The following is a 57,671-nucleotide window of genomic DNA, read 5'->3' as shown; positions in this document are numbered from 1 at the left end:
GATGTTCATATCCATCCATTGCAGACAGAAAAAAAGCCACTATCTAGTGGCTTAGGAATTTGTTTTCATAGGTTGAACTCAGGAAGATGTTCTTCAGAAATATCAAAGTCTTGAATTTTATTTTTCTTGAAGTCCTCAAAAACTCCCACATACCATTTTACATACCTGTCTTGACTCATCTTGCTAGTTGAAGGAATCAGCTTTTTAATATTGGCAAAATCATCTTTAATTTTTTCAAATAAGGAATTATCGCCATTGTAAGCAATCATCAGGAATGCTTGCCTGAAAATAGCAGTGAAGATTTTCTTATCTACTCCACTTACTACATCATCATACATATTGGCAACACCCTTGACCTTTACTGATGAAATAGTCAAACCATCTTCACCATCAACATAGAAGTCAAAAATATCTTCAATTGGGTTCAAGTCTTCAAGAACTTCATCAGTTAGAAGATTCTTGTTCTCAGTGAAGAATTTGAAATACCGTTCAAAATCCTCTTCCTCTTCAAAAAACTCAGGCAAGTCAAACAGAAACTTGATTGTCTCAACATCATCCTTGATTACATCAACAAGTCCTTCATAATTTTCAAGGAAAAGTTCAGAGTGTTTTCCAATCAAAAATGCTTTGATGTTTCCATGCTCAACATTAGTTTTCACTGTCATAAGATATTTGAAAAAATCAATATCATTTTCAGTGTCTAGTGAGTTGATGACATTCGTAATGAATTCATGTTGCAAGTTCAAGGTTGCAACTTCCAAATCATCATCAGAAACATTTGCATCTGCCAAATCTTTTTTTAATTTTTTTTCAAGTGCTTCAGTCCAATAGGAAACAATGGGACTATTTGACTTGAACCCATCCTTGAACATCTTTGCTGTTGCATTGATAGTGGATTGTGATAATAGTTTGAGTTCCATCATTTTCCTTTGGTAACTTTAATTAGGATGTCAAGAAGTTCTTTGTTTTCTTCTTGAGTTGCCATTCCATGCTTACTTTTCAGTGCCATTTCTAGAACTGAAAAATCTACATCAATTTCTTCTTCTTCAACTTTATCAGCTAACAACTGAATAAGCTCAAGATTTTCTTCTTCAGAATTTTTATTGAACTTGTACCGCAACTTCAAGGCTTCAATCCTGAACTTGCTAGTTCCCTGAACTTCTTCAACACCTGGAACAACATTAGAAGGCTTGGAAGTAGAACCTGAAAAATCTTGTCTATTATAGTGTGCTGTCATTTCCGCTGAACTATGTCCAACTTGTTGTTGAACATGTTGAGGTTTAATGCCATCACTTTCAATAAATTTTTTATCATTGTGTGCCTTCACATGTGTTCTTGCAAAGTAGGTTTGATTCCTAATATTTGCAATAGAAGACACAGCAATAGGATTGTCTGTTAGTTCAAGCATTCTAGAAATGAACTCATTGCGCAAATCCCTGAACTGGATGTGAGGTGTTCCCGCTGCTATTCTTGCTCTCTGCCACATGGTTTTGAAGCCTTCCAAACTGTACGAAAAGATACGGTCACTATCTTTTTCTTTACTATCTTTTTTTGGAATTTGTTTAAGAATTTCAATAGCAACAGGTAGAAGTTTGATTTTTCTTGGGTCGCCATTTTTTGTTCTTCTTTGGAAGTAAAAACCTTTTTCAAGATTCAAATCACTCCAATTCCAAAAAATAACTTCTGAACGTCTACAACCTGTTGCAAGTGCCAAAGTAAAAATTCTAATCATGTCAGGATTTCTCAAATCCTTAAGTGCTTTTTCTAATTTCTTTTCTTCTTCTTCTGACACTCGTACTTCACGAATAGTAGTAGGTGACTTAATCTTATCTTTTAATGTTTTATCAATCGGATTTTTTATTTCTTTGTATCTATCACCCAAAAGATAAAGTTTGTTATACATACTTGAAACCATGCTCAACTCTCTTGAAACAGTAGATTTTTTTACTGTATTGAGTCGTGCTTTTATGTATTCAAACCAATCACCTGTTGTCAAATCAAAGATTGACATTTCACCAATAATTGACTTTTTTGGTGCATGAATAAGTTTTCTCATGTTCATGGGCAACATTGCAATCATTTGATTGTGTTTGTGCCAATCAACAATTTCAGTTCTGCAAATTACTTTTATTGAAGTTTCATAAGTTGAATTGTTCTTCAAATCAACTTGATTGTCTGTATTCTTCTTGATGTGAGTTTCAAACCAATACTTCATGAACTCACTCAAGGTTTCACTATTTGCATATTCTTCTACAACTTCAGAAATCTTTTTATCATACTCTTCATCAGAGTATCCAAAAACTTGATTGCTGATTTTGTTAAAACTATCTTTTATAAGTTCTTTTTTATCTTTTGTTTTATCTTGTTTTTCGTTATAACCTAACTTCAAATCTTTGATAAGTTGCCTACCTGCTGCACTTCTTGAGTTTGCAACAATCTCTCTTGCAACTTCCAAATCATCAAACAAAGCATTGAAGTTTGGAAGTTCTTTTGTATTGATTCGCACCTGGAACTTAACAACTTGTGAACCATCTTGGTTCTTATAAGTTATTGCACGAATTCCTTTCTCAATTGTTTTGCTTTCAGTAGCCATGACTACTCCATAGGGATATGAACCCCACAATTATAGTCTTTTTCCACATTAGTAGCGATCTTTTCCAAAAAAGCTTTTGCCAAATTTTTTCCAAGTCCACTTTTTACAACACTAGGCATATATCTATATAAATCATAGACTTAGGCGATTTTCACCATTTTAGTGCAACCTGGATGAATCGAACCCCACGTTTAGAACAGACATAAAAAAAGCCCTTGAAAATCAAGGGCTTAGTTCGTTTTTTGCAGTAGATTTTGGCTTAGATTTTTTCCATAACACTATTATGTCAAGGTGGTGCTCTAACCAGCTGAGCTACGTGCCTGTCGTCGAGTTGGCAATACTAAAGGCCTGGCCGCGAAAATGCAAGCCCCTGACCGCATGAATCCGCAAGACCGGCTGCCGCAAAGGCCGCCCGGCCACAAGCACCCGGCCCGCCTCAGTTGCCCCGTCCATTGACATCTCTGCGGGGATTTTCCCTGCTTAAGCAACAGCCTCCTCCGCTTGCTGTATACTAGCGCGCTGATTTTGCAAAACAAATACACCCCATGCTGAAGTTTACCGTACACAAAACATCCGGCGGCGCACGGCGCGGCACACTGGAACTCAACCACGGCACCGTGGAAACCCCGGTTTTCCAGCCCGTGGGCACCTATGGCTCGGTCAAGGCCATGAGCCCGGTGGAGCTGAACGACATCGGCGCGCAGATCATTCTGGGCAACACCTTCCACCTGTGGCTGCGCCCGGGTCTGGAGGTGATCGAGCAGTTTGGCGGCCTGCACGAATTCATCGGCTGGGACAAACCCATTCTGACCGACTCGGGCGGCTTTCAGGTATTCAGCCTGGCCGACATGCGCAAGCTGACCGAGGAAGGCTGCACCTTCCAGAGCCCTATCAACGGCAACAAGCTGTTTTTGAGCCCGGAAATCTCGATGAAGATCCAGACCGTGCTCAATTCGGACATCGTGATGCAACTGGATGAATGCACGCCGGGCCAGGTGGATCATGCCACCGCACAGAAATCGCTGCAGATGAGCCTGCGCTGGGCCGAGCGCTCGCGCCGTGCGTTTGACGACCTGAAAAATCCCAATGCCCTGTTCGGCATCGTGCAGGGCAATCTGTATACCGACTTGCGTCAGGAGTCGCTGGAAGGCCTGCTGCAGGTGGGCTTTGACGGCTATGCCATTGGCGGTCTGTCGGTGGGCGAACCCAAGCCGGAAATGTACCGCATGCTGAACGAGCTGAACGGCATGCTGCCGGCCGACAAGCCGCACTACCTGATGGGCGTGGGCACGCCGGAGGACCTGGTGCACGGCGTGGCCAACGGCATCGACATGTTCGACTGCGTGATGCCGACCCGCAATGCCCGTAATGGCTGGATCTTCACCCAGTACGGCGACGTGAAGATCAAGAACGCACGTTACAAGGATGACAAGAAGCCGCTGGACGAAGAATGCGGCTGCTACGCCTGCCGCAATTTCAGCCGCGCCTATCTGCACCACCTGCACCGCGTGGGTGAAATCCTGGGTGCGCGCCTGAACACCATCCACAATCTTTACTACTACCAGGAACTGATGCGCGAAATGCGCAAGGCGATCGAAGAAGACCGCTTTGAGGATTTCCGCCTGGAATTCGCTGCCAAACGTGCGCGCGGCGTCGCCTGACAAGGGGAACCGCCCCGCTCACGCACAGGTCAGACATGCCCGACGGTTGGAAAAACCCACATAGCGTGGCTACAATGGCCGGTTTGTATCAACAACACCTAAATAACAAGGGAGCAAACAATGCCCTTCATCGATAAAGCTTTCGCCGCCGGTGCCGCACCGGCCGGTTTCGACATCATGTCTTTCCTGCCCATGATCGTCATTTTCGTTCTGTTCTGGTTCCTGATGGTTCGCCCGCAGCAGAAGAAAATGAAAGAACACCAGAAGATGTTGTCGGAAATCCAGAAGGGTGACGAAGTCATTACCCAGGGTGGTGTTCTGGGCCGCGTGGTCAAAGCCGGCGAACAGTTCCTGACCCTGGAAATCGCCAATGGCGTGGAAATCAATGTGCAGCGCCCGGCCGTTACCGGCAAGGTGGAAAAGGGCACGCTGAAGTCCCTGTAATTCCCCAGGACGGCCGTCAGCCCGGTAATAACGGGTGACGGCCAGTTTCGTTTCCTACCTCCGATATCACTCATGAACCGCTATCCTCTCTGGAAATACCTCGTCATTGCGGTAGCCCTGATCATTGCCACGATCTACACGCTGCCCAACTTCTACGGCGAGACTCCTGCGGTACAGGTCTCCAGCACCCGCCAGTCCATTCCGGTGGACACCGCCCTGATGGGCCGCGTGGAAGAGGCTCTGAAAGCCCAGAACATCAGCCCGGACGGTCTTTATCTGGACGGCAGCAGCCTGAAGATCCGCTTCAAGGACGCCGACACCCAGATCAAGGCGCGGGACGCCATCCAGCGTGCGCTGGGTGACAGCTACATCATTGCGCTGAACCTGCTGCCGGCCTCGCCGCAGTGGCTGGCCGACTTGAAAGCCTACCCCATGTTCCTGGGCCTGGACTTGCGCGGTGGCGTGCACTTCCTGCTGCAGGTTGACATGCAGGCTGCCATCGACAAGACCATGGAACGCTACGCCGGCGACATCCGCCGCGAGCTGAAGAACAAGCAAGTGCGCTACGGCACCATCAAGCGCAATGGCAATGTGCTGGAAGTACAGCTGCGTGATGCCGACACCCTGAAGGCCGCGCAGAACGTAGTCAGCCGCACCCTGCCCACCCTGGTGCTGAACAGCGACGATGCCAATTACAAGCTGACCGCCACGCTGAAGCCGGAAGAAGTCACCAAGATCCAGAGCGATGCGGTCAAGCAGAACATCTCCACCCTGCATAACCGGGTAAACGAACTGGGTACGTCCGAGCCCATCATCCAGCAAGCCGGCCCCAACCGTATCGTGGTGGAACTGCCTGGCATCCAGGACACGGCCCGCGCCAAGGACATCATCGGCCGTACTGCCACGCTGGAAGTGCGCATGGTGGAAGACGACCAGGGCAAGGTCAGCGATGCACTGGCCGGCAATATCCCGGCCGGTTACGACCTGCTGGACGAAGCCACCTCGCGCGGCGACAGCAAGATTCTGGTGAAGAAGGACGTGGAACTGACCGGCGACAACATCAACGACGCGCAAGCGGGCTTTGATGAAAACGGTGCTCCGGCAGTACACATCAATCTGGACTCCACCGGCGCTTCCATCTTCCGTCAGGTAACGGCGGAAAACATCGGCAAGCGCATGGCGATGATCCTGGTGGAAAAAGGCCGTGCCGAAGTGGTGACTGCGCCTGTCATCCGTTCGGAAATCGGCGGTGGCCGTGTGCAGATCTCCGGCAGCATGAACCCGGCAGAAGCCAATGACACCGCCCTGTTGCTGCGCGCCGGTTCGCTGGCCGCGCCGATGAACATCATCGAAGAGCGTACCGTCGGCCCGAGCCTGGGCAAGGAAAACATCGAGAAGGGCTTCCACTCCACCCTGTGGGGCTTTGCTGCCATCGCGGTGTTCATGGTGATCTACTATGGCGTGTTTGGCGTGTTCTCTGCCATCTCGCTGGCGGTCAACGTGTTCCTGCTGCTGGCTATCCTGTCCATCCTGCAGGCCACGCTCACCCTGCCCGGCATTGCCGCCATTGCGCTGGCGCTGGGTATGGCGATTGATGCCAACGTGCTGATCAACGAGCGCATCCGTGAAGAGCTGCGCAATGGCGTGCCGCCGCACTCGGCCATCCAGGCCGGTTACGGCCATGCCTGGGCGACGATTCTGGACTCCAACGTCACCACCCTGATTGCCGGTCTGGCCCTGCTGATTTTCGGCACCGGCCCGGTACGCGGCTTTGCCGTGGTGCACTGCATCGGCATCCTGACTTCCATGTTCTCCGCCGTTCTGGTATCGCGCGGCCTGGTGAACCTGTGGTACGGCCGCCGTCGCAAACTGACCTCGCTGGCCATTGGCCAGGTGTGGAAACCTGAGAAATAAGGACGGGACAGACAATGGAGCTTTTCCGCATCAAACGGGATATCCCGTTCATGAGCTACGGCAGGTTGACCACGGCGATTTCGCTGGTCACCTTCATTCTTGCCGTGTTCTTTCTGGCTACCCGCGGGCTCAACTACAGTGTTGAGTTCACCGGTGGTACCGTGTTGGAAGTGCAGTACCAGCAGTCGGCCGACCTGAACCTGATCCGCGATACCGTGGACAGCCTCAAGCTGGGCGAAGCCACCGTGCAAAGCCTGGGCAGCAGCAGCGACGTGATGATCCGCCTGCCGAACAAGCCGGGCACCACCTCTGCCCAGCTGTCGGAAAAGGTGATGGGCCTGCTCAAGGCCAAGGACAGCACCGTGCAACTGCGCAAGGTGGACTTTGTCGGCCCGAGCGTGGGTGAGGAGCTGGTTTCCCACGGCCTGACCGCTGCCATCCTGGTGTGTCTGGGCATCATGGCTTACCTGGCCCTGCGCTTTGAATGGCGCTTTGCCGTGTCGGCCATCATTGCCAACATGCACGACGTGGTGATCATCCTTGGCTGCTTTGCCTTCTTCCGCTGGGAATTCTCGCTGACCGTACTGGCCGGCGTGCTGGCCGTATTGGGCTACTCGGTGAACGAATCGGTGGTGGTGTTCGACCGTATCCGTGAAAACTTCCGCAAGCCTGGCCTGCGCGGCAAGACCACGGCCAGCATCATCGACAATGCCATTACCGCCACCATGAGCCGTACCATCATCACCCACTTTTCTACCGAAATGATGGTGGTGTCCATGCTGGTATTCGGCGGCCCGGCACTGCACGGCTTTGCCATGGCACTGACCATCGGCATCGTGTTCGGCATTTACTCGTCGGTACTGGTGGCCAGCCCGATCGCGCTGTGGCTGGGTGTCAGCCGCGAGCACATGATCAAGCCGACCAAACCGAAAGAAGAAGCGGTGGTCTGAACCTGACCCTGCATCTGCTGTAATGACTGGCCGGCTTGTCCGGCCAGTTTTTCATCCCCCACAGAACAAACCGGTGTCCCATGGAAGCCATCACTTTTCTGCTCGACTTCATCCTGCACATCGACGTCCATCTGGCCCAGCTGGTGGCCCAGTACGGCGTATGGATCTACGCCATCCTGTTCCTCATCATCTTTTGCGAAACCGGCCTGGTGGTGACGCCCTTCCTGCCGGGCGACTCGCTGCTGTTTGTCGCCGGTGCGCTGGCTGCCATGGGCAAGATGGATGTGCACATGCTGGTGCTGCTGCTGACCGTGGCCGGCATCCTGGGCAATACCGTCAACTACACCATCGGCAAACTGCTGGGCGCACGGCTGCTGCAACGCTTTCCGCGCCTGATCAAGCCGGAATACCTGGCCAAGACCCACGCCTTTTACGACCGTCATGGCGGCAAGACCATCATCTTCACTCGCTTCGTGCCCATCATTCGCACCTTTGCGCCGTTTGTGGCCGGCATCGGCAGCATGGGCTATCGCCAGTTCACCGTGTACAACGTGACCGGTGCGGTGCTGTGGGTGGCCGGCTTCTGCTATGCCGGTTACTTCTTTGGCAACCTGCCCTTCGTGCGCAAGAACCTGGAGCTGCTGATCTTCGGCATCATCTTTGTGTCCTTCCTGCCCGCCATCATCGAGTTCTGGCGGCACAAGCGCGCCGCACAGCGCCAGTAAGCCTTGCCCGCTCCCGCCCGCTGCGGCGGGAGCATTGCCCTACCCTTCCTGCCAGTCCGGCATTATCATCGACGGCCTATGAAACGCATTCACAAGCTCCCTGATCACCTGGTCAACCAGATTGCCGCTGGCGAAGTGGTGGAACGCCCCGCCTCTGCCCTGAAGGAAATGCTGGAAAACAGCCTGGATGCCGGTGCCAGCAAGATCACCGTCGACCTGGCCCAGGGCGGCATCAAGCTGATCCGCGTCACCGACAACGGCGGCGGCATTGCAGCCGATGATTTGCCATTGGCGCTGGACCGCCACGCCACCAGCAAGATTGCCTCGCTGGATGACCTGGAGCAGGTGGGCACGCTGGGTTTTCGCGGTGAAGGGCTGGCCAGCGTGGCTTCGGTCTCGCGCCTCACCCTTACCAGCCGTCCCGCCGACAGTGCACACGCCCACCAGATCATCGCCATCGACGGTGCTCTGCACCCGGTCGAACCAGCCGCACACGCGCCCGGCACCAGCGTGGAAGTGGTGGACCTGTACTTCAACACCCCGGCGCGGCGCAAATTCCTCAAGAGTGAGAACACCGAATACGCCCACTGCGAGGCCACCTTCGAGCGCATTGCGCTGGCGCATCCGCAGGTGGAGTTCATGCTGCGCCACAATGGCAAGGTGATCTGGCGCCTACCGGCGCAAGACATGCAGGCGCGGGTGGCGGCCCTGCTGGGCAAGGACTTCATTGCCGAAGCCATCACGGTGGAAACCGCTGCCGGCAGCATGACGCTGAACGGCTTTGTCGGCTCGCCCACCTACTCCAAGGCCAGCCGCGACGCACAGTATTTTTATGTGAATGGCCGCTTTGTGCGTGACAAGACCGCCCAGCACGCGCTGCGTCAGGCCTACCGCGATGTGCTGCATCACGAGCGCCACCCGGTGTATGCGCTGTTCCTGTCGATGGACCCGGCCGGCGTGGACGTGAATGTCCACCCCACCAAGATCGAAGTGCGCTTTCGCGAAAGCCAGGCCATCCACCAGTTTCTGTTTCACAGCATCAACAAGGCACTGGCCGCCACCACCGCCGGTAGCAGCAGCCCGGTACCGGCGCAGGGCGACATCAACACCAGCGCCAATGTCAGCGAGCCGCAAGCCACACTGTTTCCGCCGCGTAGCCCGGCCCCGGCATCCGGCAGCAGCCACACCCCGGCGCGACCTTTCAGCTACCAGCAGCAGAGCATGCCGCTGCATGTGGCGCGCGAAGCCATTGGCACTTACGACAAGATGTTTGGCGGCCTGCGTGAAGAAGAAAGCCGCCGCCTGGCCGAGGAAGCAGCAGTACCAGCCAGCCCCCTGCCCGCCATGCTGTCGCCAAGCCAGTTGCAAGGCCTGCCGCAAGCCAGCGAGGGCATTCCGCCGCTGGGCTTTGCGCTGGCCCAGCTGCATGGGGTCTACATCCTCAGCCAGTGCGAGGACGGGCTGATCGTGGTGGACATGCATGCCGCCCACGAACGCATTGTCTACGAACGGCTGAAAACCGCACTGGAAGCCGACACCATTCCGATGCAGCCCTTGCTGCTGCCAGTGTCGTTTGCCGCTGACCGTATGGAAGTGGCCACCGTGCATGAACATGGCGAGCAGATGAAGCAACTTGGTGTGGAACTGGCACCGCTATCCCCCACCCAGATTGCCGTGCGCGGCGTACCAGTGTGGCTGCAGGATGGCAACCCGGTTGATCTGGCCCGCGCCGTGCTGAAGGATGTGCGCGAATTCGGCCTCAGCCAGGTACTGACCGAGCGCCGTAACGAGCTGCTGGCCACCATGGCCTGCCACGGCGCAGTACGCGCCAACCGCCAGTTGACGCTGACCGAGATGAACGCCTTGCTGCGCGACATGGAAAGCACCGAACGCTCCAACCAATGCAATCATGGCCGCCCCACCTGGTCGCGCCTGAGCATGAAAGACCTGGACAATCTGTTCATGCGCGGGCGCTGAACCACACCGGACCACAAGACAGAACACCTATGGCCAAACTGTTTTTCCGCTACGCCGCCATGAACAGCGGCAAGAGCACCCAGTTGCTGCAGATCGCCAACAACTACGAAACCATGGGCAAGCAGGTTGCCCTGTATACCGCCGTCATTGACGACCGCTTTGGCGTGGGCATGATTTCCTCCCGGCTGGGCATCCAGCGTCAGGCACACACCTTTGCCGGTGATACCGACTTTTTGTCACTGGATTGGGCCGGCATCAGCTGCATCTTGCTGGACGAAGCGCAATTCCTGACGCCGGATCAGGTCTGCCAGCTGCACCGGCTGGCCCATACGCGCAATATCCCGGTGATCTGCTTTGGCCTGCGGGTGGATTTTCAGGGCCACCCCTTTGCCGGGTCCACCTGGCTGCTGACCCGCGCCGAAGAGATTGAAGAAATCAAGACCATCTGTGCCTGCGGCAAGAAAGCCACCATGCATATCCGCATCAATGCCGATGGCAGCCGTGTGGTACAGGGCCCGCAAGTAGAGATAGGCGGCGAGGCGCGCTATCGCGCCGTGTGCGGCCGCTGCTTCCATCAGGGCTGACCCGCCGGCCCTTGCGCCGCCCGGCAGCCTTGCCCCAGACTGCCAGCCTCCGCCTCGTTCAACCATGACGCTACCGCCATGCATACATTCTTCTGGCACGACTATGAAACCTTCGGCGCCGTGCCGCGCCAGGACCGCCCCTCGCAATTTGCCGGGGTACGTACCGATGCCGAGCTGAACGAAATCGGCGAACCCGTCATGCTGTACTGCCAGCCCGCGCCAGACTACCTGCCCGCGCCGGAAGCCTGCCTGCTCACCGGCATCACCCCGCAGCACTGCCTGCAACACGGGGTAGCCGAGCATGAGTTCGCCGCGGTGATCGAACGCGAACTGGCCGCCCCCGGCACCATCGGCGTGGGCTACAACACACTGCGCTTTGACGATGAAGTCAGCCGCTTTCTGTTCTGGCGCAACCTGATCGACCCCTATGCCCGCGAATGGCAGAACCAATGCGGCCGCTGGGACATTCTGGACCTGGTGCGCGCCACCTATGCGCTGCGGCCGGAAGGCATTGAATGGCCACAACACGAAGACGGCCGCCCCAGTTTCAAGCTGGAACACCTGTCCGCCGCCAATGGCCTGCTGCACGAAGCCGCCCACGACGCGCTGTCCGATGTGCGCGCCACTATTGCCCTGGCGCGGCTGATCAGGCAAAAGCAGCCCAAGCTGTTCGACTATTACCTCAGCCTGCGCAAGAAAGACGCGGTAAAGGCACAACTGAGCCTGCACAAACCGCAGCCGCTGCTGCACATCTCCGGCATGTACGGTGCCGAGCGCGGCAATCTGGCCATTGTCTGGCCGCTGGCCCAGCACCCCACCAACAGCAATGAAGTGATTGTATGGGACCTGGCTTTCGACCCGGCCATGCTGCGCGGCCTGAGTGCCGACGACATCCGCCAGCGCATCTACACCCGCACCGAAGAGCTGCCGGAAGGCATGACGCGGCTGCCGCTCAAGACCATCCACATCAACAAATCGCCCTTTGTCGTGGCCAACCTCAAGGTACTGGGCGCAGACCGGGCGGCCCACTGGGGCGTGGACATGGTGCAGATACAACAGCACGCCGCCAGCGCCGCCGCCCTGCCCGACCTCAGCCACACCTGGCGGCAGGTGTATCGCCGCGAAGCGGGCGAGCCGCGCGATGTGGACGAAAACCTGTACGGCGGCTTTGTCAGCAATAACGACCGCAAGGTGCTGAACAAGCTACGACTGAAATCCGCCGCCCAACTGACGGGCGAGATGGCCTTTTTCGAAGACGCCCAACTGGGTGAATTGCTGTTCCGCTACCGCGCACGCAACTTCCCCACCAGCCTGTCAGATGCAGAAAACCAGCGCTGGCGCGACTGGTGCCAGCACAAGCTGCAGGATGGCGTGGGCGGGCGCAACCTGGCGCAGTTCCAGCAGGAAATGGCCGCCGTGCGCGAGCGCGAGCTGACACCGGCCCAGCAGGACATCCTGCAACAGCTGGACAGCTACGCCGCCAGCCTGCTGGCGCCACAGCCGTAAAAGCGGTTCCGGGGCGGATGCAGCTGTGCGACAATCCCGCCCCAGACCCAGCCAGCACAAAGACCACACCATGTCACTCACACCCGACGCCATTCTGTTGATGGGCCCCACCGCTTCCGGCAAGACCGGCCTCGCGCTGGCGCTGGCCCGCCATTTCCCGGTGGAAATCATCAGCGTGGACTCAGCCCTGGTGTATCGCGGCATGGATATCGGCAGCGCCAAACCCACACCAGACGAAATGGCCGTCTGTCCACACCATCTGATTGACATCATCAGCCCGCTGGAGACCTATTCCGCTGCGCAGTTTCATGCCGATGCCAACCGGCTGATCGTTGAAATCCGTGCGCGCGGCAATATGCCGCTGCTGGTGGGCGGCACCATGCTGTACTACAAGGCGCTGCTGGAAGGCTTGTCCGACCTGCCGCAAGCCGACCCGGCCCTGCGCGCCGAACTGGATGCCGAAGCCGGTCGCATCGGCTGGCCCGCCATGCACGCCAGACTGGCCGTGCTGGACCCGGACACCGCCGCCCGCCTCAACCCCAATGACGCGCAGCGCATTCACCGTGCGCTGGAAATCTGCCTGCTCAGCGGCCAGACCATGTCCAGCCTGATTGCCCGCGGCAAGGAAGCCGCCGCCGACTTTAACTGCCTGCCACTGGCACTGGTGCCGGAAGAGCGCAGCTGGCTGCACCTGCGCATTGCCCATCGCTTCGAGCTGATGCTGCAGCAGGACTTTCTCTCCGAGGTTCGCCGCCTGCGCCAGGACTACCCGACGCTCACGCCCGACCAGCCCTCCATGCGCTGCGTGGGTTATCGCCAGGCATGGGACTATCTGGACGGGCTATGCAGCGAGGCGGAATTTATCGAACGCGGCGTGGCCGCCACCCGCCAGTTGTGCAAGCGCCAGCTCACGTGGATGCGCAGCCTGCCGGTGCTGCCGGTCAGCGCGCAGCGCGCCGACCTGACGGATAGCGTGCTGCAGGCCTGTAGCGATTTCATCACCGGCAAGCCGGTGGCGGATACATTGCGCTACACAGGCAGTTTCTGAGTACCAGACTCACACAAGAAAAAACCCGCCGTAGCGGGTTTTTCCTTGTTCAGCCGTAGTGTGCTCAGCTGGCAGCCACCAGCTTGATTTCCACTTTCCATGCCGGGTTGGCCAGCTTGGCTTCCACAGTGGCACGCGCCGGCACATTGCCAGCCGGTACCCAGGCGTCCCAGGCAGCATTCATGGCATCGTAGTCGGCCAGGCTTGCCAGGAAAATGGTGACATCCAGAATCTTGCTCTTGTCCGAGCCCAGTTCGGCCAGCAGGGTGTCGATCTGGGCCAGTACATTGGCAGTTTGCGCCTGGGCGTCGGCATCGGTGTTTTCCGGCACCTGACCGGCGAGGAAAATCATGCCGTTGCACACGGCGGCTTCGGCCAGACGGGCGCCCTGTTTGTGACGATAGATGCTCATTCTTCTTCCTTTGCTGCAAGGTGGGAAAACGCAGATTCTACCGCTAAAGCAGGCGGTACACAGTGCCTCCCCCTGGGCGAACACGGTGCCAGCTGCAAAAAACCGGCGTAAAAACGGCAAGAACGCACCGCGGCAGCGGTGATGACACAGTCGCGGAACTTTTTTGCTGCGATGGCACAAAAAGCCGTCAATCGCGATTGACACCCGCAAACAGCGGGGACTAGAATCCGCGCATCTTTTTAATTCAGGTCTACTGCCTTGGACTGCCCCAGTCATCAACAAACTGTTTTGAGCTGATCCGCCAAGACCTGCGCCGTATTCCCCCGCCGCCGTCTTGTCAGATCAAGATGGTGCGCACCTGCTTTACCCCCCTTGTTTTATCCCCGTGCACCCCGCCCTACCAGTTGCCCGTGCAGCATTGCGCTGTCGCTAAGCCGTGCCTTGTCGCCCAGCTTGCGCTTGCAGCCAGATGCCGCATTGCGTTGCTGACTCCGCAGCCTCTGCGTCCGACCCGGCCACAGACGAGAAAGGAGCCGCCATGCCATCAGACAGCGATCGATGTCCTTCTTTGCCCATGAAATCTTTCACGGGTAATGCCTGATCCGTCTGCATCCGACACCATCAGGCAGCACCCGAAGCCACTTCAGGAGCCTGATCATGCACTACGCAATGCTGCTGTCCACAGAACAGAACCAGGCCCGGCAACTGCCGAACCACTATGAATTCGCCTGCCACGATGAAAGCGTGTGGAGCTGGATGTACCGCCATCTGCGCATCGCCCTGCAGGGCTGCAAGCAGGCTTGAGACTGCCTGCCCGCCGACGTCCGGCAAACAGTGATTGACCGGCATCGCCCGATGCCAAGACCAGGAAAAGGACAAACATGGACCCCTACCCCAGTAGCGCGGTCGCACAGAGCAGCATGACGGCGAGCAGTACGATGAGGATGCCCTATCGCCACTGACATCCCCTTCTCCTCCCGCCTCCCCTCTGTGTGACCTCCCCGACCCGGCCCTTGTGCCACGCCGTATTGCCGTACCGACCTCGCCACGACAAGCCAGCAGGATGCCTGGATATCTCGCGTTTCATGCCTGCCATGAGACCAGACATCCATACCCCCTGAAAGGCAGATCCGAGCCGTCGGACCGCACCAGAATGCTTATGCAGTAACAGTTTCAGGGAGTAACACATGTCCAATCAAGATAACCGCACCGCCGTACTGGATAGCGCCCACATCGGGGACATCCGCGGCGCGCTGGGCACCATTCGTCACAACGACACCGATGCCCGCCATGGCTGGATGGCCAAATTCAAGACCCTGCTGGCCATTCTCGGCCCCGGCCTCATCGTGATGGTGGGAGACAACGATGCCGGCGCCTTCAGCACCTACGCCCAGGCCGGACAAAACTACGGCACCTCGCTGCTGTGGACGCTGGCACTGCTGATTCCCGTCCTTTACGTGAATCAGGAAATGGTGCTGCGCCTGGGGGCCGTCACCGGCGTGGGCCATGCCCGGCTGATCCTCGAACGCTTTGGCAAGTTCTGGGGTGCCTTCAGCGCCATCGACCTGTTCCTGCTCAATGCGCTGACCATCGTCACCGAATTCATCGGCATCAGCCTGGGGATGGATTTTCTGGGTGTACCCAAAATTGTCGGCGTGGGCCTGGCTGCGGTATTCATCATGCTGTCGGCCAGTACCGGCGACTTCCGCCGCTTCGAGCGCTTTTCGCTGATTCTGGTGGCCGGCAGCCTGCTGCTGGTTCCCATCCTGGTGATGGTGCACCCGCCGATGACCCAGGTGGCGCATGATTTCCTGGTGCCGCAAATGCCGGCTGGCGGCAAGCTGGCCGACGTGATGCTGCTGATCATCGGCATTGTCGGCACCACCGTGGCACCGTGGCAGCTGTTCTTCCAGCAAAGCTATCTGATCGACAAGCGCATCACCCCGCGTTTCATCTCCTATGAGCGTGCCGATCTGTGGCTGGGCATTGCACTGGTGGTGATTGGTGCGGTGGCCATGATTGCCTTCACCGCCCAGGTGTTCATGGGTCATCCGGAGTTCGGCAACTTCCAGGATGCCGGCGCGGTCGCCAATGGGCTGGCCAAATACTATGGCAGCCTGCCTGGCACGCTGTTTGCCATCGCCCTGATTGACGCCAGCATCATCGGCGCCATGGCGGTATCGCTGTCCACCGCTTATGCGCTGGGCGATGTACTGAGCCTGAAACACTCGCTGCACCGCAAGCCGGGTGACGCCAAGGGCTTCTATGCCATGTATTGCGGCCTGATCGTGCTGGCTGCCGCGCTGGTGCTGATTCCGGGCGTACCGCTGGGCCTGCTGACCAATGCCGTGCAAACCCTGGCCGGCGTGCTGCTGCCCAGCGCCACCGTCTTCCTGCTGTTGCTGTGCAATGACAAGGATGTACTGGGCCCGTGGGTGAACGGCCGCTTCTTCAATGTGCTGTCGGCCATCATCGTGGCGGTACTGGTGCTGCTGTCCATCATCCTGACTGCGGCCGTGGTCTTCCCCGACATGTCAGGCGAAACCATCAGCAATATCCTGATTGGTGGCAGCGTGATCGGCCTGATCATCGCCATCGTGGTGAACGTGCTGCATGCCCGCGAAGAAATGGAAAAGGGCCAGGTTGCGCATCACAAGGCACGCAAGGTGGATTTGCATCACATGCATACCTGGCGCATGCCGGCGCTGGACCAGCTGCCCCCGCTGGTGCTGTCACAGCGTAACAAGCTGTGGATGGCCGTGCTGCGTGGCTATCTGGTCGTGGCCATGGGCATGGTGATCTACAAGGTTGTCGCCTCCATGCTGTAACACCCTGGCAGGACCCCATGGTCCTGCCCTACCCTCGCATGACAGCTGGCGGTTTCGTCAGATTGCAACCGCCAGCTGTTACACATACGCCTGCACCAGACCATAACAACAGGAGGCTGCATGCACTTCGATTTTTCTGTCTTTACCCATTCCTTTATCGCACTGGTCACTGCCTTTTTGCTGGGCTCGGCCATCGGTTACGAGCGCCAGGTGCGCCAGCGTACTGCCGGCCTGCGCACCAATGCACTGGTTGCGGTGGGCGCAGCTGCTTTTGTTGATCTGGCCATGCGGCTGGGCGGCAATGAAGGCGCCACTCACGTGGTGGCCTATGTGGTATCCGGCGTCGGTTTTCTGGGGGCCGGCACCATCATGAAGGAAGGCCTGAATGTACGCGGGCTGAATACCGCCGCCACCTTGTGGGGTTCGGCCGCTGCCGGTGCCTGCGCCGGAGCAGGCCTGCTGGATGCGGCATTACTCGATGCCATCTTCGTGCTGGCCGCCAACACCCTGCTGCGACCCGTGGTGAATTCCATCAACCGCACTCCGCTGGATGATGAGCACAGCGAAGTCACCTACCAGCTGTGCGTGATCAGCGACGAGGAACAGCAAAAGCTGGCTTTCTCCATGATAGACGCGCTGCTGGAGCGGGCGCAGTACCCGCTGGGTGATGTGAATGTCGAGCCATTTGGTGATGACGATGTGGAAATCACCGCCACCTTGCTGTCGACTTCGGCCGACTCCGCGGTACTGGAAGGGATTGCCGCCCAACTGACTGCCATGCCTTACATCAAGCAGGCCTACTGGAACCAGAGCATTACCGAATAACCATCTTGTTTGCCCATAAAAAAACCCGCCAGGACGGCGGGTTTTTCTTGTGCCAGACCAAAGGCATCAGGCCACGGCGGTCGTACGCAAATTCAGGGCAAAACGCTCCAGCGCGGCAATGCCGGATTGCTCGGCCCGCAGGCACCAGTCCTGCAGCTCGTGCAGCAGCTGCTCACGCGTCAGCGAGGAGCGTTCCCACAAACGGCACAGCTCCTGACGCATGGTATACACCGTTGTCAGCGTAGGGCTGTGCTGCAACAACAGTTCCAGTTGCGCCTTGTCACACTCCGGCGTGTCTTTGGCATCCTGTTTCAGCCAGATTTTCATCTTGCGCGACAGATCGTCCATATCGGGCAAGCTGACTTGTTCCAGCTCCTTGCGATACACCTCTTTGAGCTCGCGCGCATAACGTGCGGCAATGGCATAGCGGTTGGAAATGATGGCCTGCAGATGTTCCAGGTCCAGCTGCGGACGGCTGGCATCCTGAGCCAGACGCGGTGCCACGCGGCGCACCTTGGCCAGATGGCAGATTTCCAGCATGCGGATATACATCCAGCCGATATCAAACTCGTACCATTTGTACGACAGCTTGGCCGAGGTGCCGAAAGTGTGGTGATTATTGTGCAGCTCTTCACCACCCACGATGATGCCCCAAGGGAAAATATTGGTGGACGCATCTTCGTTCTCGAAATTGCGATAACCCCACCAGTGGCCCAGGCCATTGATGACCCCCGCCGCCCAGAACGGAATCCACACCATTTGCACCGCCCAGATGGACAAGCCGGCCGGGCCGAACAGCAACAGGTCGATGGCCAGCATCAGGAAGATGCCCTTGCCAAAGTGTGGTGTGTACAGCTTGTGCTCGATCCAGTCATCGGGCGTACCGTGACCGAACTTGTCCATGATGGACTGATCCTTGCAGGCGGCGCGGTACAACTCCACGCCTTCCCACAACACTTTCCTGATACCCAGGATTTGCGGGCTGTGCGGGTCTTCCGGGGTTTCGCACTTGGCGTGATGCTTGCGGTGGATGGCGGCCCACTGCTTGGTCACCATGCCGGTGGTCAGCCACAGCCAGAAACGGAAGAAATGGCTGGGCAGCGGATGCAGGTCCAGCGCACGATGCGCCTGATGGCGGTGCAGAAAAATGGTGACCGAGGCAATGGTGATGTGCGTCAGTACCAGGGCAACGACGATATACCCCCACCACGGGAGATCCAGCAAACCGTTAAGCCAAAACATGCGGGCAGACAACCTTGTAAATGGGCAATCCTCCATTTTAACCAATAGACATGGCAGTGTCAGGGTGTTTTCTAAGGTTCGACTTGCGGCGTGCATGGTGTACCATAGGGCCTTATTCCACACACCCTTCAGAAAAACGCTTGTGTTGCCAAAACGACGTCTGATTATTGCGGGAGCCACCCTTGGTGGCCTGTTGGTGTTCAATGGCGCGGCTGCCTTCTGGGCCGGCATGAAAGCCGAAGACACGCTGGAAGAACAGTACAAGATGCTGGCCAGCCTGCCCGTATTCAAGGTGAAGTCCCACAGCTATGACCGCGGCTGGTTCTCCTCCACCGAAACCACCGAGCTGGAATTCAATCGCCGCCTGTCCGGGCCGTATGAGAGCATGCTGCCGGACAACTTCAAGCCCTTGTTGAACTCCACCATCAAGTTCACCAACCACATCAAGCATGGCCCCTTCCCCGGCCTGTCCAGCCTGGATTTCCGTCCTGCACGCGCGCTGGTCACCACGGAATTTGCCATGAGCGATGCCACCCGCAAAACGCTCAAGACCTTCTTTGGCGACAAGGACCCGATCACCATCACCAACCGGCTGGGTTTTGGCGGCGGTGGCGCACTGAACATCAATGTGCCGTCCTTCGACTATGAAGAAGCGCTGTCCGGCGTGAAGATGAAATGGAAAGGCTTCGACCTGAAGCTGGACTATGCATCGGGCTACAAGGAATACAAGACCGAAGCCAATTCGCCGGGCTTCCTGCTGGAAGCCTCCAGCAAGGGCAGCCTGGCCTTTGACGGCGTGCGTTATGTGTCCGACATCCGCCCCGGCGCCACCGGCATCAAGCTGGGCACCAGCGAACTGACCGTGGGCAATGTGCAGCTCAACTGGAAAGACAGCGTTCCTTACAGCATCAAGCTGAACGAACTGGTTTACCTGATGACGCGCATGCGGGTGGGTGAATTCATCAACCCGTCCGGCGAATTCAAACCGTCGGCGGTATCGCTGAAGAATTTCCGCTACCAGATTGTCAGCAGCGAGCAGGACGAATTCGTCAATACCCGCGGCAAGCTGGACTTTGCCGAGTTCAACTACAACGACCAGCACTACGGCCCGATGCGGCTGGACGTGTCGGCCAACCATCTGCACGGCCCCACCCTGCTGAAACTGGATCAGGCCATCAGCCAGATTCCGTTTGAAGGCGTGGACCCGGCGGTGTTGCGCAAGCAGTATATCGACACCATCAAGCAGACCGGCATTCCGCTGCTCACCAACAATCCCAAGCTGGTGATCAACGACTTCTACCTGAAGATGCCCAGCGGCGAAACCACACTGCAAGGCAGCCTGGGGCTGAACGGACTGCAGCAGGCCGACCTGAACAACTCCACCGCCTTCCTCAAGCGTTTTGAAGTGGAAGCCAGGCTGAGCCTGCCGCGCAAGACCCTGGAAAACCTGGTGGTGGCGCAAGCCCGCACCCTGTTCATGGTGGACCAGAGCGCGGAAGTGCAGCCGAACATGGGTGAAGTGGAAGACCTGGCGCGCAATCTGCTGGATAGCCAGCTGACGCAGTGGAAGGATGAAAAATTCATCAATGAAGACAAGGGGCAGATTTCCACCCAGCTGAATTACAAGGGCGGCAATCTCACCATCAACAGCAAGAAGGTTGCCCTGCCATGGGAAGAGCAGGAAGACCCGGCGCCGGATGCCTCGGCACCGGCAGCCAAGAAACAGACCAGTGCTGGCAAATAAGCAGTCGGCACAAATAGCAAAGGGGGCCAGGGCCCCCTTTTTTTACGCCACTGCCGACGTCATTTCATCACAACATGCCCTGCCCACTCAGGCAACAGCACGCCCCGGATGACAGGCACTCATCTGCTGCAGCGTTTCCTTGCGCAGCTGGTTGGCACAACAGGCACACTTGCCGCACTCGGAAGCCACACCCAGCTCTGCCCGCAGGTCACACATGCGAGTGGCACCGTCTTCTACTGCCTGACGGATCTGGCTGTCGGTTACCGCGTTGCACAAGCAGACATACATGGCACAAACCCTGAATGAGAATAATTCTCTGTATGGTATTTTCAAATAATAACGATTGTCAATTACATTAGGAGCAGTCACATGCAATGGAAGCCGAATACCACAGTGGCCACCATCGTGGAACGGGATGGTCGCTATCTGATGGTGGAAGAAGAAACCGAGCAAGGCCTGCGCTTCAACCAGCCCGCCGGTCATCTGGAACACGGAGAAACCCTGTTTGCCGCCGCCATCCGCGAAACGCGCGAAGAAACCGGCTGGGAGGTGGAATTACAACACCTGGTGGGCATTTACATGGTGGACAAACCGGACAGCGACATTACCTGGCTGCGTTTTGCCTTTGCCGCGCGTGCGGTGCAACATCACCCGGCAGAAATACTGGATGCAGGGATTGTCAGCGCGCACTGGCTTACTTACGATGAAATCGCCGCCCGCCTGTCGGAACACCGCAGCCCGGTTGTCATGCAATGCCTGGATGACTACCGGCTGGGACAACGCTTTGCCCTGGACCTGATACACCATCAACCCTGAAGCTGGCGGCAAGGGAGGAAACCTTGCGCCACCTTCACCTGCTGCTACACCGCTGCCTGTGGCTTGGCATGCTGCTTGCCGCCGGGACGCTGCATGCGGACCCCTTGCAGCTCTGTTATGATTACGGCTGCGCCAAACAGCTGGAAGTGGAAATTTCCGAAGAAGCCCGCGACTGGCTGGCCCGGCTGTTCGAGCATCCGCAGGATGCCAGTACCGAACGCAGCCAGATCCAGCGTGCCGTCCAGGCCCTGTACTGGCTGTCGGCACAAGACAGCCCGCTGTGGCACGACAAGGGTGGCGACCGCTTCGACAACGATGCCGACGGCCGCATGGACTGCATCGATCACAGCCATAACGACTCAGCCTTCCTGCAGTTCCTGGCAACCCAGGGCTGGCTGCATTTTCACCGGGTCGACCCCATTGTGCGACGTACCCGCTGGCTGGTGACCCAACACTTTGCCAGTCATATCACCGAGCAGGACACCGGCCAGGAATGGGTGGTGGACAGCTGGTTCAATTCATTCGGGGAACCACCCGTAGTGGTGCCCCTGGCTCTCTGGAAAGAAGGATTTTCCCCGTGACGGGTAAGAAACGTATTGTCGTCGGCATGTCCGGCGGTGTGGATTCGTCGGTAACCGCCTGGCTGCTCAAGCAACAGGGCCATGAAGTCATCGGCGTATTCATGCAGAACTGGGAAGACGACAACGACGACGAATACTGCTCCATCAAGCAGGACGCACTGGATGCCATGAGCGTGGCCGACATCGTCGGCATCGACATGGAAATCGTCAATTTCGCCAAGGAATACAAGGACCGCGTGTTCTCGTACTTCCTCAAGGAATACTCGGCTGGCCGCACCCCCAATCCGGACGTGCTGTGCAATGCCGAAATCAAGTTCAAGGCCTTTCTGGACTACGCGCTGGAACTGGGTGCCGACTGCATCGCCACCGGCCACTACGCGCGCAAGATGGAAAAGGACGGGCTGCACTACCTGATGAAGGCAGTGGACCACACCAAGGACCAAAGCTACTTCCTGTACCGTCTGCAGCAACACCAGCTGGCCAAGGCCATCTTCCCGCTGGGCGACATCCGCAAGACCGAGGTGCGCAAACTGGCCGAGGAAGCCGGCCTGCCGACAGCAGCCAAGAAGGACTCCACCGGCATCTGCTTTATCGGCGAGCGTCCGTTCCGCGAGTTCCTGCAACGTTATCTGCCCACCCAGCCGGGCCAGATGGTGACAGCTGAGGGCAAGGTGGTGGGCGAGCACATGGGCCTGATGTACTACACACTGGGTCAGCGCAAGGGCCTGACCATAGGCGGCAGCAAGGATGGCAGCGGCGAACCGTGGTTTGTTGCCGGCAAGGATATTCCGGGCAACAAGCTGATTGTGGTGCAGGGGCATGATCACCCGCTGCTGCTCAAGCCCACACTGGCGATGAGCGATTTGTCCTGGACGCTGAACGGCGCACCGGCAGCCGGCGAATACGCGGCCAAGAACCGCTATCGCATGGCCGATGCTGCCTGTTCGCTGTCGCCGGTGGTGGATGGCCAGGCCACCCTCACCTTCCGCGAAAAACAGTGGGCGGTGACGCCGGGCCAGTCTGCCGTGCTGTACGACGGTGATATCTGTCTGGGCGGCGGCATCATCCAGTAAGCAAGCCCGGCATCACACCAAGCCTGCCACGCGCAGGCTTTTTCACGCCCGGCTGGCGCGCAGGAATACCGAAAACAGCTCGGATTGCGAATTGATGCCCAGCTTGCTGTACAGATGTTTCTTGTGCACACGCACGGTTTCCACCGATATCTGCAAGCGCTGGGCAATCGCCTTGCTGGAATGACCGCCCAGCATCAGCTGGGCAACCTCGTTCTCGCGCAGGGTGAGGCCCTGCCCCTCCAGCCCGACCGGGGCTGCCTGCGGCGCGGCCACAGCAGGCTTGCTGGCGGCCAGTTGCTCAAAATGCAGGCGCTGGCGCATCAGGGCCAGTACCCAGGGCTGCAACAGGCTCAAGGTCGCCATCTGCTCCGGGCTGAAGCGCTGCCCTGCCCCCAGCGACAGGCACAAGGTGCTGCCATCCTCGCCGGGCAGGTTGAACTGCACCTCGTCCTCGACAATGTTCAGGCGGAAATAGCGCTGGTAGTAATCGGTGAAGGGGAAACGGTCCGGCGCTACCTCGTCCAGCCGCAGCAGCCCGGCATGGCGGTACTCCAGGCTGGCGACATAAAACGGGTCCAGCCGGTACAGTCCCTGCAGATAATCCTGAAACAAGGTATCCACCCCGCCATCGGCCATGGCCTGCTCGGCCAGCACCGTGGGCGGGCGGTCCGGGTAAAACAGCAGCACCACCCAGCTGTCAAAAGCCACATAATCGGCCAGCACCCCCAGCAGGGACGGCCAGAACACCGGTTTGTCCAGCTGATCAATCAAACGCCCCACTGTGCGATGCCAGGCGATATCCTGTATTTCCAAGGCCACGACTACCCCAATCTGGTTACCCACTTGATGTAATTTTCATACGCTTGACAGCAGCCGATACTGAGCCCTGCGCTGACAGCTTCTCAAGCTAGCACGCTTCCAGACTCTCCAACAGCCTCCCTGCAGACAACGGGGCAGCGCCAGCGATGTAGTCTGACAACATTCAACCAAGGAGACAGCATGATTGTAGAACTGGCCCAGCTGCCCGGTGTCGATGGCGACATCCCGGCCAACACCGCCAGCGCCCTGGACGCCATCGCCCGTTGCGGGCCCGATACCCGCCTGCTGGTATTCCCGGAAACCTATCTCAGCGGTTTTCCCACCACCGACAATATCGCCACACTTGCCCAGCCCATCGACGGCCCGGCCATCCGCACCATCCAGCAGGCGGCACGCGAGAAAAACATCAGCATCGCCATCGGCTTTGCCGAGGCGCATGAAGGCCGCTTTTACAACACCACCGCCCTGCTCACCCCGCAAGGTGTGGCACTGGCTTACCGCAAAACCCATTTGTGGGCATCCGACCACGGCATCTTCACCCCCGGCGATGCACTGGTGAGCTGCGAGTGGGAAGGCCTGCGCGTCGGTATCCTCATCTGTTTCGATATCGAGTTCCCGGAAACAGCCCGCGCGCTGGCACAGCAAGAGGTGGACCTGCTGATTGTCACCAACGGCAATATGGACCCGTACGGCCCGGTGCATCGCACCGCGATCACCGCGCGCGCCATGGAAAACCAGTTGTTCGCAGTGATGACCAACCGCTGCGGCAGCGGTGATGGCCTGCAATTTGCCGGCGAAAGCGCGGTGATCAACCCCTTTGGCCAAGTGGTAGCCAGTTGCGGACGCGACCCGCAACAGCTGCGTGTGGCACTTGACCTGAAGCAACTTGAGGCCAGCCGCCGCGATTACCGCTATCTGCATGACCGGCGCATTGCCCTGGCAGGTGAAGTCATCAACGGCGAAAACGGCCAGCGCAGCTTCCGCATCCGGCACTAGCCACGCCCTAGCAATCACTGGCAGTCAAAACAAAAGAGACAGGCTCATGACAACAAACACAAACATGAGCAACAAAGGAGAAACAATGGAAACGAAACAACTGGAGCGCTCGCTGACGCTGGGCTCCGTGGTGCTGTTTGGCCTGGCGTACATGACGCCCATCATCGTGCTGGGTACCTTTGGCATCCTGGCGCAAATGACCGATGGCATGGTCCCCGCCTCCTATCTGGTGGCGCTGGTGGCCATGTTGTTTACCGCCTACAGCTATGGCCGCATGGCAGCGGCCTTTCCGGTGGCCGGTTCAGCCTACACCTACACCCGCAAATCCATCCACGCCAAGCTGGGCTTTCTGGTGGGCTGGGCGGTGTTGCTGGACTATCTGTTCCTGCCAATGGCCATCTGGCTGATCGGCGCAGCCTATCTGGCGTCGGCCTTCCCCAGTATTCCGATGGCCGTATGGGTGATTGCCTTCATCGTGTTCACCACGCTGATCAATATCGTCGGACTGAAGATGGCCAATACTGTCAATTACCTGATGATGCTGCTGCAATTCCTGGTGCTGCTGGCCTTTGTCGCGCTGTGCATCCACTATGTGGCGGGCGATGCCAGCAAGCCCTTGTGGAATCTGGCGCCCTTCTTCCGTGGCGACATGAAGCTGCCGATGATCATGGCTGGTGCCGCCGTGGCCTGTTATTCCTTTCTGGGTTTTGATGCGGTCAGCACACTTACCGAGGAAACCCGCGATGCACGCCATACCATTCCGCGCGCCATCATGTGGATTACCATCATCGGAGGGCTGATTTTCGTGGTGGCGTCCTACTTTGTGCAGCTGGCCCATCCGTCCAGCCAGTTCAAGAGCGTGGATGATGCTGCGTTCGAAATTGCCAAGAATATCGGCGGCGACCTGTTTGCCAGCATCTTCCTGATCGGCCTGATCATCGGCCAGTTTGCCTCCGGGCTGTCGGCGCAGGCCAGTGCCTCGCGTCTGCTGTACGCCATGGGCCGCGACGCGGTGCTGCCGCAGTCCGTGTTCGGCAAGCTGCATGCGCGCTTTCGCACCCCGGTGAACAATCTGGTGATTTGTGGCGTGGTGGCCTTGCTGGCACTGAAGCTGGATGTCACCACCTCCACGTCATTCATCAACTTTGGTGCTTTCCTGGCGTTCAGCTTCGTCAATCTGTCGGTGATTGCGCACTACTACGTGCGCCAGCGTCGCCGCGCACCGCGTGACTTCTTCTTGTTCCTGCTGTTTCCGCTGATCGGCATGCTGGCCGACCTGTGGCTGCTGGTCAGCCTGGATAGCCGTGCCATCATGCTGGGCCTGATCTGGCTGGCGCTGGGCATTGCCTATCTGGCCAAGCTCACCGGCTTCTTCCGCCGCGAGCCGCCGGAACTGGATTTTGTCGAAGCCGAAGGCTGATTTTCTGAGCAATACACGCAAAAAAGCCCTGATTTCTCAGGGCTTTTTCTTTGGCATCAAACCTGCGCGGCTTACACCGACAGATAGGACGACTGCTTCAGACCACGGCAGAACTCGGCAAAGAATACATTGCGCTCGTCGCTGGACAGATCGGCCGCACGGGCTTTTTCCTCGTAGCGGTTGAGGATTTCCTCCGGCGACAGGTGCACATAGCGCAGCATGTCTTCGATGGTGTCATGCTCTTCCACGCCGGCAAATTCCAGCTGACCGTTGTCGCGCACATAAACGTTGACCGAGTCGGTATCGCCAAACAGATTGTGCATGTCGCCCAGGATTTCCTGGTAGGCACCCACCATGAACACGGCAATCAGGTATTCCTTGCCGGGTTCGACATCATGCACCGACATGCTGGATTCGATGCTTTGCTGGTCGACATACTGCTTCACCTTGCCGTCCGAATCGCAGGTCAAATCCTGCAGCACGGCGCGGCGGGTGGGCTGCTCGTCCAGCCGGTGGACCGGCATGATGGGCAGGATCTGGTCGATGGCCCAGGTATCCGGCAGGCTCTGGAATACCGAGAAGTTGCAGAAATACTTGTCCGCCAGCTTGTCGGTCAGCTCGTCATACACCTGGCGCTGCGAACGCTGGCTGGCTTGCAACTGGCGGTGCAGGCGACGGCACAGGGTGGCGTGCACGTCCTCGGCCATGGCTTTTTCCTTCAGCGAAATGCGGCCGGCGGAGTACAGATCGGACACGTCGGACGCGTAATGGCTGGCGCGGTAATAGATTTCCGTCACCATTTCCTCGTCGGTCAGCTCCATCAGCTCGAACAGCTTGCGCACCGGCTTGGCCAGTACCGACAGGTCGTCCACTTCCGGCACGCTTTCCGGCAGGCGCTCCACGTCGGTCACGTTCATGATCAGCACCGCGTGGTGCGCGGTCATGGCGCGGCCGGATTCGGACAGGATGCGCGGGTGCGGAATGCCGTTTTCGTCGCAGAACTCGGCCAGCATCGACACGATGACCTGGGCGTATTCGTCCATGTCGTAGTTGATGGAGCTGGCATTGCGCGAATGGGTGCCGTCATAGTCCACGCCCAGACCACCGCCCACATCGACATGGTCAATCGGCAGGCCCAGCGCACGCAGTTCGGCAAAGTAACGCACGGCTTCGCGGAAGCCGGCACGGTAGTCGCCGATATTGGCAATCTGCGAACCCATGTGGAAGTGCATCAAGCGCACGCAGTCGGACATGCCGGCAGCGGCCAGCTTGTCGGCAGCAGAAATCAGCTGGGCCGCGGACAGGCCGAACTTGCCCTTGTCACCACCGGTATCTGCCCATTTGCTGCTGGCCAGCGAGGACAGGCGCACGCGCATGCCCAGCATCGGGCGCACGCCCAGCTTCTGGCTTTCTTCAATCGCCAGGTCAACTTCGGATTCTTTTTCGATGACGATGAACACCTGATGGCCCAGCTTCTGGCCGATCAGCGCCAGACGCACGAACTCGCGGTCCTTGTAGCCATTGCAGATGATGGTGCCGCCCTTGGGGGCCAGCGCCAGCACGGCCATCAGTTCCGGCTTGGAGCCGGCTTCCAGACCGATGGACACGTCGCGGGTGGCGATGATGCTTTTCACCACCGCTTCTTGCTGGTTCACCTTGATGGGGTAAATGGCGGTATAGCGATTGCCGTAGTTTTGCGTGGCAATGGCGTTGTCAAATGCGCCGCACAGGCGGGTCACGCGGTCTTGCAGGATGTCCGGAAAGCGTACCAATAGCGGCAGATCCAGCCCTTTTGCTCCCAGTTGACGGCTCAATTCGTGCAGATCAATACGTGTGGCATGGCGCACATTCGGCTGCACCTGGATGCATCCGTTGTCGCCCACGTCGAAATAGCCCGCCCCCCAATGCCGGATGCCGTACAGGCTCCGGCTATCAGCCACAGTCCAAGCCATGAGATTTTCCCTCAATGATTCGATGGATAACCCCGCTCCTTAGTGCGCGGCTTTCGGGCTACAAAGCTTTTATGTGGGCCTGGGATGTCGGAGCGAAACAATTGATTGTCGGTGTTTTGCATTGCAAAACGAGCGCGGATTTTAACAACATCACGCAGCTTGACAAGTAAAAATTTGATGACGGAACCACAGCGGCATTTTTTGGGGCAAAGCCGTGTCCGGCACAGCCCGGCGTGACGGCAAAAAAACGGCAAATATGCTGCCTGATCAGGCTTTTGACAGCATATCTTCCATTTTGTAGTGCTACACGATAATCATCATCCAACTGGCATGCAAAGGCAGATCAACAACGTGCTTTACAGCGCATCCTTCATCCGATAATAGGCCATGCCCAGCACCAGTGCTGGCGTGCGCAACAGCTTGCCACCGGGAAAGTCGCGGTGCTGCACGCGGGCAAACACATCCAGCCGGCCTGCGGTGCCGGCAATGGCTTCGGCAATCACCTTGCCGGCAATCCCGGTGACATTGACCCCGTGGCCGGAAAAGCCCTGCATGTAGTAGATATTGCCCGCCAGACGGCCCAGGTCCGGCGCGCGATTGACGGTGATGTCGCAAAAACCGCCCCAGGCATAGTCCACCTTCACATCAGCCAGCTGCGGAAATACCCGCAACATATCGCTGCGCATTGCCCCGGCCAGATCGTGCGGCTCGCGCCCGGAGTAACTGACCTTGCCACCAAACAGCAGACGGTTGTCCGCCGACAGGCGGTAATAATCCAGCACGAAGTTGGTATCGCACACCGCCATATTGTTGGCGATCAGGCTGGCCGCGCGCTCACGCCCCAGTGGCTCGGTGGCAATTACATAGGTGCCGGCCGGCATGATCTTGCGCTCCAGCTGCGGCAGCAGCTGGCCAATATAGGCATTGCAGGCCAGCACCACGTGCTGGCAACGCACTTGCCCCTGTTCGGCATGCACCACCGGTTGCGCGCCCTGCTCCAGTCGCAATACCGGGGACTGTTCGTAAATCTTCACCCCGGCGGCGATGGCGGCACGCGCCAGACCCAAGGTGTAGTTGAGCGGATGCAAGTGGCCGGAACGCGGATCAAACAAACCACCCTGATAGCGTTCGCTGCCCAGTTGCTGCGCCAGCGTAGCCTTGTCCCACAGCTGCATGCCGCCATAGCCGTATTCGGTTTCAGCCTCGTGTTGCCAGGCTTCCAGCTCCTGCATGTGGCGTGGCTTGATGGCGGCATTGCAAAACCCACGTGCCCAGTCGCAGTCAATGCCGTGTTTTCTTACCCGCTCATCGATGATGTCCACCGCCTCCACCGACATATCCCACATCACCCGCGCCAGTTCGCTACCCAATTGGGCACGCAAGGTGTCGGTGCCGCAGGCATAACCGGCAATCACCTGTCCACCATTACGTCCGGAAGCACCAAAACCGATGGCGCTGCCTTCCAGCAAGGTGACGGAAAAACCGCGCTCGGCCAGGTTGAGCGCGGCGGACAAACCGGCCAGCCCGCCGCCCACCACGCAGATATCGGCACTGACCGCGCCTTGCAGTGGCGGGCAGGCCTCCCAGTGGCTGGCACTGGCCTGGTAGTAGGACGGCACGGCAGGCTGATGGGCGAAGCGGAGCATGAGAACCTCGGTGACAGGAAGTTGAATTGCGTGAAACAAAAGCCATGACTACGGGCGTAAAAAAAGCGGACACACTGATGATGTATCCGCTTTTACCTGCTGGATTGACCTTACATGGTCAGGATGACCGGTGCATCGGCACGCCAGCTGACAAATACCGGGTCGCCCCAGGTGGGAGCGGTTTCGTCGGCATCGTACCAGCGCGAGGACGGCACAACCGATTTCACTACCTTGCCACTGGCCAGCTTGATGTGGAACACGGAGTAGCTACCCATGTAGGCAATGTTTTCCACCACGCCGGAGGCCATGTTCGGGCCGGCTGCCACAGTCTTGCGGTCCAGGCGTACGTCTTCCGGACGGACACTGGCCCACACATGCATGCCCTTGGGACCGGTAATGCCGTGGTCTATACGCACCACACCGCCCAGTTCCTGCGAGGTGATTTCCACACGGTCGGCTTCATCCACGGTCACCGCACCTTCGAACATATTGGTTTCACCAATGAATTCGGCGGTGAAGCGACAGTTGGGGTAGTCGTAGATTTCGGTCGGGGTGCCCACTTGCAGCAGCTTGCCTTCGGACATGATGCCGATGCGGTCTGCCATGGTCATGGCTTCTTCCTGGTCGTGCGTCACCATGATGCAGGTTACGCCCACCTTTTCGATGGTGCTGGCCAGTTCAAGCTGGGTTTGCTGACGCAGTTTCTTGTCCAGTGCGCCCAGCGGTTCGTCCAGCAGCAGCAGCTTCGGACGCTTGGCCAGGCTGCGCGCCAGTGCCACACGCTGTTGCTGACCACCGGAGAGTTGATGCGGCTTGCGGTTGGCATACTTGCGCATCTGCACCAGGTCCAGCATTTCATCCACACGGGCGCTGATTTCCGCCTTGGGCAGCTTGTCCTGTTTCAGGCCAAAGGCAATGTTTTCGGCCACGGTCATGTGGGGGAACAAGGCATAGCTCTGGAACATCATGTTGACCGGGCGCTCGTACGGCGCCAGGCCGATCACATCCTCGCCATCGAGGATGATCTTGCCCGAAGTCGGGTTGTCCATGCCTGCCAGCATGCGCAGCAGGGTGGACTTGCCGCAGCCGGAACTACCCAGCAGCGCGAAAATTTCGTGTTGTCTGATTTCCAGATCAACATGGTCGACAGCAACGTGGTCGCCGAATTTTTTGACCACCCCACTGATTTTCAGATAAGGCTTGTCATTGGCTTGCACTTTCTGAACCTGCTTGGCAGCCTGTGTACCAGCATTTGATTGAACCGGCTTATTGGCCGCTACAGCATCCGTCATGATTTTGCTCCCTCCTACTATTCCAGCCCAGGCGGCTGATTTCGCGTGTCCGCGACCTGAATAACGGTCAGCTTACAGAAAAGGCAGGTTTGCCACCTTTTCACTCGCACCTAAATCCGCTTTCAAAACAATACCAGTCCCCACCGTGAATGGGCAGTGTCTGGCAAAGAAAAAGCGGGAAAAACGGTCAAACCGGAAACGATACCTTCATGGGGGGGCCTACTGAAGCGGGCGTAGCCTGTATTGCCGTGATGAACGGCAATGCGTGCTGCGACAAAATTCATGCTGGCTCCTCCCCTACTCTCCCGAACGATCTGGTCAGCACTGTGCATTGATCACAAATGGGCTTAAACATCCCGTCATGTCATGCCAGCATTACTGCCCAAAGCAGTCTATACGCTGCTCTTTTGCTGGAGAGAAGCCTAGCTTACGTTTAATAAATTTGACAAGCCTCAAGACGAAACTTGATCAAAAGTGAGTGAGCAATGTGGCTTTCAGGCCTCACAGTGCTGCATTTGGGAAAAAAAACCAGAATAGGGACTTCACATTTGATACAAAACAGGCTTTCCGGGCCGGCATGTTTAATTCATCGAACAAGTCCACCGGCAGGATGCGCCAGGCGTCGCTCGACAAACAGGCTGCTGCCCGGCTGCTTCTTGGCCTGCTTCTTGGCTTCCGCCGTGGCAGCACCGACTTCGTAATGCGTGGGAAACTGGCCCGGCGCCACCCTGACCACGCCCACCGACAGGGACGTCAGTGGAAAATGCATCTGCTCGCCATTACGGCCCGGCATGTCAAAACCACCACTGGCCAGATGCACGGGGTCAAACATACCTCGCACTGCCGCGTCGAATTGCTGCAACATCTGCTCCAGCCGTGGCCGCCAGTCTGGCGATTGCAGCAGCAAGGCAAAATCGTCCCCGCCGACATGACCGACAAAGTCACGGTCGGCATCCGCGCAATCCACCAGCAGCCGGGCCAACAGGCAGATCATCTCGTCTCCTGCCGCATAGCCGTACAGATCATTGAAGGGTTTGAAATTGTCCAGGTCGGCATAGGCCACCACAAAAGGCAGCTGCGCTTCCAGCAAGCGGTCTATCGCTTCGGACAAGGGGACATTACCGGGCAAGCCGGTAAGCGGGTTGGCATAACGTGCAGCGGAAATCTGCAATTCGGTCATTTTGCGCATCAGGGCAAAGCCGGTCCCCATGCCCAGATACTGCCCGTTTTCGGTAATGATGAAGCCATCCACCAGATAACGCTGCTCGGATGCCACCACCAGCGTGGACAAATCATGCACGTTCAAATCGGCATTCACGATCAAGGGCTGCTTGTCCATCATCGTGGTGCAGGGCTTCTTGCCGTAGAGTTCGCGATTGAATGGCCTGGCAAAGCTTTCCAGCAGGTGATGACGCCGCAGCAGGCCAACCGGCACGCCATCCTTTACCACCGGGATGGCAAAACGTGCCGGATCGCGATCGAACAGGCGATAGGCCGCCTCATTGGGCACATCCGGCGTCAGGCAGGGTACTTCCTGCAACAAATCCCGCGCCGTGGCCTGCATTTGCCAGGGCATGCGGTTGCGACCGCCCTCCCACACCACGCCGTTGACGTGAATCTGCAAATCGAGCGCCGGCACGGCACTGGGCCGCGCCAGCAGATAACCCTGCCCATAGCGCACGCCCAGCCTTTGCAAGGTGCGCAGCTCGGCCTGGGTTTCAATGCCTTCGGCCACCAGCATGGCGCCGGACTGGCGGGCAATGTCCACCATGGAGCGGACAAATTGCTCTTTCAGCGGGTCCAGATGCAGTTGCTGGACAAAGTGTTTGTCCAGTTTGACAAAGTCCGGCCGCAGCTCGGACCACAGCCTCAGATTGGAAAAGCCTTCGCCAAGGTCATCCAGCGCAATGCGAAAGCCGTTGTCGCGGTAATGCGTGGTGGCAAGGCGCAAACTGTCGTAGCACGCGGCAGGCGTGGTTTCGGTGACCTCAATGATGATGCGCTCGGCCGACAGACCGATTTTCTGCAGGAAGGCCAGCGTTTCACCCTGACGATGTTCGGGCGCCAGCAAGGTGGCCGGACAGATATTCAGGAACAACAAACCGGACAGTCCCAGTTCGACAAAACGTTCCATGGTGACCTGGCGGCAGCTTCGATCCAGCATCACTGTCAGCTGGCAGCGTTCGGCCTGGTCGAACAGGCTGACCGGCGAGTGCAGCGGGCTGTTGGACGGCCCGCGGATCAGGCCCTCGTAACCCAGCACCCCACCGGTGGTGAGATCGACAATCGGCTGGAATACCGGCTGCAGGCGTCGCTCGCTGATGATTTCTTCCAGTTCGTGACAGCGCGAAGCCAGCTGGGCCAGTTCGGTCACTTCCCTTTGCGGCGTACAGTCCATAGCGATGGTTTGATTATCCGGCCAATGTACAAACCGGTACTTTAAACCGTACAAATGACAATCTCTTTACCTGGCCACGGGTAAATCTCAACAAAACGGCCGCTTGCTGGCTCTCCATCAGCAATGCGGCCTAGAATGACAGAAACGACCATCCGCGCAAGCCATCAACCGCAGGAGCCTTCCATGCCCCACCTCGCACTCGGCAGCCACTCGGTTTTTTATGAAATCAGCGGTCATGGCCAGCAGGATTTGCTGCTGTTCAACGGCATCACCATGTCCACACCGGCCTGGGGCCTGATGATGCCGGCACTGGAAAGCCAGTATCGCGTAATCCGCTTCGACTTTCTGGGCCAGGGGCAAACCGACAAGCCTGTCGCCGAGAAATACACGCTGGCAGAGCAGGCTGACCTGGCTGCCGCCCTGCTGGATGCCTTGCAGCTGTCGCAGGTCTTTCTGGTGGGGCTGTCCTATGGCGGCATGGTGGCCCAGCACTTTGCCCACCGGCACGGCCAGCGCGTGCGCAAGCTGTTGCTGGCCTCAACCCTGGCCTGGTCGGATGAGGCCAACAACCGCATCAGCCAGAGCTGGATAGAATCCAACCAGGCAGGCGGACTGGATTTGCGTTACAGCGCCAGCATACCCTGGCTGTTTTCCAGCCGTTTTCTCACCGCCAACGCGGCCATGCTGGAGGACATGAAAACCCTGGCCGGCATGGTGGACTGGGATGCAGTCATCCGCCTGATCAACGGTGTGAAGGAACATGATGCCCGCAACTGGCTGCCGCAACTGCAGATTCCTTGTCACATCCTGCTAGGTGCGGAAGACCGGCTCACCCCGCTGTATCAGGCAGAAATCTTGCAGCAACGCATTCCGCATGCCACGCTGGAACAAATTCCGCACGCTGCGCATGTCCTGCATATCGAAGCGGCAGAAGCCTTCAGCCGCAGCATCATCCGCTTCTGCCAGCCCTGACGGGGCCAACAGTCAAACAACAACAAAGGAGAACCCCCATGGAAGAGGCCGTACTGCTCAAGGTAAGCCCGCAAGGCATTGCCACCATCAGCCTGAATCGTGGCGAGTTGCACAATGCGCTGGATGACAAGATGGTGGACTTGCTGACCGCCACCCTGGAAACACTGGCCGAAGACGACAGTGTTCGTGTTGTGGTACTGACTGGCGAGGGCATCAGCTTTTCGGCAGGCCATGACAGCGCCTGGCTGCGACGCCTGACCGAATTTGATGAAAGCCAGCAAAGACGGGATGCCCAGCGCCTGTCCCGTCTATTGGAAACGCTGGACCACCTGCCCAAACCCACCATTGCACGGGTACAAGGCTCGGCCTTTGGCATCGGTGCGGCACTGGTTGCCTGCTGCGATGTTTCCATCAGCGTATCCGAAGCCTTGTTCTGCTTCTCCGACGTGAAGCTGGGCATCATTCCGGCACTGGCAGCACCCTACATCATGCGTGCCATCGGCCCGCGTGCCGCGCGCCGCTACTTTGTCACGGCAGAACGCATCAACGCAGGCAAGGCACGTCGCCTGGGACTGATTCACCAGACGGTGGAAAACGATGAACTGGATGACGCGGTGGAGCATATGTGCCGCCAGCTGCTGCTGAACGGCCCGCACGCCATGGTGGCAGCCAAGCAGCTGATCCGCGACATCGAGCACCGCGACATTGCCCCCGCCGTCATCGACCTGACCATAGACCGCATGGTGGCCTTGCGGCGCAGCGATGAGGGACAGGAAGGCGTCAGGGCATTCCTGGAAATGCGCAAACCCGGCTGGATAGACTGAATTGCCCAGAAACGGCATGCCCGTTCATCAGCGCGGCATGCCGGCTGCACGCCGGGCGGAAATGGTTACAATCAGATATCGTTTCTTGCCTGGACTGCCGATGACCACTCAGCCATCCCGTTTTCTGCAACACGTGCTGCAAGCCAACACAACCACCCTGCCGGAATGGCAACTGGCCGCTGGCGTGACTGCGCGCTGGCATGCCGCCAATGTGGTGGAACTATTCCCAGCAGGCCAGCACAGCAAGCCCGCATTCATTCTGTTGTCCTGCGGCATCCATGGCAATGAAACCGCACCCATCGAAGTAATCGACGCCATGCTGGCCGATATTGCCAGCGGCACCCTTCCCTTGCACCACCGGCTGCTGGTGGCATTTGGCAATCCTAAAGCCATGCAGCAAGGCGAGCGCTATCTGGATTACGACCTCAATCGTCTGTTCAATGGCGCCCACCAGCAGCAGCCTGATGCACAGGAGGCCGCTTGTGCCGCCTTGCTGGAGCAAGAAGCCGGCCGTTTCTTTGCCCAGGCTCCGTCCCATGCACTGCGCCTGCATTACGACCTGCACACCGCCATCCGTGGTTCGGTATATGAGAAGTTTGCCATCTACCCCTTCCTGCACCAGCGCGCGCATGATCCGGCCCAACTTGCCTGGCTGAAACATTGCGGCATCGAGGCGGTACTGCTGCACAGCAAACCGGCCAACACCTTCAGCTATTACACCAGCCACGCGCATCAGGCGCATGCCTTCACCCTGGAACTGGGCAAGGCCCGCCCGTTTGGCCATAACGATCTGTCCCGCTTTGCCGGTATCGACCAGGCCCTGCGCCAATTGGTGAGTGACACCACGCCGCCGCTGGCTGACTATCAGCCGGGTGACTATCCGCTGTTCCGAGCCAAGTACGACCTGATCAAACACAGCGAGGCCTTCCGCCTGCACCTGGATGCGCAGGTTGAAAATTTCACAGCCCTGCCTGATGGTTTCCTGATTGCCGAAGATGGTGCAGAACGCTATGTCGCTGATGGCGGGGCGGAACGCATCCTGTTCCCCAACCCCGGTGTCAAACCCGGCCTGCGGGCCGGCATCGTGGTGGAACCTGCCACCCTGTAATCGCCCGGCAGAACCATTAAAAACGGCTACCTTGTGGTAGCCGTTCTGGTTTTGTGCTGCCTGAGGCCGGGCTCAAGACATGTAGTTGAACAGGGACAGGCTGGTCACCTTGTTGTACACCAGCTGACTGTACTTGAGCGAAGTCTGGGTCTGGGTAAAGCTGGTGATGGCACTGGGCATGTCCAGATCCTGCAAGTCACTGATGCCACTCTTGTACTGCAAACCCAGCTGGGTCCCCATGTCCTGCACGCTCTGGTTTTCCTGACGACGGGCACCAATCGACGCAATATTGGTGGCCAGGTTCTTCTGGGCGCTATCCAGTGCCGAAACGATATTGCCCATGTCGGTACTGTAAGTGGAAGGCTTGGGGTTCTGCGCCAGCAGGTCATTGAGCGACTTGAGCGCATCAAACACTGCCGTCGGGCTCGTTGCATTGCCAAAAATATTGCTGCCCGCATCGGAAATCTGCATGCTGCGCGAGGCACTGATGGGGACATTACGCTGACCGGTGTCCCCCTGATAAGTCGCGGCGTATGTTGCATCCAGCACAAAGGGCGGCGTATCCACCTTGTTGCCACTGAACAGGTAGTTGCCCTTGCCGTCGGTAGCATTGGCGTAACCGGTCATTTCGGAAATGCCCTCCTGCACCTGCTTCTGAATCATCAGCAACTGGTCGGACGACAGGACGGTGTTGCCCGCCTGGATGGCGGAAGCTTTCAGACTGGTCAGCAAGTTTGATGCATTGGTCAGCTGCGACTCGGCCAGCGACAAGGTGGACTCCACCGCCTTGGTATTGGTGATGAACTGGGTATTCATCCCGTCAGACTGGTTCAACTGCAGGATGCGTGCAGCAGCAACCGGATCATCGGCCGGGGTGACCACACGCTTCTGCGTATCGAGCTGGGATTGCAAGGACTGCAACTGCGACTGCAGCGATTGCATGTCGTAGGTGCCGGTCAGGTAGGAAGTAGCGGTACTGATTCTCATGATTCAACCCTCGCCTCAGCCACCCATTTGCAGGATTTGCTGGAATAGTGTCTGTGCAATCTGGAGAACCTTGCCAGATGCCTGATATGCCTGTTGGTACTTGATCAGGTCGGCGGCTTCCTGATCCATATTCACGCCGCTGACATTGGAGCGGGAAGTCGTGGCCTGTTGCAGCAAGGTGGTCTGCGACGACGATGCCAGTTTCACCGTATTGGTGGCATTCCCCACAAAGCTGACGGTGGTCGAATAGTAAGTCTGGAAAGACTGCAAGCCGGTATTGGTGCCATTCTTGTTATCGTCAACAATCTTGCGGGTCTGCAAACCCATCATCTCGCCCAGGTTGTTACCGTTACCGCTGACTGCCGTGCCGGTGGGCACCGGAGAGACATTGATGGTCATGCCGGCCTTCATCTGGCCGGACAGCTGGAACTTGATACCCAGGTCGTTGGCAGGCGTGGCATTGTCCACCAGCTTGTAACCGTTGGATACCGTCGGGTCCGGCACTACGTTGAAGGTCTGACCGTTGTCCGGGCCACCGGTCAGCGTGGCAGTAATGCTGGTTGCAGTGGTGGCATTGATGGTCATGCCGGTCAGGCCGGTAACCGGGTGCGTCGATACCGAAGGCGGCGACGATGTGCTGGCCCAGCCATAGGTACCGGGCATGCTGGCCCACACACCGGACAGCGTGACGCCGGTACCGGACGGGGTGATGCCACCACTGCCCAGTTGCAAAGAAGACGAGGCAGCCAGCTTGGTAGGATCGGACAACAGCAACTGCATATTGGCCACTGCATCCTGCGGATGCGAGGCGTAACTGGTCATGTCGGCAAAGATCAATCCGCCCTGATTGCCGGACAGATCACGTCCCAGCTGGTTCTGGTAATTCATGGCCGTGGTGAAATCGATGGCCAGCGTGCCCAGCTTCTGCTGGGTAGACAACAAAGTACCGTCACGGAAATCCAGATAACCCGCCAGCTGACCACCCGCCAGGGCGGTACTGGGCACCACGGTATTGGTGCCATTCGGGTTGGGATAGGTAACCTGCACGTTCAGGGGGTTGGTGGGGTCGTTCTGTGTTCCCAGCTTGGTGACATTATTGCCCATCACCAGCGCCTGGCCATTACCGATGAACACGCTGTAGGTACCATCCGATTGCGGCACGGCCTTGGCGCTGACCAGTTTGTTCAGCTGCTCCATGGCCTGGTCGCGCTGATCCATCAGGTCGTTCGGCTGTTGCTGGGTATTGGCGGCAGCGGCAGCAGCAATCTGATTGTTCAGGTCGGCAATATTTTGTGCCAGTGCATTGATACTGTTTACCGTACTGGTAATTTGCGAATTGGCTCCGGCCTGCATTTGCGACAGGTTGTTGCCAATGGCGGTGAAATTGGAAACCAGCGCCTGCGACATATTGACCACAGTCTGCCGGCTGGGCACCGAGGACGGGTCTTGCGACAGGGTTTGCAGACTGCTGTAAAAGCTCTGGAAAGAATTGCTCAGGCCAACCGTAGGATCAGACAACAGGTTGTTGATCTGGTTGAGCTGGGAGAGCTGGCTGGAATAATAATTACTGCCAGCCTGGGCAGTGAGCACCTGGGTATCAAGATACTTGTCGTAGATGCGGCTGATGCCGGTAATGTCCACGCCCTGACCCAGGTAGCCGAAGCCTTCCTGTTGCGGCATGCGCGCAGCCTGACTCATCACCTGGCGGTTATATCCGGGCGTATTGCCATTGGCAATGTTCTGGCCAACAACAGACAGGGCGGTTTGTGCCGCATTCAGGCCACTGACGCCAATGGAAAATATATTTGAGCCCATTTTTTCCTCTCTGCTGTTATATCGACTGCAACTGCTTAAACTTTAATCAGGACCGGACCGACTGCTGCGCCAGCGTGGCGGCAACATCCACCAGCTTGCGCGCATAGCGCGGATCGGTGGCGTAACCACCGTTTTGCAAACCTTGCGCGAAACCGGCCACATTACGGCCCTGGTTGAGCACAGCCTGGTAACGTGGCGATTCCTTGAGCATGCGCGCATAGTCGCTGAATGCATCGGCGTAGGAATCGTAGGAGCGGAAGCTGTCCACCCGTTTTTGCGGCACACCATTGACGTATTCGGTCGTGGTGATGCTGGTGGACTTGCCTTGCCAGTCTCCAGTCGCCTTGATACCAAACAGGTTATGCGAGTTGCTGCCATCGGCATTGCGAATGGCGCGCTTGCCCCAGCCGCTTTCCAATGCGGCATGAGCCACCACAAACTCCGGTGCCACACCCAGTTGCGCTGCAGCTTGCCGCGCATGCGGCAACAAGCCCTGTACAAAGCTCTTGCTGTCACCGCCTGCCGTAACCGTTGTCGCCGGTGTTGTCGTACTGCTGCTGGCAGTGGCCGCCTCGGCCTGTGCTGCCTGATAGGCCTTCAAGGCAGAGGACTGGCTGAAGCGGCTAACCAGCACAGGACCGGATGAAGCAGGCCGTAACTGTGTGGCATCCGCGCCGGGGTCAAGACCTTGCTGCTTGGCAATCTGCTGGTAAACCAGGTTGGCAATGCCCATCCCTCCGGCTTTGCTGAGCGACTGCACCAGTTGCTGGTCCAGCATGCCGCGGTAGGTGTCCATGTCGGAATCCTGCTCGTCATCAAACTTGGTCTGACGCATGGTCTTGAGCATGGTCCCCATCAACAGGGCTTCAAACTGCGACGCGGCCTCCTTGGCAGCACCTTGCGGGTCCTTGGCCATACGCGCACGCAGGCCGGACATCTGGGTCGGGTCTACCGCCAGTTGCTGGTTCTGTGCATCTGCTGCCGTATAGCTAGGGGAAAACTGCGTCGTCATGTCTCGCTCCTTGCCGCTCACATAGCAAGAAGCGGGCCAACGAAAAAGGCCCCGCTTGCGGGGCCTTTTGCCAGCATGAAATCAGGTGCTCAGATGATCTGCAAATCAGCCTTCAGCGAGCCTGCAGCCTTCATCGCCTGCAAAATGGAAATGAGATCTTGCGGGGTGGCACCAAGCGCATTCAATGCCGATACCACCTGGTTAAGATTGGCGCTCTTGGCTACTTTCAGCACCTTGCCGCCATCGCTGGTGACGCTGACGTTGGCCTGATTGGTGGCCACGGTCTGACCACCGGACAGGGCTGGTGGCTGGCTGACCTGCGGGTTGTTGCTGATGGTGACTGTCAGGTTACCGTGGGCAATTGCACATGGCTCCAGCTGCACCGCCTGGTTCATCACAATGGAGCCGGTACGGGCATTGATAATAACCAGAGGGGAAACTTCTGCCGGGTCTACGGCAAGATTTTCCATCCGCGACAGAAACTGCACGCGCTGGTTGGAATCAAACGGCGCACGCACTTCCACCAGTCCACCATCCACCGCACGGGCAGTGCCACTGCCAAACGCCTTGTTGATGGCCTGCACCACGCGATTGGCCATGGTGAAATTGGCTTCCTGCAATTCCAGGTTGATGAATTCGCCATTACCCAGCGCGGTAGGCACTTCACGCTCCACCGTAGCACCACCGGCAATACGCCCTACGCTCAGTTGATTCACCTGCGCCTTGCTGCCACCGGCGGAGGCTCCCGCGCCGCCAACCAGTACATTACCCTGGGCCATACCGTAAATCTGGCCATCCGCACCCTTGAGCGGAGACAGCAGCAAGGTGCCGCCACGCAGGCTCTTGGCATCACCGATGGACGACACTGTCACGTCCAGCGCCTGGCCTTTGCGGGCAAATGGCGGCAGCGTGGCGGTCAGGCTGACTGCCGCTACGTTTTTGGGGTCAACCTTGGTTCCGGGCGGAATCTGCACGCCCAGCTGGGTGAGCATATTGGACAGCGACTGGCCGGTAAACGGTGAGGACGTCACCTTGTCACCACTACCGTCCAGACCCACCACCAGGCCGTAACCCAGCAATTGGTTGGAACGCACGCCGGCGATGTTGGTGATGTCTTTCAGCCGTTCGGCCGCCAGCACTTGCGCCCCCAGCATCAGGCAAGTCAGTGCAAGCAGGAATTTTTTCATGATGTCATCCAGTCCTGGCCATCAAATGGGAATGATGCTGAGGAAAAACTTGGCCAGCCAACCCGGCTCATTATACAGGCGGTTATTGCCCTTGGTTTCCTGCTCGATGCGGGCATCTGCCACCTTGAGTGAAGATACCGAACGATCCGCGGCGATATCCCGCGGATTGACCACCCCGGAGAGGCGGATGGATTCGGTATCGCCATTGATGCGCACCACTTTTTCACCACTGACAATGAGGTTGCCATTGGACAGCACTTCAATCACCGTCACGGTAATCGAGCTGACAAAGGTGGTGGCCACCTGATTGGTACCCTTGCCGGTATTGCTGGCCGAACCGCTGCCATTAAGCGATGCCCCCAGTCCCTTGGTGAGGCTGCCGGGAATAAAGGGCAGCTGCATGCCACTGGAAAGGGTATCCGACAAGGCAGAAGAACGGGTGGCCGTGGTCTGTTCCGACTGTGAGGTGGACGACTTTTCCTGGATATTGATGGTGAGCGTATCGCCTACCAGCGCTGGCATCTTGTCCTCGAACATGGCGCGATAGCTACCCGACTGGAAGATGGAACCATTGGCAGGCAGGGTAGCAGCCTGTGGTTGCGGCCGCGCAGTCATTGGCAGGGTCACCAACGGGGGCTCCTGGGCTGCACACCCGGCCAGTACGGCCACCAGGCCCAGCGTCATCCATTTCAGCATGTTCATATCGCCCTCCTCTTGCATGGCACCTGTTTCATTACGCCATGCCTGCCCTTTGATTGCACAAGCACCTGCATCAGGACGTTGTTGGTCGCGCACTTTCTGCGTGACGGTCAACGTCCTTGTTCAAACTTACATCTGCGTCAGTTTCTGCAGCATCTGGTCGGCCGTGGTAATGGCCTTGGAGTTCATTTCAAAAGAGCGCTGTGCGGTAATCATGTTGACCAGCTCTTCCGTCACATTCACATTGGAACCTTCCAGGAAACCCTGCATCACCACCCCGCGGCTGTCGGTACCCGGGTCGCCATCCTGCGGATCGCCGGACGAAGCACTTTGCAGATACAGGTTATTGCCCACACTCTCCAGACCTTGCGGATTGATGAAGGTAGTCAGCTGGATGGTGCCGGCCGTTTGCGGAGACGGGTTATTGGGCAGGAAATACTGCACCACCCCGGCATTGGATACCGTGATCTGGGTAGCCGTGCTGGGAATGTTGATATTGGGGTTCAACTGGTAGCCGTCAGAGGTGACGATGTCACCACTGGAATTTCGCTTGAATTCGCCATCACGGGTATAGGCCGTGGTGCCATCCGGACGCAGGATGCGGAAGAAGCCGTCACCGGTGATGGCCCAGTCCAGCGGCTGGCTGCTTTGCGTCATGTTGCCCTGGGTAAAGTTCTTGGCGGTAGCAACGGCAGTGGCACCGGTACCCACTTGCAGGCCGGTGGGCGTGGTGCTGCCATCGGCCAGTTGGGCGCCCGGCTGACGCAGGGTCTGGTAGTAGAGGTCTTCGAACACAGCGCGCCCGCGCTTGAAACCGACGGTATTGACGTTGGCCAGGTTGTTGGAGATTACATCCAGATTGAACTGGCTGGAGTCCATCCCGGTTTTGGCAACATAAAGCGCACGCATCATGGCGGTGTTTCCTCAGTATTCTTGTTGGTATTCGGTTTGGCGTAATGCAGATCAGCCCATGGCCAGCAACTGGGTGGCTTTCTGATCGTTCTGATCAGCGTTCTGCATCAGCTTGATATTCATGTCGTACTGACGACCGTGGGAGATCATCTGCACCAGGCTTTCCACCGCATTGACATTACTGGCTTCCAGCGTTTCCGGCACCAGTTTGACATTGGTATCGGCGGTGGCGGTGTCGCCATTATTCATGCGGAACAAGCCGTCCGGCCCCTTGTACACTTCCTTGGCACCGGGGTTGACCAGCTTGATCTGGCCCAGCAGCTGCGGGGTACGGTCCTTGCCGTTTTGCGGCACACCGACCACCGAACCATCCTGTCCCAGCTGTACCTGGTAGCCGGCAGGAATGGTAATCGGGCCGCCATCACCGGCGATGGGCAGGCCACTGCGGGTGCGCATCATGCCGTTGGCGTCCAGCACATAACCACCGTCGCGGGTATAGGCCTCGCTGCCATCGGCAGCCTGTACGGCAAAGAAACCGGGAGAGCCCAGGGCAAAATCGCTGGGGCTGCCGGTATGCATCAGGCTGCCCTGACTCATGTCGTGGCCAATGGTGTTGTCCACCACATAGGTGCGGGTGGGCGCACCAGGCCCCACCACCGGCAAGGCACGGAATGATGCCAGATCGGCCTTGAAGGCATTGGTATGGGCATTGGACAGATTATTGGCCGTGGTTGCCTGCTGCAAATCAACATGTTTGGCACCGGTCATGGCCAGGTACAGCATCTTATCCATTGAATCCCCGCTTCTTCAGGCTGTGGTGATTGTGATCAGTTACAGGTTGATGATGGTCTGCATCAAGGTGTCTTCGGTCTTGATGGTCTGGGCATTGGCCTGGTAGAAGCGCTGCGCCGTGATCATGTTGACCAGCTCCGCCGTCAGGTCGACGTTGGAATCTTCCAGGGCCTGCGACTGCACGGTGCCGGCATTGCCGGAACCCGGCGCATTGTAGGCCGGCACGCCGGATTGCAAGGTTTGCTGCCAGCGGTTGCCGCCTTCATTCTGCAGGCCTTGCGAGTTGGTGAAGGTAGCCAGTGCCACCTGCCCGATGATCTTGTTCTGACCATTGGAGAAGCTGGCCATGATATTGCCGTGGGTGTCGATGTTCATGCTGCTCAGGGTACCTGGCGCATAGCCATCCACGGTTTCGGTCGGCGTACCGGAAGCCTGGGCCACCTGGGTGGAGCCTGTGTAGTCAATGCTCAGGGTAACTGGCGAAGACGAACCGTTCACCGGGGTGGGGCTGAAGGTAACGCTGAACGGCGTGGTGTTGGTCAGATTACCCGACGTGTCGTAATTCATGGTGTAGGTATTGGGCGTGGTAGCCGGGTTGCCGTCCACATAAGCCGTTACCGTCCATGGCGTGCCACTGGTGGTAGCCGTGCCCTTGACGTAGTACAGGGTCAGGTTGTGCTGGTTACCCAGGCTGTCGTATACCTGCGCGGCATTGGACCAGTTGAAGGTCTTGGTATTGGTGGGGTCCAGCGGGGTGACTGTCGGGGTAGTCAGCCGCGAATCCACATTGACACCCATGGTGACCTTGGTGGTAGCTGCCGGGGAAATCAGGTTGGTTTGCAGTTTCAGGTCGGTCACCGGGCCCTGGGTTACCACGCCATTATTGGCCATCCAGCCTTGCAGCCGATCGTTGCCATTGACGATGTAACCATCCTTGTCCACCTGGAATTGGCCGTTACGGGTGTAAGCCAGCGAACCGGTAGACGAGGTAGGGTTCTGCCGTACGATGAAAAAGCCATTATTGTTGATGGCCAGATCAAGACTACGTCCGGTCGGGGTGATATTACCGGCGCTAAAAGACTGGGTTACTGCATTCACCTGCGAGCCGATACCGGCACTGGTACTGGCCACACCGTAAAAGCTGGTGGAAAACAGATCGCCAAATTCGGTACGCGAGCTTTTGAAACCCACGGTGCTGGCATTGGACACGTTATTGCCAATGGTATCCAGCTGCGAGGACGCCGAATTCAGACCACTCAGACCTTGTTGAAAACCCATGGTACTACTCCCCGAAACCTGATTACGCTAATGAACGGATTTAAGACAGCTGGGCGACGTTGGCAAGGCCAACGCTAGTGCCATCCTTCATGATCAACTGTGGCGAACCGCTGGCCCAGCTCACTGCAGTCACTGCCTGATTGGCATAAGGCGTGGCCGTGACGGCAGTGCTGCTGGCGCTGGTAGCCTGGGCAGAGAAGGTGTACTTGCCAGTGGGCAGCTGATTGCCATTGGTATCCTTGCCATCCCAATTGAAGGAATTCAGGCCAGTGCTGGGGCTCTTCACCGTGAGGGTATCCACCACCGTGCCATTGGCATCCTTGATGCTGACGGTGTAATCGGTAGCCGCGCCACTCAGATTGACCGCCCCTTGCACCGAACTGCCGCTGGTGAGGTCGAGCGCATTGCCCGGTACCAGCGCCTGCTTGCCAATCATGGTGGCAGCCATCAGCGACTGGTTGGCGGCCTGCGACTGCACCAGGCTTTGCATGGCCGTGTTGAGGGTCTGCATGCCGGACACCTGGCTGATCTGTGCCATCTGGCTGGTGATCTGGCTGTTGTCCATCGGATTCATCGGATCCTGCGCCTGCAGCTGGGTCACCAGCAATTTCAGGAAGCGGTCCTGAATGCCCTGGGCACTGGTATCGGTATTGGCATTGGTCGAGCCGGTGCCGCTACTGGAATTGCCGTTCAGCACTGCATACGGATTGGACGAGGAATTAACCGAGCTGGTCATCGCATGGGCCTTTCATCACTGACCCAGCTGCAGGGTTTTCTGCAGCAAGGTCTTGGCGGTATTCATCATTTCCACATTGGTCTGATACGAGCGCGAAGCGGAAATCATGTCGGACATTTCCTCGACCGGATTGACATTGGGCATGTTCACATAGCCCTTTTCGTCCGCCAGAGGATTACTGGGGTCATACTTCAGACGCGGCGGCGTCTGGTCTTCCACAATCGAAGTCACCCGCACCCCCGCCACTTGCGGCTGGGAGGCACTGACCGGCAAGGCCGTAAACACCACATGACGGCCCTTGTAAGGCTGACCGGTGGAGCTGGTGGCACTTTCCGCGTTGGCGATATTGCTGGCCACCACGTTAAGCCGCATCGACTGGGCGGTCAGCGCGGAACCGGAAATGGCAAAAATATTGGCAAGAGACATGCTTACTGGCCTCCACCGGTAATGGCGCTGTTCAAGCTGGAAATACGCTTGCTCAGGAAGGTCAGCGTGGACTGGTACTGCAGCGCGTTATCGGCAAAAGCGGCGCGCTCCACGTCCATGTCCACGGTGTTACCGTCCAGGCTTTGCTGTACCGCATTGCGATACTGCACGGCAGGCTTGCCGGCGGCACCGGCGGCATCACCCGGCAAGTGACGCGCATCGGTCACATTCATGGCCAGCTTGTTCTGGCTGCCCTGTGCCGATTGCAAGGCCTGCTTGAAATCAAAATCCACTGCCTTGTAATTGGGGGTGTCAGCGTTGGCAATATTGCTGGCAATGACTTCCTGGCGGTATGCGCGCAGATTGAGCGCCCGCTGCTGAAAATCGAATTCCTTGCCAATCTTGTCCAACATGACCATGCCTCCCTGAATGTGCACTCTCATTAGCAGGAATCATGCCAGCCAGATCAAAAACCGTAGATGCCTGATTTTATTGACTGGAAGCCTTGTAGAGCTCCACATGAGGACGGCACAAGCCCGGACAGGCGGCAAGTTTTGCCGCCACGTCTGCGCCACTGCCGCCAGCGGCAAAAACAAGGCCGCCGCTACCTGATGGCAGCGGCGGTCTTGTGTTACCGAGCCGGACACCGGGGCGCCGGGAGCAGGCATCAGCCCTCTCGCACCTCGAAGTCATGGGTGATATCAGCAGTCTTGCCCAGCATGATGGAGGCCGAGCAGTATTTTTCTGCCGACAGCTTGATGGCACGCTCCACCACTTCCGGCTTCAGCTCACGCCCGGTCACCACAAAATGGAAATGAATCCTGGTGAACACCTTGGGTTCGGTATCTGCGCGTTCGGCTTCCATTTCCACCCAGCAGTCGGTCACTTGCTGGCGCGACTTTTTCAGGATGGAAATCACGTCATAACTGGTACAGCCAGCCGTACCCAGCAACAGCAGTTCCATCGGCCGCGGGCCCAGATTCCGGCCGCCACCTTCCGGCGCACCGTCCATCACCACCGCATGGCCGCTGCCGCTTTCGCCCATGAAACACACGCCATCCACCCATTTGAGTCTTGCTTTCACTACCAGTCCCTTCCTGTTTTGTTGCGCGCAGGTGCGCCTGATTGGCACAGACTATCATTCCGGATTTGGGCAGACAAAGATTAGCCGGTAAAATGGAAAGATTGCCCCGTTATAAAGCCATCATGCTGGTACTTGGAATCGAATCATCGTGCGACGAAACCGGCGTTGCACTGTACGACCTCACGGCGGGCCTGGTTGCCCACCAACTGCATACACAAATGGCAATGCACGCCGAATACGGTGGCGTGGTGCCAGAACTTGCCAGCCGCGACCATATCCGCCGCGTCATCCCGCTGACCGAAGCCTGCCTCGCCGACGCTGGCAAAACCCTCGCCGATGTCGATGCCATTGCCTACACCCAGGGCCCCGGTCTTGGTGGTGCGCTGATGGTGGGAGCCAGCGTGGCCAATGCGCTGGCCTTCGGCCTGAACATTCCGGTGATCGGCGTGCATCATCTGGAAGGCCATTTGCTGTCGCCGCTGCTGGCTGACCCGCATCCGGACTTTCCTTTCATTGCCTTGCTGGTTTCCGGCGGGCACACCCAGCTGATGGCGGTACATGGCATCGGCCAGTATGAAGTACTGGGAGAAACACTGGACGATGCCGCAGGTGAAGCCTTCGACAAGACGGCAAAGCTGCTGGGTCTGCCCTACCCCGGCGGCCCGCTGCTGTCACGCCTGGCCGAGGAAGGCGACCCGAACCGTTTCAATCTGCCGCGCCCCATGCTGCACAGCGACAACCTGGACATGAGTTTCTCCGGCCTGAAAACTGCTGTGCTGACGCTCAGCAAGCAGGTTGAAGCCGAACACGGCCAGATTGACGAGCAAACCCGCAAGGACATTTGCCGCGCCTTTCAGGAAGCCATTGTCGAAGTGCTGGTCAGCAAATCGCTCAAGGCGCTGAAACAGAGCGGCATGAAAAAGCTGGTGGTGGCTGGCGGTGTCGGTGCCAACAAGCAGTTGCGTGCCGCGCTGGATCAGGCCGCCAGCCGCCGCAAGCTGGAGGTGTACTACCCGCCACTGGCACTGTGCACCGACAACGGCGCGATGATTGCCTTTGCCGGCGCCATGCGCCTGCGCCATGCCACCGCACCGGGCAGCTACTCCATCAAACCACGCTGGGACCTGTCCACCCTTCCCGCTGCTTAATATCCCGTCGGCACGGCGCGCTGTGCCGCACAGAAACCAGACATGATCCAATTGAAAAACCTCAGCCTGCGTCGCGGGCTGAAAGACTTGCTGATCGACGCCAGCCTCACCCTCAACCCCGGTTACAAGACCGGCCTGGTCGGGGCCAACGGCGTGGGCAAGTCCAGCCTGTTTGCCCTGCTCAAGGGCGAATTGCATGCTGATGCCGGCGATGCCGACATTCCCAAGCAATGGGTGATGGCGCACGTGGCACAGGAAACCCCGGCGCTGGACACTGCCGCCATCGACTATGTGCTGGATGGCGATCAGGAATTGCGCCAGCTGGAGGCCGAACTGGCCGCCGCCGAAGCGCGTGATGACGGCAGTGCCATTGGTCATCTGCATGGCGAACTGGCACGCATTGAAGCCTATTCCGCCCCGGCCCGTGCCGCCAAGCTGCTGACCGGCCTGGGCTTTGCCGTGGAAGCGCACCGCAACCCGGTGAAGAGCTTCTCCGGCGGCTGGCGCATGCGGCTGAACCTGGCCCAGGCACTGATGTGCCGCTCCGACCTGCTGCTGCTGGACGAACCCACCAACCACCTGGATCTGGAAACCGTGCTGTGGCTGGAAGACTGGCTGCAAAGCTATCCGGGCACCTTGCTGATCATCTCGCACGACCGCGACTTCCTGGACAGCATTTGCAGCCATATTGCCGAAGTGGCCAACCAGACCCTGACGCTCTACACCGGCAATTACAGCCAGTTTGAAACCATGCGGGCGGAAAAACTGGCGCGTCAGCAGGGCGAATATGACAAGCAGCAACGCCAGATCGCCCATCTGGAATCCTTCATCACCCGCTTCAAGGCCAAGGCCAGTAAGGCAAGGCAGGCACAAAGCCGGGTGAAGGCGCTGGAAAAGCTGGAGCGCATTGCCCCGGCCCACGTCGCCTCGCCATTTGATTTTCACTTCGACAGCCCGGACAACCTGCCCAACCCGCTGCTGCGGCTGGACAAGGTGGATATCGGCTATGGCAGCACCACCATCCTGCGTGGGCTGTCGCTGTCAGTGGAAGCCGGCAGCCGCATCGGCCTCTTGGGGGTGAACGGTGCCGGTAAATCCACGCTGGTGAAACTGCTGGCGGGCGACCTGCCACAACAGGCCGGCGAGGTGATCAAGGCGCAAACACTGAAGATTGGCTATTTCGCCCAGCATCAGCTGGAAACCCTGCGCGAAGACGAATCGCCGTTGCAGCACATGCAGCGGCTGGCCCCCACAGTGCGCGAGCTGGAACTGCGCAGCTTTCTGGGCGGTTTCAACTTCCGCGGCGACAGCGCCACCGATCTGGTCGGCCCGATGTCCGGTGGCGAAAAAGCCCGTCTGGCACTGGCGATGATCGTCTGGCAAAAGCCCAATCTCTTGCTGCTGGACGAACCCACCAACCACCTGGACCTGGAAATGCGCCATGCGCTGACACTGGCCTTGCAGGATTTCTCCGGCGCGCTGATTGTGGTATCGCACGACCGCAGTCTGCTGGAATCCACTACCGACCTGTTCTGGCTGGTAAGCGACGGCACGGTCAAGCCGTTTGATGGCGATCTGGAAGACTACCGTCAGTGGCGTCTGGCCCAGCTGGCCGAAGGCAACAAGCCATCCAGTGGCGACGCCCAGGCGGTCAACCGCAAGGAGCAGAAGCGCCAGGAAGCCGAAGCCCGCCAGAAACTGGCCCAGTTGAAAAAGCCCCTGCTGAGCAAACTGGCCAAACTTGAAAAGCAGCTGGAGCAACTGAGCGGCGAGAAAAACCAGCTGGATGCCTTCATGTCTGGTGAAGACGCCTATAGCGATGCCAACAAGGGCAAGCTGGCCGAAGCCGTCAAGCGACTGGGCGTGGTCAGCAGCGAACTGGCGCAGGTGGAGGAAGACTGGATGCTGTTGCAAGAAGAGCTGGAAGCGCTGGAGAGCAGCGCCCAGGCCGACTGAAACCATTGACTGCCAAGGGTTGTGGCCACGCCACCACGGCCACAACCTTGCAGCTGGCTGCAATTATCCACAGCAATCAGCGGATAACTCTGTGGATAAGTACTGAACAAATAAAAAAAGTCTTTTATCGTGAGCCACTTGCTGGCGCTGCCTAGAAAAAAGGCAGATCAGCAAGATTCAATGCCTAATTAGACGAGCCTGCAAACAAGGCAAGCCAGGATATTGAAAAATTCTGCTAAGTCATTGTTTTTAATTAATTATATATAATATATATGAGCAATTTAATTGCATTAATTATAATTAAAATTCCATAAGCATAAAGACTTCATTGCCAGATCTTTTCCACATCAACTTCACTGCCAGCTCATGCATCCGGGCCAGCCTGCTGCAACAGCTTGCCAGGATTCATGATGCCGTTCGGATCAAAAACCGCCTTTACCCCACGCATTAGGGCAATCTCCTCTACCGAACGTGTTACGCCCAGATAATCGCGCTTGAGCAAGCCCACGCCATGCTCGGCCGACATACTGCCGGCAAACTCCGCCACCAGCGCAAACACCTGCTCATTGACCTGCTCACAGGCATGGCGGAAATCCGCCAGCGCCCAACTGGCCGGTTTCAGCACATTGATGTGCAGGTTGCCATCGCCGATATGGCCGTACCACAACACCTCGAAGTCCGGATACTCGCGGGCCAGCACGCCTTGCAAACGCGCCACGAACCCCGGCAGCTGGCTCAGTACCACCGAGATGTCATTCTTGTACGGCGTATAAGGCGTGATGGCGGCGCTGATGCCCTCCCGCAAGCGCCACAAGGCCCTGGCCTGCTGCTGTGACTGGGCAATGAGGCCATCACACACCCAGCCCTGCTCCAGGCAAGCAGAAAATACCTGCAAGACAGCTTCTTCCTGCGACTGGATAGGCGTTTCCAGCTCCAGCAACACATAGAAAGGCTGTCGCTCTGCCAGCGGCGCTGATGCCTGCTCGGCAGCCAGCACGTGGGTCAGCGCCAGATCAGAAAAGAATTCGAAAGCCTGCAGCGTGAGTGCGCTGCGAAAGGCGTGAAACACCGCCATGATGTCCGCCAGCCCGGGCAAGGCCAGCAACAGCACCGTGGAGGACGGCGGCGGGTCGGTCAGGCGCATGGTGGCAGCCACCACCAGCCCCAGCGTGCCTTCCGACCCGACAAACAGATGGCGGAAGTCGTAGCCGGTATTGTTCTTGGCAAGGCCCAGATTGCACTCCAGCACGTCGCCGCTACCGGTCACCACGGTAAGGCCAGCCACCCAGTCACGGGTCATGCCATAGCGCACCACCCGGATACCGACTGCATTGGTCGCGATATTGCCGCCAATCTGGCTGGAACCACTGGAAGCAAAGTCCACCGGATAATAAAGACCGTGGTCGGCGGCAAACTGCTGCAAGGCGGCAGTGACTACCCCGGCCTGGCAGCGCACGGTGCGCGCCAGCGGGTCAAAACCGTCCATCCGGCTCATGCGCTCCAGTGACACCACTACCTCGCCCTGCACGGCAACCGCACCGCCAGACAGGCCGGTACGGCCGCCAGAGGGGACAATACCCACTCCCTGCGCATTGGCCCAGCGCACCACGGCCTGCACTTCGTCGATACTCACCGGAAACACGATGGCAGCCGCCTGCGGCGTGGTGTAGCGCGTCCAGTCCTGGCCATAGCGCGCACACGTTTCTGCATCAAGGTGAATACGATCGGCAGGCAGGATGTCCTGCAAGCTGGTCAACTGGGCGGCGGTAAGCACGGCGAGGCTTTCTGATAAGGGGAACAGGCATGGTCATGCCGGAGTTGGGCTCCAGCCTAGCACAAGCAGCAGGCATGAAAAAAGCCGCTCCCAATGGAAGCGGCTTGTGGCTTGCTGGCCGGAAATCAGGCGACAGCAGGCTGCTTTTGCAGCATGGCCACCAGTTCGGCAATCTTGCGCTTGAGTTCGCGACGATCAACGATCATGTCGATGGCACCCTTTTCCAGCAGGAATTCGGAACGCTGGAAGCCTTCCGGCAGGGTTTCACGCACGGTCTGTTCGATCACGCGCGGGCCGGCAAAGCCGATCAGCGCGCCCGGCTCGCCAATCACCACATCGCCCAGGAAGGCAAAGGAGGCGGACACACCACCCATGGTGGGATCGGTCAGCACCGAAATGAAAGGCAGCTGGTCATCGGTCAGCAGTTGCAGCGCGGCACTGGTCTTGGCCATCTGCATCAGTGAGTTCAGGCCTTCCTGCATGCGCGCACCGCCAGATGCCGCCACGCAGATGAACGGGGCCTTGGCTTCGATAGCGGCTTGTACGCCACGCACGAAGCGCTCACCCACCACCGAACCCATGGAACCGCCAATAAAGCGGAACTCAAAGGCTGCCACCACGGCCGGCATGGAGTGGATGCTGCCTTGCATCACCACCAGCGCATCGTCTTCGCCGGTACTGTTTTGCGCGGCTGCCAGGCGATCTGGATAGCGTTTGCCATCCTTGAACTTCAGAATGTCCACCGGTTTGACTTCGGCACCGATTTCACGGCGGCCTTCGTCATCCAGCAGCATGTCCAGCCGCTGACGGGCATTCAGCGGATGGTGATGATTACATTTCGGACAAACCTGCAGATTGCTCTCCAGGTCGGTGTAATACAGTACGGCTTCACATGCCGGGCACTTGCTCCACAGCCCCTCCGGTACCGCTGAAGGCTTGTCAGCGCGAGAATCGCGCTTGATCTTCGGCGGCAGGAGCTTGTTCAACCAGCTCATGCTGACTCCTTGCTCAACACAACCCGGCCAGACCAGCCGGGTTGTCAGTAAAACGGGGTGATGTCACCCCGTTTGCGTGTTCCTTAAAGAATGGCAGCTTTCAATTCCGCTACCAGACCGGTCAACCGCTCTTTGGCAGTTTGTTCTGTAGCCGCCTCGATTTCCTGCACCAGTCTGCTCCCCACCACCACGGCATCGGCCGTCACGGAGATGGCCTTGGCTGTGGCGGCATCGCGAATGCCGAAGCCAACGCCGATGGGAACCTGAATATGTGCTCTAAGGGCGGCAATTTTACGCGCTACATCGTCAATGTCCAGATTTCCTGCACCGGTGACGCCTTTGAGCGACACATAATAGACATAACCACGTGCGTGACGGGCGATTTCGCGCACCCGTGCCTCTGGCGTGGTAGGGGCAATCAGGAATACCGGGTCGAGGTCTGCCGCGATCAGCGCGGCAGACAGATCTGCCGCTTCTTCCGGCGGGCAATCCACGGTCAGCACACCATCCACCCCTGCTTCACGTGCCGCTGCGGCAAACGCAGCATAGCCCATGACGAATACCGGGTTGAGATAACCCATCAGTACGACTGGCGTGGTGGTGTTGGTTTTGCGGAATTCCGCCACCATGGCCAGCACATCGCGCAGGCCCACCTTGTGCACCAGTGCGCGTTCCGATGCGCGCTGAATCACCGGGCCGTCAGCCATCGGGTCGGAAAACGGCACGCCCAGTTCGATGATGTCGGCACCACCATCCACCAGACCGTGCATCAGTTCGACGGTGCGGGACGGATGCGGATCACCGGCGGTAATGAAGGGAATCAGCGCCTTCTTGCCCTGCAGGGCAGCAAAACATGCAGCAATACGTGACATAAGCCTTCCTTCGCCTTGTTACAGCGTGATACCGGCCAGGCCGGCCACGGTATTGATGTCCTTGTCGCCACGGCCGGACAGGTTGACCAGAATCACCTTGTCCTTGCCCATGGTGGGCGCAACCTTGGCAGCCCAGGCCAGCGCATGGCTGGACTCCAGCGCCGGAATGATGCCTTCCAGATGGCAGCAGTCATGGAAGGCAGCCAGGGCTTCCTTGTCGTCGATGGCAACGTATTCGGCGCGGCCGATGTCCTTGAGATAGCTGTGCTCAGGACCGACACCGGGGTAATCCAGACCGGCCGATACCGAATGGGTTTCCACCACCTGGCCGTTGGCATCCTGCATCAGATAGCTCTTGGCACCGTGCAGCACGCCCACGCCGGCACCGCCGGACAAGGGGGCGGCATGCATGCCGCTGTCAATGCCGTGACCACCGGCTTCCACGCCCACCATGCGCACACCGTCCACATTGATGTAGGGGTAGAACATGCCGATGGCGTTGGAGCCGCCACCCACGCAAGCGACCACCACGTCGGGCTGACGACCGGTCAACTCCGGCATCTGTTCTTTGGATTCTTCGCCGATCACCGACAGGAAGTCACGCACCATCATCGGGTAAGGATGCGGGCCGGCTGCGGTCCCCAGAATGTAGAAGGTGCTGTCGACATTGGTCACCCAGTCGCGCATGGCTTCGTTCAATGCGTCCTTCAGGGTTTTGGAACCGGACTCCACCGGCACCACGGTGGCACCGAGCAGCTTCATGCGGAAGACATTGGGCGACTGGCGCTTGATATCTTCCGAGCCCATGTAGACAAAGCATTCCATGCCATAACGTGCAGCCACGGTAGCGGTGGCTACGCCATGCTGGCCGGCACCGGTTTCGGCAATCACGCGCTTCTTGCCCATGCGGCGTGCCAGCAGGGCCTGACCGATGGCATTGCTGATCTTGTGTGCGCCGGTGTGGTTGAGGTCTTCACGCTTGAAGAAAATCTGCGCACCGCCCAGTTGTTCCGACCAGCGTTTGGCGTGGTAGATGGGGCTGGGACGGCCCACATAGTGTTTCAGCTCCTGGCGAAACTCTTCCCAGAAGGTGGGGTCGGCCTTGACGCGCTCGTATTCGTTCTTGAGCTCGTCCAGTGCCGCCATCAAGGTTTCGGCAACATAGACGCCACCATACGGGCCGAAATGGCCTTTTGCATCCGGAAGATCATACCGCTCCATGCCTTGCTCCTGATATGAACGCTGCCATTCTGGCAGCATCTTTGATTCCCTTGGCTGCTTCCACTCCGCTGGAAACATCCACCGCCGCCGGCCGCACTGCGGCCACGGCTTGTCCGATATTGTTGTCATCCAGCCCGCCGGACAAAATCAACGGCAGGGGCAGATTGTCCGGCAGCAAGGTCCAGTCAAACGTGGTACCGGTGCCACCATGTGCGCCTTCGACAAAGGCGTCGGTGAGTAGTCCGCGCGCATCCGGGTATTGGGCTGCCGCGGCGCTCAGGTCGAGGCCTGGCTTTACCCGTACTGCCTTGAGATAAGGCCGCTGGAAAGAACGACAGAACTCAGCACTTTCTTCACCATGAAACTGCAGGATGTCGATGCTGCAGGCGCCCAGCACTTCTTCCACCCAGCTGCGTTCCGGGTTGACGAACAAGGCCACCACGCTGACAAAGGGCGGCAGGGCGGCAATTACCGCCTGCGCCTGGGCGATGCTGACATTGCGCGGGCTTTTCGGATAAAACACCAGGCCGATGGCATCGGCACCCAGGCGGGCGGCTTCGACACCATCTTGCGGGCGGGTAATACCGCAAATCTTGATTCTGACTGTCACTTCATCTCCACAAGGCCAGGCGCGCCGGTTCAGCCAGCGTCGGCAGGGCAAACTGCGCGGGATAACCCACACCGGTCAGGTACAAACCGTCCGGCATGAAGGTGGGCGGTGCCCGGGTACGGTCCCGTGCCGCCAGCAGCGCTTGCAAGTCGGCCTCATCCAGGCTGCCCTTGCCCACATACAGCAGCGCGCCAACGATATTGCGCACCATGTGATGCAGGAAGGCATCGGCCATCAGGTCAAAGCGGATCAAACCGCCCTGCTCGCTGACATCCAGCTGCTGCAAGTTCTTCACCGGGCTCTTGGCCTGACATTCGGCAGCACGGAAGCTGGAAAAGTCATGCTGTCCCAGCAAGCACTGTGCAGCACGACGCATGGCATCCACATCCAGTGGCTGGTGATACCAGCCCACCTTGCCAGCCAGCAGACAGGGGCGTACCGGATGAGTCAGCAGGAAATAGCTGTAGGAACGCGAAAAAGCGGAGAAACGGGCGTGAAAGTCGTCAGACACCTCACGCGCCCATACTACCGCCACTTCGTGCGGCAGCAGCGCATTCACGCCACGCACCCATGCCGTCAGCGGACGTACCGTCTGCGTATCGAAATGCACCACCTGCATGGCGGCATGCACACCGGCATCGGTACGGCCAGCGGCCAGCGTTGTAATTTCATGACCGGCAATCCGGCTGATGGCCTGGTTCAGTTTGTCCTGAACGGTATTGCCATGCGGCTGAGTCTGCCAACCGGAGAATGCCCGACCGTCATACTCGATGCCGAGCGCTATTCTCATGCCCACACCTTCACTAGCAAACATCGCACAGTCCGGGTAGCTAACCCAGGCTGCAAGTATTCAAAGCATCAACTCTACCCTATCCGGCAGGGTTTACGCCATGTTGACATGCAAGAAGCCGGCAAGGCGGCGTTGCCGGGCGGGCCATGAAAAACGGGGATGCTGTTGCATCCCCGTATCTGTTGCGTCCCCCGGAAGCTAGACAGTCTGCCCGGCTTCCTTCATCAGCGCTTCGGCAGTTTCCTTGTCGCCCATTTCCAGATACAGCTTGGCCAGCTCCATCTTGTCATTGGCTTCAGACTGCGGTGTTGGCGCTGCTGCCTGCGGTACCGGTTTGCTGACCGGGGCCTCCGGTGCTGGCGACGCGAGGAGCTCGGACAGGAAATCCATGTCCAGCATGGGTTCCGGTGCCTGCTTTACCGCATTTTCCAGCTCCTGCTCACCCAAGGAAGCAAAGGCATCCAGTCCGCTCAGCGGGTCATTATGCTCGGCGGCAGGTGGTAATGGTGCCGGGCCTGCCGGTGGTTTTTGCAGGAACTCCGTATCCAGTGCCGGCTCTGGCGGCGGTTCCACGGCTCCCAGTTCGGTAGCCAGATCAATCCCGCCTTCCGCGGCCACGGCAGTCGCCGCGGTGTGCTCAGTGGCAGGCGTCAGTCTGACCGGTTGCAGGTCTATCGGGCTGGCCACCGCCACTGGCTGCATATCGAACAAGGGGTGCTCCGGTGCCAGGGTACGGCCCAGCTCACACACCCGCATCCACAGCGTGCTGTCCTTGCCAAAGATGCCGCGCGCCGTGGTGGCCTCGGCAATGAAACCATCCTTGTCCGGCATCATGGCCAACACTTCCAGCAGTTTGTAACGCAAATCCTGCCGCATGGGTTCACGCACCAGACCTTCGCGCAAAATGTCCAGCGCCTGATCCAGCCGACCATAAGCCAGATACACCTCGGCTTCGGCAATCAGGTCGACCGAAGCCAGATCGATACCCTCGCCGCGCTTGATGCCACTCATCAGTGTGGTCAAGGGA

52 protein-coding genes (1 of these 52 cut by a window edge) are annotated in these 57,671 nt (G+C 58.2%); 23 read left to right on the top strand and 29 right to left on the bottom strand.

Annotated features, from left to right (window positions below; genetic code table 11):
* Positions 1 to 65: 65 nt before the first annotated feature.
* Entirely contained in the window at positions 66 to 923 is an 858-nt protein-coding gene (locus ACE3SE_RS00770) for a hypothetical protein (RefSeq protein WP_374553285.1), read from the bottom strand.
* Positions 920 to 2,593, bottom strand: coding sequence for a site-specific integrase (locus ACE3SE_RS00765; RefSeq protein ID WP_374553284.1), 1,674 nt, complete (start codon positions 2,591 to 2,593; stop codon positions 920 to 922). The genes ACE3SE_RS00770 and ACE3SE_RS00765 overlap by 4 nt, the downstream gene beginning before the upstream one ends.
* Positions 2,594 to 3,138: 545 nt before the next feature.
* Between ACE3SE_RS00765 and tgt the strand changes: the two genes are divergently transcribed.
* The 9 genes from tgt (at position 3,139) to miaA (ending at position 13,402) form a co-directional block, all read left to right on the top strand.
* Positions 3,139 to 4,254 (top strand): tRNA guanosine(34) transglycosylase Tgt, encoded by a 1,116-nt coding sequence (gene tgt, locus ACE3SE_RS00760; protein ID WP_045845175.1) that lies wholly within the window; start codon positions 3,139 to 3,141, stop codon positions 4,252 to 4,254.
* Positions 4,255 to 4,374: 120 nt separating this feature from the next.
* Positions 4,375 to 4,698, top strand: a complete 324-nt coding sequence (gene yajC / locus ACE3SE_RS00755) for a preprotein translocase subunit YajC (protein ID WP_045845176.1) — start codon at positions 4,375 to 4,377, stop codon at positions 4,696 to 4,698.
* Between the two features lie 72 nt (positions 4,699 to 4,770).
* Positions 4,771 to 6,612, top strand: a complete 1,842-nt coding sequence (gene secD / locus ACE3SE_RS00750; RefSeq protein ID WP_062788492.1) for a protein translocase subunit SecD — start codon at positions 4,771 to 4,773, stop codon at positions 6,610 to 6,612.
* Between the two features lie 14 nt (positions 6,613 to 6,626).
* Positions 6,627 to 7,562: a protein translocase subunit SecF gene (gene secF / locus ACE3SE_RS00745; protein ID WP_089086126.1), complete on the top strand. Its 936-nt coding sequence runs from the start codon at positions 6,627 to 6,629 to the stop codon at positions 7,560 to 7,562.
* Positions 7,563 to 7,642: 80 nt separating this feature from the next.
* Positions 7,643 to 8,287, top strand: coding sequence for a DedA family protein (locus tag ACE3SE_RS00740; RefSeq protein ID WP_374553281.1), 645 nt, complete (start codon positions 7,643 to 7,645; stop codon positions 8,285 to 8,287).
* Positions 8,288 to 8,365: 78 nt separating this feature from the next.
* Positions 8,366 to 10,264, top strand: a complete 1,899-nt coding sequence (mutL, locus tag ACE3SE_RS00735) for a DNA mismatch repair endonuclease MutL (protein WP_374553279.1) — start codon at positions 8,366 to 8,368, stop codon at positions 10,262 to 10,264.
* A gap of 29 nt (positions 10,265 to 10,293) precedes the next feature.
* Entirely contained in the window at positions 10,294 to 10,848 is a 555-nt protein-coding gene (locus tag ACE3SE_RS00730; RefSeq protein WP_374553278.1) for a thymidine kinase, read from the top strand.
* A 78-nt stretch (positions 10,849 to 10,926) separates the two neighbouring features.
* Positions 10,927 to 12,354 (top strand): exodeoxyribonuclease I, encoded by a 1,428-nt coding sequence (sbcB, locus tag ACE3SE_RS00725; protein WP_374553276.1) that lies wholly within the window; start codon positions 10,927 to 10,929, stop codon positions 12,352 to 12,354.
* 70 nt (positions 12,355 to 12,424) lie between these two features.
* Positions 12,425 to 13,402 (top strand): tRNA (adenosine(37)-N6)-dimethylallyltransferase MiaA, encoded by a 978-nt coding sequence (miaA, locus tag ACE3SE_RS00720; protein ID WP_374553274.1) that lies wholly within the window; start codon positions 12,425 to 12,427, stop codon positions 13,400 to 13,402.
* Positions 13,403 to 13,466: 64 nt separating this feature from the next.
* On the opposite strand, the gene ACE3SE_RS00715 is transcribed toward miaA, so the two are convergent.
* On the bottom strand, positions 13,467 to 13,814 hold the full coding sequence (locus ACE3SE_RS00715; protein WP_062788479.1) for a RidA family protein: 348 nt from the start codon (positions 13,812 to 13,814) through the stop codon (positions 13,467 to 13,469).
* Between the two features lie 657 nt (positions 13,815 to 14,471).
* Here ACE3SE_RS00715 and ACE3SE_RS00710 point away from each other — a divergent pair.
* The 3 genes from ACE3SE_RS00710 to ACE3SE_RS00700 all read left to right on the top strand — a co-directional run bounded on the left by ACE3SE_RS00710 (position 14,472) and on the right by ACE3SE_RS00700 (position 17,467).
* Positions 14,472 to 14,618, top strand: coding sequence for a hypothetical protein (locus ACE3SE_RS00710; RefSeq protein ID WP_374553272.1), 147 nt, complete (start codon positions 14,472 to 14,474; stop codon positions 14,616 to 14,618).
* Between the two features lie 383 nt (positions 14,619 to 15,001).
* Positions 15,002 to 16,642: an NRAMP family divalent metal transporter gene (locus ACE3SE_RS00705; protein WP_374553270.1), complete on the top strand. Its 1,641-nt coding sequence runs from the start codon at positions 15,002 to 15,004 to the stop codon at positions 16,640 to 16,642.
* 120 nt (positions 16,643 to 16,762) lie between these two features.
* Positions 16,763 to 17,467, top strand: coding sequence for an MgtC/SapB family protein (locus ACE3SE_RS00700; protein WP_178972927.1), 705 nt, complete (start codon positions 16,763 to 16,765; stop codon positions 17,465 to 17,467).
* A gap of 66 nt (positions 17,468 to 17,533) precedes the next feature.
* Here ACE3SE_RS00700 and ACE3SE_RS00695 read toward each other — a convergent pair whose 3' ends face one another.
* Complete coding sequence (locus tag ACE3SE_RS00695) at positions 17,534 to 18,709, bottom strand: DesA family fatty acid desaturase (RefSeq protein ID WP_045845187.1); 1,176 nt, start codon at positions 18,707 to 18,709, stop codon at positions 17,534 to 17,536.
* Between the two features lie 142 nt (positions 18,710 to 18,851).
* Here ACE3SE_RS00695 and ACE3SE_RS00690 point away from each other — a divergent pair, with 142 nt between their 5' ends.
* Positions 18,852 to 20,453: a YdgA family protein gene (locus ACE3SE_RS00690; RefSeq protein WP_374553267.1), complete on the top strand. Its 1,602-nt coding sequence runs from the start codon at positions 18,852 to 18,854 to the stop codon at positions 20,451 to 20,453.
* An 87-nt stretch (positions 20,454 to 20,540) separates the two neighbouring features.
* Here the strand turns inward: ACE3SE_RS00690 and ACE3SE_RS00685 are convergent, their stop codons facing one another.
* Positions 20,541 to 20,741 (bottom strand): (2Fe-2S)-binding protein, encoded by a 201-nt coding sequence (locus ACE3SE_RS00685; protein WP_045845189.1) that lies wholly within the window; start codon positions 20,739 to 20,741, stop codon positions 20,541 to 20,543.
* An 81-nt stretch (positions 20,742 to 20,822) separates the two neighbouring features.
* Here ACE3SE_RS00685 and ACE3SE_RS00680 point away from each other — a divergent pair, with 81 nt between their 5' ends.
* Genes ACE3SE_RS00680 through mnmA form a run of 3 tightly spaced genes read left to right on the top strand, consistent with a single transcriptional unit; the run spans position 20,823 to position 22,923 of the window.
* Entirely contained in the window at positions 20,823 to 21,269 is a 447-nt protein-coding gene (locus ACE3SE_RS00680) for an NUDIX hydrolase (protein WP_374553265.1), read from the top strand.
* A gap of 23 nt (positions 21,270 to 21,292) precedes the next feature.
* The gene (locus ACE3SE_RS00675; protein ID WP_374553264.1) at positions 21,293 to 21,850 is read left to right on the top strand and encodes a hypothetical protein; all 558 of its coding nucleotides are present in this window, start codon (positions 21,293 to 21,295) and stop codon (positions 21,848 to 21,850) included.
* A complete protein-coding gene (gene mnmA / locus ACE3SE_RS00670; RefSeq protein ID WP_045845191.1) occupies positions 21,847 to 22,923 on the top strand; it encodes a tRNA 2-thiouridine(34) synthase MnmA in 1,077 nt (358 codons plus the stop codon). Before ACE3SE_RS00675 ends, mnmA begins: the two co-directional genes overlap by 4 nt.
* Positions 22,924 to 22,965: 42 nt before the next feature.
* On the opposite strand, the gene ACE3SE_RS00665 is transcribed toward mnmA, so the two are convergent.
* Positions 22,966 to 23,742, bottom strand: coding sequence for a helix-turn-helix transcriptional regulator (locus ACE3SE_RS00665; protein ID WP_374553262.1), 777 nt, complete (start codon positions 23,740 to 23,742; stop codon positions 22,966 to 22,968).
* Between the two features lie 180 nt (positions 23,743 to 23,922).
* On the opposite strand from ACE3SE_RS00665, the gene ACE3SE_RS00660 reads away from it, so the two are divergent.
* A complete protein-coding gene (locus ACE3SE_RS00660; RefSeq protein WP_374553261.1) occupies positions 23,923 to 24,738 on the top strand; it encodes a carbon-nitrogen hydrolase family protein in 816 nt (271 codons plus the stop codon).
* 85 nt (positions 24,739 to 24,823) lie between these two features.
* Positions 24,824 to 26,158 (top strand): APC family permease, encoded by a 1,335-nt coding sequence (locus ACE3SE_RS00655; RefSeq protein ID WP_374553260.1) that lies wholly within the window; start codon positions 24,824 to 24,826, stop codon positions 26,156 to 26,158.
* A 71-nt stretch (positions 26,159 to 26,229) separates the two neighbouring features.
* On the opposite strand, the gene speA is transcribed toward ACE3SE_RS00655, so the two are convergent.
* From speA to ACE3SE_RS00635, 4 genes are all read right to left on the bottom strand, one after another.
* Positions 26,230 to 28,110 (bottom strand): arginine decarboxylase, encoded by a 1,881-nt coding sequence (gene speA / locus ACE3SE_RS00650; RefSeq protein ID WP_199101749.1) that lies wholly within the window; start codon positions 28,108 to 28,110, stop codon positions 26,230 to 26,232.
* A gap of 356 nt (positions 28,111 to 28,466) precedes the next feature.
* The gene (locus tag ACE3SE_RS00645) at positions 28,467 to 29,756 is read right to left on the bottom strand and encodes an NAD(P)/FAD-dependent oxidoreductase (protein ID WP_374553258.1); all 1,290 of its coding nucleotides are present in this window, start codon (positions 29,754 to 29,756) and stop codon (positions 28,467 to 28,469) included.
* Positions 29,757 to 29,866: 110 nt separating this feature from the next.
* A complete protein-coding gene (locus ACE3SE_RS00640) occupies positions 29,867 to 31,048 on the bottom strand; it encodes an ABC transporter ATP-binding protein (protein ID WP_131359286.1) in 1,182 nt (393 codons plus the stop codon).
* A 586-nt stretch (positions 31,049 to 31,634) separates the two neighbouring features.
* Positions 31,635 to 33,422 (bottom strand): GGDEF domain-containing protein, encoded by a 1,788-nt coding sequence (locus ACE3SE_RS00635; protein ID WP_374553256.1) that lies wholly within the window; start codon positions 33,420 to 33,422, stop codon positions 31,635 to 31,637.
* A gap of 207 nt (positions 33,423 to 33,629) precedes the next feature.
* Between ACE3SE_RS00635 and ACE3SE_RS00630 the strand changes: the two genes are divergently transcribed.
* The 3 genes from ACE3SE_RS00630 (at position 33,630) to astE (ending at position 36,350) form a co-directional block, all read left to right on the top strand.
* A complete protein-coding gene (locus tag ACE3SE_RS00630) occupies positions 33,630 to 34,418 on the top strand; it encodes an alpha/beta fold hydrolase (protein WP_374553254.1) in 789 nt (262 codons plus the stop codon).
* Between the two features lie 38 nt (positions 34,419 to 34,456).
* Positions 34,457 to 35,242: an enoyl-CoA hydratase-related protein gene (locus ACE3SE_RS00625; RefSeq protein WP_045845199.1), complete on the top strand. Its 786-nt coding sequence runs from the start codon at positions 34,457 to 34,459 to the stop codon at positions 35,240 to 35,242.
* 100 nt (positions 35,243 to 35,342) lie between these two features.
* Entirely contained in the window at positions 35,343 to 36,350 is a 1,008-nt protein-coding gene (gene astE, locus ACE3SE_RS00620) for a succinylglutamate desuccinylase (RefSeq protein WP_374553252.1), read from the top strand.
* Between the two features lie 72 nt (positions 36,351 to 36,422).
* On the opposite strand, the gene flgL is transcribed toward astE, so the two are convergent.
* From flgL to ACE3SE_RS00560, 12 genes are all read right to left on the bottom strand, one after another.
* Positions 36,423 to 37,337, bottom strand: a complete 915-nt coding sequence (gene flgL / locus ACE3SE_RS00615; protein WP_374553250.1) for a flagellar hook-associated protein FlgL — start codon at positions 37,335 to 37,337, stop codon at positions 36,423 to 36,425.
* Between the two features lie 15 nt (positions 37,338 to 37,352).
* The gene (flgK, locus tag ACE3SE_RS00610) at positions 37,353 to 39,152 is read right to left on the bottom strand and encodes a flagellar hook-associated protein FlgK (protein ID WP_131359279.1); all 1,800 of its coding nucleotides are present in this window, start codon (positions 39,150 to 39,152) and stop codon (positions 37,353 to 37,355) included.
* A 46-nt stretch (positions 39,153 to 39,198) separates the two neighbouring features.
* Entirely contained in the window at positions 39,199 to 40,164 is a 966-nt protein-coding gene (gene flgJ / locus ACE3SE_RS00605) for a flagellar assembly peptidoglycan hydrolase FlgJ (RefSeq protein ID WP_131359277.1), read from the bottom strand.
* A gap of 89 nt (positions 40,165 to 40,253) precedes the next feature.
* Positions 40,254 to 41,351, bottom strand: coding sequence for a flagellar basal body P-ring protein FlgI (locus ACE3SE_RS00600; RefSeq protein WP_131359275.1), 1,098 nt, complete (start codon positions 41,349 to 41,351; stop codon positions 40,254 to 40,256).
* 21 nt (positions 41,352 to 41,372) lie between these two features.
* Positions 41,373 to 42,053: a flagellar basal body L-ring protein FlgH gene (locus ACE3SE_RS00595; RefSeq protein WP_374553248.1), complete on the bottom strand. Its 681-nt coding sequence runs from the start codon at positions 42,051 to 42,053 to the stop codon at positions 41,373 to 41,375.
* A gap of 126 nt (positions 42,054 to 42,179) precedes the next feature.
* On the bottom strand, positions 42,180 to 42,962 hold the full coding sequence (gene flgG / locus ACE3SE_RS00590) for a flagellar basal-body rod protein FlgG (protein WP_131359273.1): 783 nt from the start codon (positions 42,960 to 42,962) through the stop codon (positions 42,180 to 42,182).
* Positions 42,963 to 43,013: 51 nt separating this feature from the next.
* Positions 43,014 to 43,754, bottom strand: a complete 741-nt coding sequence (locus tag ACE3SE_RS00585; RefSeq protein WP_374553247.1) for a flagellar basal body rod protein FlgF — start codon at positions 43,752 to 43,754, stop codon at positions 43,014 to 43,016.
* Between the two features lie 39 nt (positions 43,755 to 43,793).
* Positions 43,794 to 45,032, bottom strand: coding sequence for a flagellar hook protein FlgE (gene flgE, locus ACE3SE_RS00580; protein ID WP_374553245.1), 1,239 nt, complete (start codon positions 45,030 to 45,032; stop codon positions 43,794 to 43,796).
* A gap of 40 nt (positions 45,033 to 45,072) precedes the next feature.
* Positions 45,073 to 45,768 carry a flagellar hook assembly protein FlgD gene (locus tag ACE3SE_RS00575; protein ID WP_374553243.1) on the bottom strand — a complete coding sequence of 232 codons (696 nt, stop codon included), beginning with the start codon at positions 45,766 to 45,768 and terminating at the stop codon, positions 45,073 to 45,075.
* A 15-nt stretch (positions 45,769 to 45,783) separates the two neighbouring features.
* Positions 45,784 to 46,194: a flagellar basal body rod protein FlgC gene (gene flgC, locus ACE3SE_RS00570; protein WP_045845208.1), complete on the bottom strand. Its 411-nt coding sequence runs from the start codon at positions 46,192 to 46,194 to the stop codon at positions 45,784 to 45,786.
* A 2-nt stretch (positions 46,195 to 46,196) separates the two neighbouring features.
* Positions 46,197 to 46,607: a flagellar basal body rod protein FlgB gene (gene flgB / locus ACE3SE_RS00565; RefSeq protein ID WP_374553241.1), complete on the bottom strand. Its 411-nt coding sequence runs from the start codon at positions 46,605 to 46,607 to the stop codon at positions 46,197 to 46,199.
* Positions 46,608 to 46,861: 254 nt separating this feature from the next.
* The gene (locus ACE3SE_RS00560) at positions 46,862 to 47,278 is read right to left on the bottom strand and encodes an OsmC family protein (RefSeq protein ID WP_045845209.1); all 417 of its coding nucleotides are present in this window, start codon (positions 47,276 to 47,278) and stop codon (positions 46,862 to 46,864) included.
* A 122-nt stretch (positions 47,279 to 47,400) separates the two neighbouring features.
* Between ACE3SE_RS00560 and tsaD the strand changes: the two genes are divergently transcribed.
* The gene (tsaD, locus tag ACE3SE_RS00555) at positions 47,401 to 48,426 is read left to right on the top strand and encodes a tRNA (adenosine(37)-N6)-threonylcarbamoyltransferase complex transferase subunit TsaD (protein WP_374553238.1); all 1,026 of its coding nucleotides are present in this window, start codon (positions 47,401 to 47,403) and stop codon (positions 48,424 to 48,426) included.
* 42 nt (positions 48,427 to 48,468) lie between these two features.
* Positions 48,469 to 50,382 carry an ATP-binding cassette domain-containing protein gene (locus ACE3SE_RS00550; RefSeq protein ID WP_374553236.1) on the top strand — a complete coding sequence of 638 codons (1,914 nt, stop codon included), beginning with the start codon at positions 48,469 to 48,471 and terminating at the stop codon, positions 50,380 to 50,382.
* Between the two features lie 364 nt (positions 50,383 to 50,746).
* Here ACE3SE_RS00550 and ACE3SE_RS00545 read toward each other — a convergent pair whose 3' ends face one another.
* The 7 genes from ACE3SE_RS00545 to ACE3SE_RS00515 form a co-directional block, all read right to left on the bottom strand.
* Positions 50,747 to 52,156 carry an FAD-binding oxidoreductase gene (locus ACE3SE_RS00545; RefSeq protein ID WP_374553234.1) on the bottom strand — a complete coding sequence of 470 codons (1,410 nt, stop codon included), beginning with the start codon at positions 52,154 to 52,156 and terminating at the stop codon, positions 50,747 to 50,749.
* 125 nt (positions 52,157 to 52,281) lie between these two features.
* Positions 52,282 to 53,151, bottom strand: a complete 870-nt coding sequence (gene accD, locus ACE3SE_RS00540; RefSeq protein WP_045845213.1) for an acetyl-CoA carboxylase, carboxyltransferase subunit beta — start codon at positions 53,149 to 53,151, stop codon at positions 52,282 to 52,284.
* Positions 53,152 to 53,234: 83 nt separating this feature from the next.
* Positions 53,235 to 54,023, bottom strand: a complete 789-nt coding sequence (trpA, locus tag ACE3SE_RS00535) for a tryptophan synthase subunit alpha (RefSeq protein WP_045845214.1) — start codon at positions 54,021 to 54,023, stop codon at positions 53,235 to 53,237.
* 18 nt (positions 54,024 to 54,041) lie between these two features.
* On the bottom strand, positions 54,042 to 55,244 hold the full coding sequence (gene trpB / locus ACE3SE_RS00530; RefSeq protein ID WP_045845215.1) for a tryptophan synthase subunit beta: 1,203 nt from the start codon (positions 55,242 to 55,244) through the stop codon (positions 54,042 to 54,044).
* The gene (locus ACE3SE_RS00525) at positions 55,231 to 55,854 is read right to left on the bottom strand and encodes a phosphoribosylanthranilate isomerase (RefSeq protein WP_045845216.1); all 624 of its coding nucleotides are present in this window, start codon (positions 55,852 to 55,854) and stop codon (positions 55,231 to 55,233) included. The genes trpB and ACE3SE_RS00525 overlap by 14 nt, the downstream gene beginning before the upstream one ends.
* Before the next feature lies 1 nt (position 55,855).
* Entirely contained in the window at positions 55,856 to 56,644 is a 789-nt protein-coding gene (truA, locus tag ACE3SE_RS00520; RefSeq protein WP_374553231.1) for a tRNA pseudouridine(38-40) synthase TruA, read from the bottom strand.
* A gap of 198 nt (positions 56,645 to 56,842) precedes the next feature.
* Positions 56,843 to 57,671, bottom strand: the final stretch of a protein-coding gene (locus ACE3SE_RS00515; RefSeq protein ID WP_374553229.1) for a type IV pilus assembly protein FimV. Its footprint extends 1,853 nt past the window's final position; the window shows 829 of its 2,682 coding nt (coding positions 1,854-2,682); the start codon falls outside the window, past its right edge; the stop codon is at positions 56,843 to 56,845.

The sequence above is a fragment of the Aquitalea pelogenes genome (assembly GCF_041914625.1).
GTDB lineage: Bacteria > Pseudomonadota > Gammaproteobacteria > Burkholderiales > Chromobacteriaceae > Aquitalea > Aquitalea pelogenes.
The sequence above is the reverse complement of the archived record's forward strand: the minus strand, read 5'-3'. Positions and strand labels throughout refer to the sequence as shown.

Excerpts from the sequence above, each read along its gene's own strand:
- ACE3SE_RS00660 (WP_374553261.1), top strand. The coding sequence starts at position 23,923 with ATGATTGTAGAACTGGCCCAGCTGCCCGGTGTCGATGGCGACATCCCG.
- flgB (WP_374553241.1), bottom strand. The coding sequence starts at position 46,607 with ATGTTGGACAAGATTGGCAAGGAATTCGATTTTCAGCAGCGGGCGCTC.
- astE (WP_374553252.1), top strand. The coding sequence starts at position 35,343 with ATGACCACTCAGCCATCCCGTTTTCTGCAACACGTGCTGCAAGCCAAC.
- ACE3SE_RS00685 (WP_045845189.1), bottom strand. The coding sequence starts at position 20,741 with ATGTATGTCTGCTTGTGCAACGCGGTAACCGACAGCCAGATCCGTCAG.
- ACE3SE_RS00640 (WP_131359286.1), bottom strand. The coding sequence starts at position 31,048 with ATGACGGATGCTGTAGCGGCCAATAAGCCGGTTCAATCAAATGCTGGT.
- ACE3SE_RS00680 (WP_374553265.1), top strand. The coding sequence starts at position 20,823 with ATGCAATGGAAGCCGAATACCACAGTGGCCACCATCGTGGAACGGGAT.
- ACE3SE_RS00630 (WP_374553254.1), top strand. The coding sequence starts at position 33,630 with ATGCCCCACCTCGCACTCGGCAGCCACTCGGTTTTTTATGAAATCAGC.
- ACE3SE_RS00740 (WP_374553281.1), top strand. The coding sequence starts at position 7,643 with ATGGAAGCCATCACTTTTCTGCTCGACTTCATCCTGCACATCGACGTC.
- truA (WP_374553231.1), bottom strand. The coding sequence starts at position 56,644 with ATGAGAATAGCGCTCGGCATCGAGTATGACGGTCGGGCATTCTCCGGT.
- ACE3SE_RS00705 (WP_374553270.1), top strand. The coding sequence starts at position 15,002 with ATGTCCAATCAAGATAACCGCACCGCCGTACTGGATAGCGCCCACATC.
- ACE3SE_RS00595 (WP_374553248.1), bottom strand. The coding sequence starts at position 42,053 with ATGAACATGCTGAAATGGATGACGCTGGGCCTGGTGGCCGTACTGGCC.
- ACE3SE_RS00715 (WP_062788479.1), bottom strand. The coding sequence starts at position 13,814 with ATGAGCATCTATCGTCACAAACAGGGCGCCCGTCTGGCCGAAGCCGCC.
- secD (WP_062788492.1), top strand. The coding sequence starts at position 4,771 with ATGAACCGCTATCCTCTCTGGAAATACCTCGTCATTGCGGTAGCCCTG.
- ACE3SE_RS00710 (WP_374553272.1), top strand. The coding sequence starts at position 14,472 with ATGCACTACGCAATGCTGCTGTCCACAGAACAGAACCAGGCCCGGCAA.
- accD (WP_045845213.1), bottom strand. The coding sequence starts at position 53,151 with ATGAGCTGGTTGAACAAGCTCCTGCCGCCGAAGATCAAGCGCGATTCT.
- secF (WP_089086126.1), top strand. The coding sequence starts at position 6,627 with ATGGAGCTTTTCCGCATCAAACGGGATATCCCGTTCATGAGCTACGGC.
- ACE3SE_RS00655 (WP_374553260.1), top strand. The coding sequence starts at position 24,824 with ATGGAAACGAAACAACTGGAGCGCTCGCTGACGCTGGGCTCCGTGGTG.
- mutL (WP_374553279.1), top strand. The coding sequence starts at position 8,366 with ATGAAACGCATTCACAAGCTCCCTGATCACCTGGTCAACCAGATTGCC.
- yajC (WP_045845176.1), top strand. The coding sequence starts at position 4,375 with ATGCCCTTCATCGATAAAGCTTTCGCCGCCGGTGCCGCACCGGCCGGT.
- ACE3SE_RS00600 (WP_131359275.1), bottom strand. The coding sequence starts at position 41,351 with ATGAAAAAATTCCTGCTTGCACTGACTTGCCTGATGCTGGGGGCGCAA.
- flgC (WP_045845208.1), bottom strand. The coding sequence starts at position 46,194 with ATGTCTCTTGCCAATATTTTTGCCATTTCCGGTTCCGCGCTGACCGCC.
- tsaD (WP_374553238.1), top strand. The coding sequence starts at position 47,401 with ATGCTGGTACTTGGAATCGAATCATCGTGCGACGAAACCGGCGTTGCA.
- miaA (WP_374553274.1), top strand. The coding sequence starts at position 12,425 with ATGTCACTCACACCCGACGCCATTCTGTTGATGGGCCCCACCGCTTCC.
- flgL (WP_374553250.1), bottom strand. The coding sequence starts at position 37,337 with ATGAGAATCAGTACCGCTACTTCCTACCTGACCGGCACCTACGACATG.
- ACE3SE_RS00645 (WP_374553258.1), bottom strand. The coding sequence starts at position 29,756 with ATGCTCCGCTTCGCCCATCAGCCTGCCGTGCCGTCCTACTACCAGGCC.
- ACE3SE_RS00700 (WP_178972927.1), top strand. The coding sequence starts at position 16,763 with ATGCACTTCGATTTTTCTGTCTTTACCCATTCCTTTATCGCACTGGTC.
- ACE3SE_RS00550 (WP_374553236.1), top strand. The coding sequence starts at position 48,469 with ATGATCCAATTGAAAAACCTCAGCCTGCGTCGCGGGCTGAAAGACTTG.
- trpA (WP_045845214.1), bottom strand. The coding sequence starts at position 54,023 with ATGTCACGTATTGCTGCATGTTTTGCTGCCCTGCAGGGCAAGAAGGCG.
- ACE3SE_RS00695 (WP_045845187.1), bottom strand. The coding sequence starts at position 18,709 with ATGTTTTGGCTTAACGGTTTGCTGGATCTCCCGTGGTGGGGGTATATC.
- ACE3SE_RS00765 (WP_374553284.1), bottom strand. The coding sequence starts at position 2,593 with ATGGCTACTGAAAGCAAAACAATTGAGAAAGGAATTCGTGCAATAACT.
- ACE3SE_RS00575 (WP_374553243.1), bottom strand. The coding sequence starts at position 45,768 with ATGACCAGCTCGGTTAATTCCTCGTCCAATCCGTATGCAGTGCTGAAC.
- flgE (WP_374553245.1), bottom strand. The coding sequence starts at position 45,032 with ATGGGTTTTCAACAAGGTCTGAGTGGTCTGAATTCGGCGTCCTCGCAG.
- ACE3SE_RS00585 (WP_374553247.1), bottom strand. The coding sequence starts at position 43,754 with ATGGATAAGATGCTGTACCTGGCCATGACCGGTGCCAAACATGTTGAT.
- speA (WP_199101749.1), bottom strand. The coding sequence starts at position 28,110 with ATGGCTTGGACTGTGGCTGATAGCCGGAGCCTGTACGGCATCCGGCAT.
- flgG (WP_131359273.1), bottom strand. The coding sequence starts at position 42,962 with ATGATGCGTGCGCTTTATGTTGCCAAAACCGGGATGGACTCCAGCCAG.
- ACE3SE_RS00770 (WP_374553285.1), bottom strand. The coding sequence starts at position 923 with ATGATGGAACTCAAACTATTATCACAATCCACTATCAATGCAACAGCA.
- flgJ (WP_131359277.1), bottom strand. The coding sequence starts at position 40,164 with ATGACGACGCAGTTTTCCCCTAGCTATACGGCAGCAGATGCACAGAAC.
- sbcB (WP_374553276.1), top strand. The coding sequence starts at position 10,927 with ATGCATACATTCTTCTGGCACGACTATGAAACCTTCGGCGCCGTGCCG.
- ACE3SE_RS00625 (WP_045845199.1), top strand. The coding sequence starts at position 34,457 with ATGGAAGAGGCCGTACTGCTCAAGGTAAGCCCGCAAGGCATTGCCACC.
- trpB (WP_045845215.1), bottom strand. The coding sequence starts at position 55,244 with ATGGAGCGGTATGATCTTCCGGATGCAAAAGGCCATTTCGGCCCGTAT.
- flgK (WP_131359279.1), bottom strand. The coding sequence starts at position 39,152 with ATGGGCTCAAATATATTTTCCATTGGCGTCAGTGGCCTGAATGCGGCA.
- ACE3SE_RS00730 (WP_374553278.1), top strand. The coding sequence starts at position 10,294 with ATGGCCAAACTGTTTTTCCGCTACGCCGCCATGAACAGCGGCAAGAGC.
- tgt (WP_045845175.1), top strand. The coding sequence starts at position 3,139 with ATGCTGAAGTTTACCGTACACAAAACATCCGGCGGCGCACGGCGCGGC.